47 protein-coding genes (1 of these 47 only partly in view) are annotated in these 57,671 nt (G+C 60.3%); 19 read left to right on the forward strand and 28 right to left on the reverse strand.

Annotated features, from left to right (window positions below; genetic code table 11):
* From PYK22_RS00465 to PYK22_RS00495, 7 genes are all read left to right on the forward strand, one after another.
* A protein-coding gene (locus PYK22_RS00465; protein WP_060635169.1) for an electron transfer flavoprotein-ubiquinone oxidoreductase crosses the window boundary here: on the forward strand, positions 1–60 show its 3' portion. 1,656 nt of this gene lie to the left of the window's left edge; only the last 60 of its 1,716 coding nucleotides appear in the window; its start codon lies off the left edge, out of view; its stop codon occupies positions 58–60.
* A 139-nt stretch (positions 61–199) separates the two neighbouring features.
* On the forward strand, positions 200–970 hold the full coding sequence (locus PYK22_RS00470) for a type III pantothenate kinase (RefSeq protein ID WP_041973107.1): 771 nt from the start codon (positions 200–202) through the stop codon (positions 968–970).
* A gap of 26 nt (positions 971–996) precedes the next feature.
* Complete coding sequence (locus PYK22_RS00475) at positions 997–1,701, forward strand: hypothetical protein (protein WP_041973109.1); 705 nt, start codon at positions 997–999, stop codon at positions 1,699–1,701.
* A 124-nt stretch (positions 1,702–1,825) separates the two neighbouring features.
* Complete coding sequence (gene xylF / locus PYK22_RS00480; protein WP_041973555.1) at positions 1,826–2,920, forward strand: D-xylose ABC transporter substrate-binding protein; 1,095 nt, start codon at positions 1,826–1,828, stop codon at positions 2,918–2,920.
* A gap of 34 nt (positions 2,921–2,954) precedes the next feature.
* On the forward strand, positions 2,955–4,505 hold the full coding sequence (locus tag PYK22_RS00485; protein ID WP_041973112.1) for a xylose ABC transporter ATP-binding protein: 1,551 nt from the start codon (positions 2,955–2,957) through the stop codon (positions 4,503–4,505).
* A 23-nt stretch (positions 4,506–4,528) separates the two neighbouring features.
* The gene (locus PYK22_RS00490) at positions 4,529–5,725 is read left to right on the forward strand and encodes a sugar ABC transporter permease (RefSeq protein WP_099606140.1); all 1,197 of its coding nucleotides are present in this window, start codon (positions 4,529–4,531) and stop codon (positions 5,723–5,725) included.
* Between the two features lie 53 nt (positions 5,726–5,778).
* A complete protein-coding gene (locus PYK22_RS00495; RefSeq protein ID WP_157770582.1) occupies positions 5,779–6,783 on the forward strand; it encodes an ROK family protein in 1,005 nt (334 codons plus the stop codon).
* A 118-nt stretch (positions 6,784–6,901) separates the two neighbouring features.
* Here PYK22_RS00495 and PYK22_RS00500 read toward each other — a convergent pair whose 3' ends face one another.
* The 3 genes from PYK22_RS00500 to hflX form a co-directional block, all read right to left on the reverse strand.
* Entirely contained in the window at positions 6,902–8,896 is a 1,995-nt protein-coding gene (locus tag PYK22_RS00500) for a glycoside hydrolase family 97 protein (RefSeq protein WP_408003156.1), read from the reverse strand.
* Positions 8,897–9,030: 134 nt separating this feature from the next.
* On the reverse strand, positions 9,031–11,430 hold the full coding sequence (locus tag PYK22_RS00505) for an HD family phosphohydrolase (RefSeq protein ID WP_041973115.1): 2,400 nt from the start codon (positions 11,428–11,430) through the stop codon (positions 9,031–9,033).
* Positions 11,430–13,235, reverse strand: a complete 1,806-nt coding sequence (gene hflX / locus PYK22_RS00510; protein ID WP_211197563.1) for a GTPase HflX — start codon at positions 13,233–13,235, stop codon at positions 11,430–11,432. Before hflX ends, PYK22_RS00505 begins: the two co-directional genes overlap by 1 nt.
* Positions 13,236–13,560: 325 nt before the next feature.
* On the opposite strand from hflX, the gene PYK22_RS00515 reads away from it, so the two are divergent.
* The 8 genes from PYK22_RS00515 to PYK22_RS00550 all read left to right on the forward strand — a co-directional run bounded on the left by PYK22_RS00515 (position 13,561) and on the right by PYK22_RS00550 (position 22,966).
* Positions 13,561–14,589: an SMP-30/gluconolactonase/LRE family protein gene (locus PYK22_RS00515; protein WP_162199761.1), complete on the forward strand. Its 1,029-nt coding sequence runs from the start codon at positions 13,561–13,563 to the stop codon at positions 14,587–14,589.
* A 117-nt stretch (positions 14,590–14,706) separates the two neighbouring features.
* The gene (locus PYK22_RS00520; protein WP_041973121.1) at positions 14,707–15,387 is read left to right on the forward strand and encodes a site-2 protease family protein; all 681 of its coding nucleotides are present in this window, start codon (positions 14,707–14,709) and stop codon (positions 15,385–15,387) included.
* Between the two features lie 129 nt (positions 15,388–15,516).
* Positions 15,517–16,509, forward strand: a complete 993-nt coding sequence (trpS, locus tag PYK22_RS00525) for a tryptophan--tRNA ligase (RefSeq protein WP_041973565.1) — start codon at positions 15,517–15,519, stop codon at positions 16,507–16,509.
* 19 nt (positions 16,510–16,528) lie between these two features.
* The gene (locus PYK22_RS00530) at positions 16,529–17,332 is read left to right on the forward strand and encodes a segregation and condensation protein A (protein ID WP_157770584.1); all 804 of its coding nucleotides are present in this window, start codon (positions 16,529–16,531) and stop codon (positions 17,330–17,332) included.
* Positions 17,333–17,352: 20 nt separating this feature from the next.
* Positions 17,353–18,066: an SMC-Scp complex subunit ScpB gene (gene scpB, locus PYK22_RS00535; RefSeq protein WP_211197564.1), complete on the forward strand. Its 714-nt coding sequence runs from the start codon at positions 17,353–17,355 to the stop codon at positions 18,064–18,066.
* A 14-nt stretch (positions 18,067–18,080) separates the two neighbouring features.
* Positions 18,081–18,857, forward strand: a complete 777-nt coding sequence (locus PYK22_RS00540; protein ID WP_041973571.1) for a pseudouridine synthase — start codon at positions 18,081–18,083, stop codon at positions 18,855–18,857.
* A gap of 209 nt (positions 18,858–19,066) precedes the next feature.
* The gene (locus PYK22_RS00545; RefSeq protein ID WP_083437512.1) at positions 19,067–20,089 is read left to right on the forward strand and encodes an SPFH domain-containing protein; all 1,023 of its coding nucleotides are present in this window, start codon (positions 19,067–19,069) and stop codon (positions 20,087–20,089) included.
* Positions 20,090–20,392: 303 nt separating this feature from the next.
* On the forward strand, positions 20,393–22,966 hold the full coding sequence (locus PYK22_RS00550) for a TonB-dependent receptor (protein WP_041973123.1): 2,574 nt from the start codon (positions 20,393–20,395) through the stop codon (positions 22,964–22,966).
* An 88-nt stretch (positions 22,967–23,054) separates the two neighbouring features.
* Here the strand turns inward: PYK22_RS00550 and thpR are convergent, their stop codons facing one another.
* From thpR to PYK22_RS18265, 5 genes are all read right to left on the reverse strand, one after another.
* A complete protein-coding gene (gene thpR, locus PYK22_RS00555; protein WP_041973125.1) occupies positions 23,055–23,648 on the reverse strand; it encodes an RNA 2',3'-cyclic phosphodiesterase in 594 nt (197 codons plus the stop codon).
* A gap of 40 nt (positions 23,649–23,688) precedes the next feature.
* Entirely contained in the window at positions 23,689–26,178 is a 2,490-nt protein-coding gene (locus tag PYK22_RS00560; RefSeq protein ID WP_157770585.1) for a penicillin acylase family protein, read from the reverse strand.
* A gap of 134 nt (positions 26,179–26,312) precedes the next feature.
* Positions 26,313–27,209 carry an endonuclease/exonuclease/phosphatase family protein gene (locus PYK22_RS16160; RefSeq protein ID WP_060635172.1) on the reverse strand — a complete coding sequence of 299 codons (897 nt, stop codon included), beginning with the start codon at positions 27,207–27,209 and terminating at the stop codon, positions 26,313–26,315.
* Between the two features lie 160 nt (positions 27,210–27,369).
* Positions 27,370–29,580 (reverse strand): glycoside hydrolase family 3 N-terminal domain-containing protein, encoded by a 2,211-nt coding sequence (locus PYK22_RS00570; RefSeq protein WP_083437477.1) that lies wholly within the window; start codon positions 29,578–29,580, stop codon positions 27,370–27,372.
* A 71-nt stretch (positions 29,581–29,651) separates the two neighbouring features.
* The gene (locus PYK22_RS18265) at positions 29,652–30,143 is read right to left on the reverse strand and encodes a helix-turn-helix domain-containing protein (protein ID WP_060635173.1); all 492 of its coding nucleotides are present in this window, start codon (positions 30,141–30,143) and stop codon (positions 29,652–29,654) included.
* 114 nt (positions 30,144–30,257) lie between these two features.
* On the opposite strand from PYK22_RS18265, the gene PYK22_RS00580 reads away from it, so the two are divergent.
* The 3 genes from PYK22_RS00580 (at position 30,258) to PYK22_RS00590 (ending at position 37,098) form a co-directional block, all read left to right on the forward strand.
* Positions 30,258–33,677, forward strand: coding sequence for a TonB-dependent receptor (locus tag PYK22_RS00580; RefSeq protein ID WP_041973128.1), 3,420 nt, complete (start codon positions 30,258–30,260; stop codon positions 33,675–33,677).
* A gap of 65 nt (positions 33,678–33,742) precedes the next feature.
* On the forward strand, positions 33,743–34,921 hold the full coding sequence (locus PYK22_RS00585; RefSeq protein WP_041973131.1) for a tetratricopeptide repeat protein: 1,179 nt from the start codon (positions 33,743–33,745) through the stop codon (positions 34,919–34,921).
* Positions 34,918–37,098 carry a glucoamylase family protein gene (locus PYK22_RS00590; RefSeq protein ID WP_060635174.1) on the forward strand — a complete coding sequence of 727 codons (2,181 nt, stop codon included), beginning with the start codon at positions 34,918–34,920 and terminating at the stop codon, positions 37,096–37,098. The genes PYK22_RS00585 and PYK22_RS00590 overlap by 4 nt, the downstream gene beginning before the upstream one ends.
* A gap of 19 nt (positions 37,099–37,117) precedes the next feature.
* On the opposite strand, the gene PYK22_RS00595 is transcribed toward PYK22_RS00590, so the two are convergent.
* The 20 genes from PYK22_RS00595 to PYK22_RS16170 form a co-directional block, all read right to left on the reverse strand.
* Positions 37,118–37,666: a DedA family protein gene (locus tag PYK22_RS00595; RefSeq protein WP_060635175.1), complete on the reverse strand. Its 549-nt coding sequence runs from the start codon at positions 37,664–37,666 to the stop codon at positions 37,118–37,120.
* Positions 37,667–37,739: 73 nt separating this feature from the next.
* Positions 37,740–39,047 (reverse strand): DegT/DnrJ/EryC1/StrS family aminotransferase, encoded by a 1,308-nt coding sequence (locus tag PYK22_RS00600; RefSeq protein ID WP_041973132.1) that lies wholly within the window; start codon positions 39,045–39,047, stop codon positions 37,740–37,742.
* Positions 39,044–40,480 (reverse strand): B12-binding domain-containing radical SAM protein, encoded by a 1,437-nt coding sequence (locus tag PYK22_RS00605; RefSeq protein ID WP_041973135.1) that lies wholly within the window; start codon positions 40,478–40,480, stop codon positions 39,044–39,046. Before PYK22_RS00605 ends, PYK22_RS00600 begins: the two co-directional genes overlap by 4 nt.
* A gap of 15 nt (positions 40,481–40,495) precedes the next feature.
* Complete coding sequence (locus PYK22_RS00610) at positions 40,496–41,875, reverse strand: phenylacetate--CoA ligase family protein (protein WP_157770586.1); 1,380 nt, start codon at positions 41,873–41,875, stop codon at positions 40,496–40,498.
* 5 nt (positions 41,876–41,880) lie between these two features.
* A complete protein-coding gene (locus PYK22_RS00615; protein ID WP_041973140.1) occupies positions 41,881–43,311 on the reverse strand; it encodes an aspartate aminotransferase family protein in 1,431 nt (476 codons plus the stop codon).
* The gene (locus tag PYK22_RS00620) at positions 43,308–44,018 is read right to left on the reverse strand and encodes an MtnX-like HAD-IB family phosphatase (protein ID WP_060635176.1); all 711 of its coding nucleotides are present in this window, start codon (positions 44,016–44,018) and stop codon (positions 43,308–43,310) included. The genes PYK22_RS00615 and PYK22_RS00620 overlap by 4 nt, the downstream gene beginning before the upstream one ends.
* 33 nt (positions 44,019–44,051) lie before the next feature.
* The gene (locus PYK22_RS00625; RefSeq protein ID WP_060635177.1) at positions 44,052–44,768 is read right to left on the reverse strand and encodes a polysaccharide deacetylase family protein; all 717 of its coding nucleotides are present in this window, start codon (positions 44,766–44,768) and stop codon (positions 44,052–44,054) included.
* The gene (locus PYK22_RS00630; RefSeq protein WP_041973143.1) at positions 44,758–45,957 is read right to left on the reverse strand and encodes an MGDG synthase family glycosyltransferase; all 1,200 of its coding nucleotides are present in this window, start codon (positions 45,955–45,957) and stop codon (positions 44,758–44,760) included. Before PYK22_RS00630 ends, PYK22_RS00625 begins: the two co-directional genes overlap by 11 nt.
* Positions 45,954–47,192, reverse strand: coding sequence for an MGDG synthase family glycosyltransferase (locus PYK22_RS00635; protein WP_041973146.1), 1,239 nt, complete (start codon positions 47,190–47,192; stop codon positions 45,954–45,956). Before PYK22_RS00635 ends, PYK22_RS00630 begins: the two co-directional genes overlap by 4 nt.
* A 7-nt stretch (positions 47,193–47,199) precedes the next feature.
* Positions 47,200–47,946 (reverse strand): ABC transporter permease, encoded by a 747-nt coding sequence (locus PYK22_RS00640; protein WP_041973149.1) that lies wholly within the window; start codon positions 47,944–47,946, stop codon positions 47,200–47,202.
* Positions 47,946–48,902 (reverse strand): ABC transporter ATP-binding protein, encoded by a 957-nt coding sequence (locus tag PYK22_RS00645; RefSeq protein WP_060635178.1) that lies wholly within the window; start codon positions 48,900–48,902, stop codon positions 47,946–47,948. The genes PYK22_RS00640 and PYK22_RS00645 overlap by 1 nt, the downstream gene beginning before the upstream one ends.
* Before the next feature lie 9 nt (positions 48,903–48,911).
* Positions 48,912–49,931 (reverse strand): radical SAM protein, encoded by a 1,020-nt coding sequence (locus PYK22_RS00650; RefSeq protein WP_041973151.1) that lies wholly within the window; start codon positions 49,929–49,931, stop codon positions 48,912–48,914.
* A gap of 21 nt (positions 49,932–49,952) precedes the next feature.
* Entirely contained in the window at positions 49,953–50,408 is a 456-nt protein-coding gene (locus PYK22_RS16165; RefSeq protein WP_060635179.1) for a hotdog family protein, read from the reverse strand.
* Between the two features lie 13 nt (positions 50,409–50,421).
* A complete protein-coding gene (locus PYK22_RS00660) occupies positions 50,422–51,513 on the reverse strand; it encodes an SDR family oxidoreductase (protein ID WP_060635180.1) in 1,092 nt (363 codons plus the stop codon).
* A 6-nt stretch (positions 51,514–51,519) separates the two neighbouring features.
* Complete coding sequence (locus tag PYK22_RS00665) at positions 51,520–52,818, reverse strand: beta-ketoacyl-[acyl-carrier-protein] synthase family protein (protein ID WP_041973154.1); 1,299 nt, start codon at positions 52,816–52,818, stop codon at positions 51,520–51,522.
* The gene (locus tag PYK22_RS00670; RefSeq protein WP_041973156.1) at positions 52,815–54,119 is read right to left on the reverse strand and encodes a beta-ketoacyl-[acyl-carrier-protein] synthase family protein; all 1,305 of its coding nucleotides are present in this window, start codon (positions 54,117–54,119) and stop codon (positions 52,815–52,817) included. The genes PYK22_RS00665 and PYK22_RS00670 overlap by 4 nt, the downstream gene beginning before the upstream one ends.
* Before the next feature lie 24 nt (positions 54,120–54,143).
* On the reverse strand, positions 54,144–54,863 hold the full coding sequence (locus PYK22_RS00675; RefSeq protein ID WP_041973159.1) for a DUF1571 domain-containing protein: 720 nt from the start codon (positions 54,861–54,863) through the stop codon (positions 54,144–54,146).
* 58 nt (positions 54,864–54,921) lie between these two features.
* Positions 54,922–55,683, reverse strand: coding sequence for a nitroreductase family protein (locus tag PYK22_RS00680; RefSeq protein WP_060635181.1), 762 nt, complete (start codon positions 55,681–55,683; stop codon positions 54,922–54,924).
* Positions 55,680–56,084, reverse strand: coding sequence for an acyl carrier protein (locus PYK22_RS00685; protein WP_041973161.1), 405 nt, complete (start codon positions 56,082–56,084; stop codon positions 55,680–55,682). Before PYK22_RS00685 ends, PYK22_RS00680 begins: the two co-directional genes overlap by 4 nt.
* A complete protein-coding gene (locus PYK22_RS16170) occupies positions 56,081–56,518 on the reverse strand; it encodes a hotdog family protein (protein ID WP_060635182.1) in 438 nt (145 codons plus the stop codon). Before PYK22_RS16170 ends, PYK22_RS00685 begins: the two co-directional genes overlap by 4 nt.
* A 473-nt stretch (positions 56,519–56,991) precedes the next feature.
* Between PYK22_RS16170 and PYK22_RS00695 the strand changes: the two genes are divergently transcribed.
* Positions 56,992–57,666, forward strand: coding sequence for a response regulator (locus PYK22_RS00695; RefSeq protein ID WP_041973163.1), 675 nt, complete (start codon positions 56,992–56,994; stop codon positions 57,664–57,666).
* Positions 57,667–57,671 lie beyond the last annotated feature (5 nt).

Consider the following 57,671-nt stretch of genomic DNA (forward strand, 5'->3'; position numbering starts at 1 on the left):
CAGATAATCAATTGGGTCCCACCGGAAGGCGGGGGCGGTCCAGATTACACGGGGATGTGACAAAGCGCGATCGCGCTTGGATCTCGCTGGGCCAGTGTGTCGATATCGAGGTCCATGTGAATGGATCGAAGTCCATCCCGTGTGCTGATTTCGCTCTATCGCGATCCTGCAGTTCGAGCGTGAATGGATACGGGCATCTATGCTTCTTGTCATCGACGTAGGCAATACGAATACTTCGCTCGGCGTCTACGATGGCGAACGGCTCATCGCCCATTGGCGTCTGACGACGGCGCGCGCGCGGACCGTCGATGAGTATGGCGTGCATGCGCGGAACCTTTTCGAACTCGCCGGACTCGATTTCCAAGCGATCACCGCCGTCGCCATCGCTTCCGTCGTCCCTCCGCTCAACTATGTGCTGAAGCGCATGGCTGAGGTCTACTTCCACCATACGCCGCTGTTTGTCGATCATACGACCGAGACGGGGATGCCGATCCTCTATGAACCGGCGTCCGATGTCGGTGCCGATCGAATCGTCGATTCCGTGGCCGCGATCCACAAATACGGCGCGCCGTGCATCGTCGTCGATTTCGGAACGGCGACGACGTTCGATGCCGTCGATCGCCACGGGCGTTACCTCGGCGGCGTGATCACGCCGGGGATCACGATTTCGGCGGATGCGCTATTTGAGCGCGCTGCGCGCTTGCCGCGCGTCGAGATACGCCGCCCGCGCACGGTGATCGGCTCTTCGACCGTCGAAGCGATGCAATCGGGGCTTTACTACGGCTACGTCGGTTTGGTCGATGGCATATTGCGCCGCATGCTCAATGAGTTGGGCGGCGAAACGCGCGTCATCGCCACGGGCGGTCTGGCCCAGCTGATCGCCACCGGGTCGGAGTTGATCGAGGCCGTGGACGAAACGCTCACGCTCGAAGGCTTACGCTTGGTCTACGAACGCAATCGTCAACGTTAACCTGTTTTCCCAGATGGCGAAGTCGCATGGGCGAAGGGAGAGGCCATAACGACCGATTCGATTACTTCGCGGAGATCGAAGAGGCTTTCATCAGAAGGCGTGGGAAGCCGCTGCTGCTCAGCCCGCTCGATTGGGCGCTCATCGACGAATGGAAAAAACGCGGCATCCCGCTTCATGTCGTCTTGCGCGCGATCGAGAGGACGTTTGACGTTTATGAGGCGCAAACGCCGCGGCGTAACGTAAGATCGCTCGCTTACTGTCGCGATGAGGTGGAAATGGCCTTCGCCGAGTGGCTCAAGACACAGCGGGGGCGCGGTCGAGAGAGAGAGGAATCGCCCGTTCAGGATGAAGTGCAGCGCCACTTGAAGCGTTGTCGTGAAGCTCTATCGAAAGCGCTCAACGCGGCTCAGAAAGAGGGCGACCTGAAGTGGGCCGGTCATCTGCGCGCGATCCTAACGCAGCTTGAGGAGTTGACGAGGCTGACGCGCATGGCGTCGGTCTCCGAAGCGGATCTCGCTTCAAGGCTCGAGCATTTGGAAGAAGAGCTCTATAGCGCGCTCATAGAACGCATCCCTGCCAAGAAGCTCGAGGAGTACCGCCGCGCCATCGAGCGGGAGTTGCGCGCTCTGAGATTGAACGAGGAGCATCTGGTCGAGATGCGTGAGCGACTGCTGATCAAACGTTTGTGCGAAGAGCACGCCATCCCGCGCCTCGGCCTTTTTCATCTGTGAGCGGATGGAGGAACTTGCGGGATGGAAATTTTTGCGCGCTGCTGATAAGCTTGTGCGTCGCGTCGCGCGGACGGTGATAGCGACGGAAATTCTCTTAGATTTCCACTCATGGGAGAGGATGCGAATGCTTCGATTCGGAAGCTTGTTAACGCTCGTTTGGGTAATTGTTTGCGTGGGATGTGTAAGCGGGCCGTCGGAGCGCGCGGGCGGGAAACGGCGCGGTCCAGTGCGGATCGGGTTTTCGCTGGATACTTTGAAGGAGGAGCGGTGGCAACGCGACCGCGATTTGTTCGTTGCGAAAGCAAAGGAACTCGGCGCCGAAACCCTCGTCCAGGCGGCCAACAGCGACGATGCGCTGCAGCTTCAACAGGCAGAGAACCTGCTCACCCAAGGGATTGACGTCCTCGTCGTCGTCCCGCACAACGCCGAAACCTCAGCCGCGATCGTCGAGCTGGCGAAGAAACAGGGCGTCCCCGTCATCTCATACGATCGGTTGATCCGTCACGCTGATGTCGATCTATATGTTTCGTTCGATAACCTGCGCGTCGGCGAGATGCAAGCGCGCTATCTTCTCGATCGCGCGCCAGCCGGCAATTATGTGCTGATCGAAGGCGCGCCCACTGACAACAACGCGCACCTTTACCACGAAGGTCACATGAAGGTGTTGGGCCCAGCGGTCAAAAGCGGCAAGGTGAAGATCGTCCTAGAGCAATGGGCGCGCGAGTGGCTTCCGAGCGAAGCGCTCAAGCATACGGAGAACGCCTTGACGCAAGCGAACAATCAGGTCGCGGCTGTCGTGGCTTCGAACGATGGGCTAGCTGGAGGGGTGGTCCAGGCTCTCGAAGAACAAGGGCTGGCCGGAAAGGTGCTCGTCTCCGGTCAGGACGCCGATCTTGCCGCTCTGCAACGGATCGTCGAGGGCAAACAGACGATGACCGTTTACAAGCCGATCAAGCTTCTGGCCGAAAGGGCCGCCGAAGCGGCGGTCCGATTGGCGCGCGGCGAGAAGGTCGAGACCAACGGCGTCCTCAACAATGGCCGCAAGGATGTTCCCTCGATCTTGCTCGATCCGATCGTGGTCGATAAGAACAATATCGTCGATACGGTGGTCAAGGATGGTTTTCACCGACTCGAAGATATCTATCGGAACGTTCCGCGTGATCAGTGGCCCAGAGTCGCGTCTTCGCGCGTTGTTGATTCTTCGTCGCGCGCGAACTGAGCCTCTTAGCTCGCGGCGCGTTTAGGAGGGTTCGATGGAGAACGAAGCCCCCTTGCTCGAGATGCGCAACATCACCAAAGTCTTTCCGGGCGTGCGCGCGTTGGATGGCGTTTCGTTCGATCTTCGCGCCGGTGAGATTCACGCGCTCGTCGGGGAGAACGGGGCCGGAAAATCGACCTTGATGAAGGTTCTTGGCGGCGTTTATCCATATCCGGAATACGGCGGGCAGATCTTGATCGCTGGACGCGAGCAGCGATTCAGCGGCGTGCGCGATGCGGAAGCGGCAGGGATCGCGATCATCTTCCAAGAGCTTTCGCTCGTCAAGGAGATGACCGTCGGCGAGAACATCTTCCTCGGGCGCGAACCGCGTCGTTTCGGCGTCGTGCGTTGGGAGGAGCTTTACCGTCGCGCGCAAGCTTTGCTTGCGGACCTCCATCTTCCGCTCGATCCGCACACGCCGGTCCGCAATCTCGGCATAGGTCAGCAGCAGCTCATCGAGATCGCCAAGGCTCTTTCGCATGAAGCGCGCATTTTGGTGTTGGATGAGCCAACGACGGCGCTCACCGAAGCCGAAGTGGAGACGCTCTTTGAGATCTTGCGGCGGCTGAGTCGGCGCGGCGTCGGGATGATCTACATCTCGCACAAGCTCGACGAGGTTTTCGCGCTCTCTGATCGCATTACGGTTTTGCGTGACGGGAAGACGATCGGGACGGCGCCGACGAGGCAGCTCGATCGCGAGCGCGTCATCGCCATGATGGTTGGCCGCGAGGTGGGCGAGATCTTCCCGCCGTCGGAGCGGCATCCGGGCGAGGTCGTCTTCGAAGCGCGCGGGATCACGGTGAAGGATCCGGCGGTGCCAAGCAAATTGCTCGTCAACGATGTGAGCTTCTTCGTGCGGCGCGGCGAGGTTTTGGGAATCGCCGGTTTGATGGGGGCTGGGCGTAGCGAGTTATTGATGGCGATCTTTGGCGCGCATGCGGGGCGCGTCAGAGGTGAGGTCTTTGTCGAAGGTAAGCGCGTCGAAATAAACGGTCCGGCGGATGCGATCCGTCATGGCATCGGATTCGTGACGGAAGATCGCAAGCGGTTCGGCCTGATACTGGACCAGACGGTTTTGAGCAACATGACGCTCGCCAGTCTCGATCGTTGGGCTGGGCATGGCATTACGGATCTGGATGCGGAGATCGCCGTAGGAGAGCGCGCGATGCGCGAATTGCGCATCAAGGCGCCGAATGTTTTCACTTCGGTGGGGACGCTCTCCGGCGGAAATCAGCAGAAGGTCGTCCTCGCCAAATGGCTGTTGACGACGCCGCGCGTCCTTTTTCTGGATGAGCCGACGCGCGGCATCGATGTTGGAGCCAAACAGGAGATCTATGCGCAGATCAACCGCTTGGCTCAAGAGGGGATGGCGATCGTTCTCGTCTCATCCGAATTGCCCGAAGTGTTAGGTCTATCGGATCGGATCCTCGTGCTTCACGAAGGGCGTGTGATGGGCGAGTTCAAACGCGGGGAAGCGAGCCCCGAAGCGGTCATGTCCTGTGCGACGGGGCACGCTAGAGCAAAGGGGGAAGCAGCTCAAATCTGAATCTTCTTCGGTGAGTCGTGGAGATGAGTCAAGTAGCTAAGGAGCCGATAGTGCAGTCGCAAGCGATAAGCGAGGCGGAACGAGCGCAGAAGGGGTGGCGCATACAGACCGCCATGCTGCGCGCTTATACGATGATCATCGCTCTGCTCGTCGTTTGGGGGATCTTCGCTTACTTAACCGATGGGGTCTTCCTCGAAGCGCGTAACCTATCGAACCTGATGCGGCAAACGGCCGTCACCGGCATACTGGCTGTCGGCATGCTGATGATTATCGTCGCTGGCCACATCGATCTTTCAGTCGGTTCGTTGCTCGGTTTGGCTGGCGGTGTTGCCGCTCTCGTGCAATATTCGTTAGGTTGGGGATTATCTGCGAGTCTGCTCTCTGCCTTGCTGGTCGGTCTCGCGATCGGCGCGTTGCAAGGGGCGCTGGTCGCTTATCTGAATATCCCGGCTTTCATCGTAACGCTCGGCGGATTGCTCGCTTGGCGTGGGGTCGTCAAAGGCGTCACCGAAGGGCGGACGATCCCGCTCAGCCTTGAGAGTTTCAAGGCGATCGGGCAAAGTTACCTTGCGCCGCCCGTCGGGTTGGCGCTTGCCGTTTTGGCCGTCATTGCTGTAGCTTGGCTCAATGTTCAACGGCGGCGCGCGCGGATTAGGCACGGGTTGCAGGCCCCAAGCGGAACCGAGATGGCTGTACGGATCGTTCTCCCTTCAGCGCTCATCGTCGGTTTTGTCGTCCTGATGAATTCGTACGCCGGAGTCCCCATCCCCGTCGTCGTTCTGCTTGTGGTCGCGCTCATCGGGGCGTTCATCACGCGGAACACGACCTTCGGGCGCTATCTTTATGCCATCGGTGGGAATCAAGAGGCGGCGCGCCTTTCTGGGATCGACATCAGCCGGCACGTCTTGGCGGTCTTCTGTTTGATGGGCTTGCTGACGGGCATTGCGGCGATCATCTATACGGCGCGTGTCGGGAGCGCTTCTCCCGATGCCGGTGTGCTTCTGGAGCTCGATGCCATCGCCGCATGCGTCATCGGCGGGGCGAGTTTGATGGGAGGTCGCGGCACGATCTTCGGGGCTTGCCTTGGCGCTTTGTTCATGGCCAGTTTGGATAATGGCATGTCTTTGGAGAACGTGCGCGACTACATTCAAGATATCGTCAAGGGGGCGATTTTGGTCGCCGCCGTCGGATTTGATATGTTCAGTCGTAGGCGCGGCTGAAGTCTTCATCTGAGCGGGGATTTTTTTATTTTTTGAAGCCAGAGGCAAAGACGTTGAGTAAGAGGGAAGGACGACTTCGAGTTGCTGAGAGAACGGCTGGAACTGACGAGGGTGGTGAGATCGTAATCGCTGTAGACCTTGGTGGGACCAACTTGCGGGCCGCAGCCGTTGATCGCTGTGGGCGTATCAACAATCATGTGCGGTATCAAACGCCACACACGGATGATGCGGAAGATATCGTTCACGCGATCATCGCGGCGGCGCGTGAGTGTGAGCGGCGAAGCGCGGTCGATGGCGCGCGCGTTCGGGCGTTAGCGGTCGCTCTACCTGGGACGGTCGAGGCGAAAAGCGGCGTGGTGATGAACGCTCCGAACATCCCTTGCATCAATGGCTTTCGCTTGCGCGCCGCTTTGACGGAGGAGATCTCGTGGCCCGTCATCTTGGAGAACGATGCGAATGCCGCCGCCATCGGCGAAATGTGGCGAGGATCGGCGCGCGCGCATCGCACGATCGTCTGTTTGACGCTGGGGACCGGCGTCGGCGGAGGGATCATCTTAGACGGGCAGCTCTGGCGCGGGGTTGACGGGGCGGCTGGCGAGATCGGTCACATGAGCGTCGAGCCGTTCGGCCAAGCGTGCAACTGTGGCAGTCGAGGCTGTTTGGAAGTCTACGCTTCAGCGACGGCGATCGCGCGCATGGCGCGCGAGGGGCTGGCGCGCTATCCGAACTCCCCGCTCCATTCGATCCGCGAATTGACGGCCAAAGATGTCTATGAGCATGGGCTCGCTGGCGATGAGCTGTCGCGCGAGGTGTTTCGCCGGATGGGCCAGTATTTGGGGATTGGGTTGGCCAATCTCGTCAATCTGCTCAATCCGGAGTTGATCGTCATCGGAGGCGGGGCGGCTAACGGGTGGGATCTGTTCATCGAACATGCGCAGCAAGAGATGTTGGCGCGCGCTTTCCCTATTCCGGCTCGGCGCGCGCGGATCGTTCGGGCCGCATGCGGCGATGATGCCGGTCTTCTGGGCGTTGCGCATCTAGCGTTCGGTTCGCTTTGATCTCGTCCTACGACGATGAGTTTGACGCATCAACTCTCGTCGCGCATCTAGCGTTCGGTTCGCTTTGATCTGAGGCTGAGCGATCAAGCTTCAGCCCATAGGGATGAGCGCAACCGGGTTATCTCTCCTTGTAGATTCTCGCGACCCACCCTCCGCCTGGGGCGAGGTGGATCACCAATCGATCGCCGCGGCGTATACGCCGACTGAGCCTTTTGTAGTCGTTGCCGATGCGATCGGCGTTGACTCCGTCCTGCCAGATGTCGATCTGGTATTCGCCCTGATCGAGAAAAGAGAAGTCGAGCGCGAGATCGCGCGGCGTCCAATCGGTCATCGCGCCGACGTACCATTCGCCGGACGCGCTCCGACGAGCGACGGCGATGTAATCGCCGACCTTCGCTTGTAGGACGACCGTCTCATCCCACACGGTCGGAACGCGCGCGAGAAACTCCATCGCGTCGGGCTCGCGCAGGTAGTTCGATGGACTATCGGCGAGCATCTGCAACGGGCTTTCGTAGACGACGTACATCGCCAGTTGGTGGCAGCGCGTCCCCATGCTCATCGGGCGCGCGAAGATCGGCTGAAAGTCGCGCTCGTTGGCGTTGATCATCGCCCCTGGCGTGTAGTCCATCGGGCCAGCGACCATGCGCGTGAAAGGGAGCATTAAATTATGCTCCGGCGTAACTTCCTTCGACCACTTGTTATGTTCCAGACCCATCACGCCTTCGCGCGTGATGACGTTCGGGTATTTTCGTTCAAGGCCGGTCGGTTTGCATGCGCCGTGAAAATCGACGAGCATCCGTCGGCGCGCCGCTTCGCGCGCCACGCGCTCGTAAAAGTTGATCATCTTCTGATCGTCGCGTTGCATGAAATCGACCTTGATCCCTTTAATGCCCCACCGCTCGAACTGATCGAAAGCTCGCTCGAACTGCTTGTCGAGCGTCAACCAGACGACCCACAGGATGATGCCCACCCCCTTCTGCTTGGCATAGGCGAGCAACTCCGGCATGTTGATCTCTGGGTTGATCGCAAACAGATCTGACGGTTTTGACCAGCCTTCATCGAGGATCAAATATTCGAGCCCGTAGCGCGCGGCGAAATCTATGTAGTACTTGTAGGTTTGCGTGTTGATGCCGGACTTGAAATCCACACCGTAGATGTTGTTTGCGTTCCACCAATCCCACGGCACTTTGCCCGGACGCACCCATGAGAAATCTTCGTTCGTCCCTTCGGAGAGCAGATAGACGAGTTGATTGTTGATGAGATCGGCATCGCGCTCAGCCACAGCCAGCACGCGCCACGGGAAGGAGCGCGTGCCCCTGGTCTTCGCAATGTAAGGCGCGCCTTTCGTCACCCGCAGGTCGCGATCGGAAGTCTGCCGCTCTTCGAGCGGATAGGGCGGAAAAACGGCCCTTAGCGCCGCGCCCGACGTGCCGCGCAGCCACATGCCGGCGTAATCGTGAAGATCGGCTTCCGACAACCAGATCTTCACACCGGACCTTTTCTCGATCAACGCGGGCAGACTAGCCAGTTTCTCGTTCGAAATCTCCCTGATCGGATACCGGATGAAGTGTCGTTCGTTGTGCGACATGAAGCTCTCTTCTTCCGCATAGTAGACGGCATCTTCAGGATCGAAAGTGAAGAGCGCCTCTTCGCCGATGACGGTGACTTCGCCCGGCAGATCCGTCGTCCAGCGATAGGCCACGCCGTCATCGTAAGCGCGGAAGATGAGGCCGAAGCCGTTTTTGAAGGCGAGCCGCAGTTCGTTGTAGCGGTCTCGGATCTCGCGCCGTTTAACGCGAACCGCCGGACGCACTATTTGATCAACGCTGCGCTCTTCCTTTCTGACGACGACCGGATTATCGATATCTCTCCCTTCGATCCGAAGCGCGATCTCGGATGGCTGGACCAGCGGCGCGCCGGCGAGCGAGACGGAAAAGCGCACCTTGTCGGCGATGGCGACGCGCGCCTCCAACCTCCCGTTCGGCGAACGCAGCCGATATTCATTCTGCGCTCGCGCGACGGCACCGCAACTCAGAAGGAACGCGAGAATTAGCCATAGGCGACCGGGTTCGAGGAGGCAAGATCTTGAAGTCGATATGCATGGAGCCGCGATCCGATCTTCGATCACTATGAAATCTCCCGTGCTTTATGGACTCTTCAGAGCGAGAAGCTTTTGGTTCTAGCACATCTGGCGAAATTTGCAAGAGGGATCTTTCGGGCAAGGCCCGGTCCGTAGCGGCAGGCCGATCAGTCGGAGCGGCGCGAGATCGCTTCGTCTTCGACCTCCCCGCCTTTGCTGATCGGGACCTCCGCTGGGCCAGCGTAACTCGCGCCGCGCCGTTCTCTTTCGGATGGCGAGTGTGGCGGTTCCTCTGGGGGATTGAAGCCCGGGTAATCGACACGCGGATGATAGATGGCGATCAATGAATTGGTCATCGCTTCTCTGATCTTGGTCAATTCGCGTAGGCTCAGGTCGCACTCATCGAGTTGGCCATCGCTGACGACGGCGTCGAAGATTCTGCTTACGATGGCTGAGATGTTCTCGGGATCGGGGCGCGCCAGCGAGCGGACCGCCGCTTCGCAAGAATCGGCGAGCATCATCACGGCGGCCTCTTTCGATTGCGGCTTCGGTCCGGGATAGCGGAACTGCGATTCGTCGACGCTCTGTCCGGGGGCGGCTTGGGCTTGCGCTTTGCGCAAGAAGAAGTGGAGAGTGCGCGTGCCGTGATGTTGCGGGATGAAGTCGGCGATCTGTTTGGGGAGGCCGATCTCTTTGGCGAGTTTCAAGCCGTAGCTGACGTGATGGATGAGGATGCGCGCGCTGCGTTCCGGCGGAAGGTGATCATGTGGATTTTCGCCCGTTTGATTTTCGACGAACATCTCGGGCGCGGCCAGTTTGCCGATGTCGTGGTAGAGCGCGCCGATTCGGGCCAGAAGGGCGTTGGCGCCGATGGCGCGACAGGCATCTTCGGCCAGTTGGCTGACCGCATGTGAATGTTGATTCGTGCCCGGAGCGCGCATCGCCAGTTGGCTGAGGATGGGCAGATCGGCGTTCGAAAGCTCGAGCAGCTTGACGTCCGTCAATATCCCGAAGAGCGATTCGTTGATCGGCAGGCCGCCGGAAGTGAAGATCGTCGTGAGCAATCCGCCAGCGATGCCGCATCCGGCGGCGAGCAGCGCCGAGTTCAAAGTCAGCGGTTGTTGGGCGGCGAGGATGACGGCCAGCGCCATCAGCGCGTTGACCGCTCCGGCGAAAAGCCCGGCGAGCGTTACCGATTGGCGTTCGCGATAGCGGTGGATGCCGTAGATCGCCGCGGCGGACGAGGTGAGCGCGTAGAAGGTCATCAACATGCCGTTCGGCGCAAGCAAACCGGCGAAGAGCGCTGTGATCAAACCGGTGATGAAGGCCAGTTGCGTATCAACGAGAAGCGCCACAAGCAACGCTGCCGAGGCGAAGGGGATGGCGAAGCTCCAGAGCGTTGGATCGTTCGTCGGCGGGCGAAGGCTCTGCGAGGCGATGCTATCTGCGACCGTAAACCCGACGCGCATTAAGATCGTCTCGACGATGACGCTCAGGGCGAGCAGCATGAAGGCGCGTTCGAGCGAAAGCGAGAGGCTGGCCGTCGAACTGCGCTTTTCGGTGAACTTCCAAGCGATCCAGTAGAGCGCTGCGATGACGAGGAAGAGGCCGATGAAATGGTGCGGGCGGCGCTGCGCGGCGCCGTAATTTTGCACGGCCTCGAATTGGGCCAGCATGTGCTCTGTCACCGTGTCGCCTTCGCGCGCGATGACTTGATTGCGCTTGAGCGTGATGGTGGCTGGCGGAACCGAGGCGGCGGCTTCGCGGCGGGCCGCTTCGGTCGTCTGCGCATCGAAGATGAGCGTTGGGGCGAGCAGCGGCGCGAGGGCGCCGAAGATCGCGTCGCGTTCTTCGGTCGGCCAGTCTTTGAGTCGCAGGTTGAGTCGGGCGCGCAGCGTTTGCCGCGCCATCGAGAGCGATTTCAACGGAGTTTGGTTCGTCGAGATGATCGATTGGGCGCCGGTGCGCCCGTCGACGAGCCGTATCTCGGGGCGCAGGTTGTCGGCTTCGCGGTCATCGTAGACGTAGCCATCGTTCGCCTCGCGCAGCAGTCGCAGTAGATCGTTCAAGATCTCCGGGTCGAAACGATGGGCGATGATGATGCGCGCGACCCGTCCGTCTCCTTCTCCGGTCCAGACCGGTTCGCCCTGCTCGGCGTTCGGCTGAGTCGCGGCTTGACGCTGCAGGTCTTGCCAAGCGGCGCGGAACTTCTGCGCGCCAGCGGCGCGTGCCGGCTCATAGCGCCAGACGGGACGCACCGCCTCGATCGCCGCCGCGCGCCGTCGCTCGGTCTCGCGGGCATCGATCGCGCTGATGTCAGCAGGCGAGATGACGGTCGAGCGAACGACATCGCCCTCGCGATAGTTCTCCGTGCGCGCGCGCAGAAACTCGCCGCCCAGTAGGAGCGTCGAGACGAACGTGAACAGGATGAATCCGCCGATTTTCAAAGCGCGCGGGGGGAAACGTTGCAGGAAGTAGCGGTCGATCTTTTGCGAAAGAGCTTCGCGAGCTTGCCTGATGGTGAAAGCCGGGGAACGTTTGTGGTGGCGAAGCCAAGAGTTGCGCATTATATCTTCCTCATCGCGGCAAGTTCAGCCGCGGACCAGTCGGGTTGCCCACAGAGCGAATCTTCGTGCGCGAGCGCTTCATCGAGGCGAGCGAGAAGCGGATCGAGGGTTTTTCGATCGATGGCCGAAACGAAAACGTGCGCGCGCACGCCGCACGCTTCGATCTGGCGTTCCGCCGCCGCGATGCTCGCTGGATCGACTAGATCCGTTTTGTTGAAGACCGTAAGGCGAGGGATTGTCGCAAAGCCCAGTTCGCGCAAGATGCGCTCGACCGCCTCGAACCGCCGCGGCCAACCTTCATCCGAAACGTCTACGACATGAAGCAGCAGATCGCTATCTCGGATCTCTTCAAGGGTCGCGCGAAAGGCGGCGATCAGATCGGGCGGGAGATCGCGGATGAAGCCTACCGTATCATTGATGATCACTTCGCGTTCGCGCGGCAAGCGAAGACGCCGCGCGGTCGGATCGAGCGTGGCGAACATGCGCCGCTCGACATGGACGTCGCTTGCTGTCAGCGCGTTGAGCAGGGTTGATTTGCCGGCGTTAGTGTAACCGACGAGAGAGACGATCGGCCTGTGGCGACGGATCCGTTGCTTGCGCCGCTCTTGTCGGCGTTCGCGCAGCAACTCGATCTCGCGCTCGAGACGATTGATGCGATCGCGGACGCGCCGGCGGTCCGTTTCGAGTTTCGTCTCGCCTGGACCGCGCCCGCCGATGCCGCCCGCCAGACGCGAGAAGGCAGAATCCTGACCGACGACGAGGCGCGGCAGACGGTAGCGCAGTTGCGCCAGTTCGACTTGGATCTTGCCTTCGCGCGATTGAGCGCGCTGGGCGAAGATGTCGAGAATCAGTTGCGCGCGGTCGATCACCTTCAAATCTGTGGCTTCGGAGATGGAGCGCACCTGCGCCGGTTGCAGTTCGCGATCGAAGATGATCAAATCGGCGCCTAATTGCATCGCGCGGATGAGCACCTCCTCGAGTTTGCCGCGACCGAGGACGGTGTGCGGGTCGATCGCCGAGCGACGTTGAATGACGCAATCGAGCACGGCGATGTTGGCCGAAGCGGCCAGCTCGCGCAGTTCCGCCATCGATTCTTCGGCTTCGCTGAGCGGTCCGGTCGTCACCCCGATGAGGATCGCGCGCTCTTCCGTGCCGGCTTGCCGAGCGGCGCGGCGGTTTCGCGCCATCTCCTCTTCGAGCGAAGAGATGAGGGCGAGAAAGTCGAGGTTCAGTTGAGATGGAGGACGCGGCTCGAGGAAGACGTAAGGGGAGCGATGGGCTTCGCGCAGCTGATGGGCTGTAGCCGGAAGCAGATGCGCCGCGTAGACAACCGTCGGTAACCCCGTCTGCCCATCGACCACAATGGCGGCCATCAGATCGAGTCGCAGCAGAGCGAGATCGGTGAGGTCATCTTGCGTGAGCGGTTCGGCGTGTAGATGCGTGTGGATGCAGCGCAGACCGCGGAAACGCTCGGGGCTCGTGCGCATGCGGCGGAAATCCGGCAATTCGATGCGATGCGCATCGCCGACGATGACGTACTCGACGCGACCCTTGCGATCGACGAGCACTCCGATCTGACGCCGCGTTTCGTGCGATAGTTCGGCCAACTGGCGGGCGAGTTCCGGCGTGACGATCTGCTGCGGCGCGACCCGGCGCTCGTAAAGCTTTGCGACCCGGCGCTGTTGGCTGGGCTTCAGACCGCCCGTGTGTCCGTAGATCTGGCTAATGGTCGATCCCCCCAGAAAGAAGCTGCTCCCCGATCCGCATCCGCCCGCACAGCATACTGCCGGGGCGCTGATCCGCAAATCGTCGTTGAGAGGTTACAGCGCGAAGGCGGCGAGCGGTTGGGAACGGACGTCGCAGGACGTTGGCTATTTGATGGGAAACGATCATCCCACCGAGAAGGTCAAACATTGTCATCATTCAGCGACGAGGGCTGAGAATCGGCCTCTGCCCTCGATGACGCTTCGGTGCCAGAGGGAAAATTTATCTCACATCGGCAGCAAAGACAAGATGGAGTCCCACAGCGAGCTTTGGCCGGCGATGAAGTTGTATGCGCTTTGCGACCCGTCGTATGATGAGTAACTTGGCGTTTGGGTTCCAAAGCTCTATGATCGTCGCCTGTCAATGATGAGCGAAATCGGAAAAATCCTGCGCGTGGATCCACCCGCGGCCATTCCTGGAGGCGAGGTGGTGATCGAGTGTGCGGATTTCGATACGAGTCACCTGCGCTCATGTAGAGCGCAGTTCGATGGCGTGCAAGGTTGGTTAGTGGCCGCCTCTCCGCGCCGTGTGTTGGCGATCGTGCCGGAGCTCGATCACAGCGGCGAAGTGGAGGTCCGTTTGGTCTGTCGCGCTGGGCGCAGTTCGGCGGCGCAGCTCAAGCTCGGGATGAAGCTCGCCGATGACTTGCACATGGTCGCCAATCCGGTCTTCGATCCGGACGACAGTTCGCTCTACGTGACGCGCTCCGGCTCGCGCGGGCAGCGTGTGCCAAACTCATTGTTGAGGCTCAATGCCGCTGGCGAACTGATCCCGGTCACCGATGAGATCGTCAATCCGACGGGGCTCGCCTTCGACCGCAACGGTCAACTCTACGTGACCAGCCGTTTGGATGGGACGGTCTATCGCGTCTCGGTCTTCGGCGAAGTGATGCCCTTCGCTAAAGACCTCGGGGTGGCGACGGGGCTCGCTTTCGACCGGAACGGTTATCTCTATGTCGGCGATCGTACTGGGACGATCTATCGCGTAAGCGGCTTCGGTGAAGCGGAAAACTGGGCGCAGCTTGAGCCATCGGTCGCCGCGTATCATCTGGCTTTCGGCCCCGACGATGCGCTTTACGTCACAGGACCAACCGTTTCGAGCTACGACGTCGTCATGCGCATAGACGAGGCGGGGCGTTCGAGCGTCTTCTATCGGGGGCTGGGGCGTCCGCAAGGGCTGGCCTTCGATCGCGAAGGCTACCTTTATGTCGCCGCCTCTTTGCGCGGAAGGCGCGGCATCGTTCGCATCAGCCCCGATGGGAGCCGTGCCGAGATGTTCGTCGCTGGGATGAACGTCGTCGGCTTGGCTTTCGGCCCAGACGGCGAGATGGTCGTGGCGACAAGCGAGGCGATCTACCGGCTCGCCATGGGGATTCGCGGCTTGTTGGTCGCTTGAGGTTGAACCGGGCAAGGTTCGCCTTTGACATGGCAAGGACGGCGTGCTAGCTTCGCTTGATTTGCAAAGCGAACTCGCGCGCCGCGGCGTTCTCAAGAATCTTTTTCGAGCGGGTTTATGGAGGATCTCAACTTAAGCCTCTTCGTCCTTTACATGGTTGCGCTCGTCTTCTCGCTATCGGCGCATGAGGCGGCCCATGCTTGGATGTCCGATCGCTTCGGCGACGATCTGGCGCGCTCGTTGGGCCGGATCACGCTCAATCCGGCTTCGCACATCGACCCAGTGGGCACGTTGCTTTTCCCGGCAGTGGCGTTCTTCACGAACGCGCCGCTTCTCGGATGGGCGCGCCCTACGCCGATCAATCCGGCGAACTGGACAAGGCGTCGGGCGGCGAACTTCTTCGTCTCGACCGCTGGCGTGCTGGCCAATCTGCTGATCGCTTTTTTGGCGGGCGCGGCGATCCGTCTGCTGCTTGAGCTTGGAATGATAACCTTTGGCGGCAGTTCCTTCGTTCCGACGATGACCGAGTCGATCCTAGCGCGCGGCGCGGTGGAGCTTTTGGTCGTGCTCTTCATCTTGAACGTAACCTTGGCGATCTTCAATCTTTTGCCGATCCCGCCGCTCGATGGAAGCAAGATTCTGGGCAGCCTGTTGCCGGAACGATGGGAGAGCGCGTTTCAGTCGCTCGATCGATTCGGCTTCATCCTGCTCTTCGTCGCCGTCTTGACCGGCGTCTTCAGTTCAATTTTTCGTCTCATCATGCCGTTCGCTTGGGCTGCCCTCCTGCTCGGCTATTAAGGTGTCGGGGAGCGAAGGGGCGAGGCGGGCGGAGCTTGCGCGAGCTGCTTTTGAGCGATTGCCTGAAGGCCCCGGCCTATCGAGCTGGGGATGGAAAAGGCGAAAAGGGGACAAGCGAAGGATTCGTTTATGAAGCGGATTTTGAGCGGAGTTCAACCATCGGGCAACATACATCTCGGGAACTATCTCGGCGCTTTGCGCAATTGGGTGGCATTGCAGCGCGAGTATCAGAGCTTCTTCTGCATCGTCAATCTCCATGCGATCACGTCGCCGCAGGATCCGCGCGAGCTCGCCGCCAAGACGCGCGAGTTGGCGCGCATATACTTGGCCGTCGGGATTGATCCGCAGATCTCCACGATCTTCGTTCAGTCGGACGTGCCTGAGCATGCCGAGCTCGCGTGGGTGCTCAACTGCATCACGCGCATGTCGGAGCTCGAGCGGATGACGCAGTTCAAAGACAAGGCGCGGCGGCAACGGGAGAACGTCGGCGTCGGCGTGTTCGATTATCCGGTCCTGATGGCGGCTGACATACTGTTGTATCAAACGGATCTCGTGCCGGTCGGCGAGGATCAAAAGCAGCACCTCGAATTGACGCGCGACCTCGCCATCCGCTTCAACCGCGATTACGGCGAGACTTTCCGCGTGCCCGAGCCGTACATCCCACCGGTCGGCGCGCGCATCATGTCTTTGAGCGATCCGACGAAAAAGATGTCGAAATCGGACGACGATCAGAAGGGAACGATCGCGCTGCTCGATGATCCGGACGCGGTGCGCAACAAGTTCCGGCGCGCCGTCACCGACTCGGGGATGGAGATACGGTTCGATCGGGAGCGGCCCGCGATCATGAACCTGTTAACGATCTACCAACTGCTCACCGGCAAGACGCGCGAAGAGATCGAAGACCATTTCGCCGGAAAGGGCTATGCGCAGTTGAAAGCGGAATTGGCCGAGGTGACGATCGAATTCCTCCGCCCCTTGCAGGAGCGCATTCGCGCCATCAGCGATGAAGAGCTCGATCGAATTCTGGCCGAAGGGGCGGAGCGAGCGCGAAGCATCGCCAGCGAAACTTACAGGCTCGTCAAAGAACGGGTGGGGCTCGTTGGCGCGCGAAACTTCAATTAGGGCGAAACGGGCCCGGGAGATGAGAAACGTGTCGGCTGAAACGGAAAATGCGCAGATCAAAGTCGCTGGGGCCGACCCCGCGCTCGTCGTCGAGCGGGGCGGAGAAGAGCTGAAGCTCATCCTCGGCGAATTCTCCGGGCCGCTCGATCTCCTGCTCTACCTCATCCGGCAGGAGCGTGTGAACATCTACGACATCCCGATCGCGCGCATCACGGATGAATATCTCCGTTACCTGCGATTGATGCAGGAGCTAGATATAACGGTCGCGAGCGAATTTCTCGTCATGGCAGCGACGCTGCTCGAGATCAAATCACGCATGCTGTTGCCGCGCGAACCAGCGGCTGATGGCGAGGAGGCGGCGCAAGAGGATCCGCGCCGGGAGTTGGTCGAGCGTCTGCTCGAGTACCAGAAGTACAAGGCCGCCGCGCAGATGTTGTGGGCCAAGGCGACGGTCGAGCAGGCCATCTTCACGCGCGCGCCGCTCGAAACGGATAAACAGAATCCGGAGATCGCCGTGACGGTCTTCGACCTCTTCAAAGCTTTCCAACAGGTCCTCGCGCGGCGCAAGCAAGAGGCGCTGATCGAAATCGAGCGCGACGAGTTGACGATGGCTGAAATGCTCGACCGGTTGCGCGCGGAGATCTCCGCGCGCGGCGAATTGAATCTTCGCGAATTCTTCGAACAGGCTCGGTCGCGCCGCGAACTGGTTCTCGCCTTCTTGGCTGTGCTCGAACTCGTGCGCACGGACTCGATCGCTTTGATTCAACGAGAGATCTTCGGTGACATCATCGCTCGAAAAGTCGAGCGTGCCGTAGAGCTATGAGCGAACCTAGGATGAAAGAGATGCGAGACGGCGAAAACGAGAGCGCGGTTGAGCCTCGGCTCGAAAAGGGGGATTCCGCGCGCCATTCGAACGGGGAGACGACGGCAGACGATGGGCCGAAGCGAGAGGCTCAAGTCAATGATGTCGAAAAGGAAGAGACGGAACGCGCCGCAACGCCCGGCGCGCGTAGCCTGAGCGAGTTGATGGCGATCATCGAAGCGTTGATCTTCGTCTCCGAGGAGCCGCTCTCGGTCAAAACGATGGCTGATATCTTGGGCGAAGATCGCGGCTGGATCGAAACGGCGGTCGAAGCCTTGGCCAAAGAGTTTAACGAACGCGGCGGCGGATTGATGATGCGCGAAGTGGCGGGCGGTTGGCAGATCGTCACGCGCCCCGAATATCACGAGTATGTGCGCGCTTTCTTGCGCGCACAGCCGAGCGCCAAATTATCGCTCGCTGCGCTCGAGACCTTGGCCGTCATCGCGTATAAGCAGCCGATCACCGTGCCGGAGATACTCGAGATACGCGGCGTACAGTCAACCTCGGCGATCAAGACGTTGCTCGAAAAACGGTTGATCGTCGCCAAAGGGCGCAAGGAGACGGTCGGACGCCCGATGATGTACGGCACGTCGAAGGAGTTTTTGATCCAGTTCGGATTGAAAGATCTGTCGGAGTTGCCGAGCATCGAAGATTTCGAAGATCTGGAGAAACTGGAAGGCCCCAAAGAACCTTGAGCCTCGCGAGCTTTATGGAAGAGCGGTTGCAAAAGTTGATCGCAGCAGCGGGTCTCGCTTCGCGGCGCAAAGCCGAAGAGTTGATCCTCGCTGGCGAGGTGACCGTAAACGGCCAGGTCGTGCGCGAACTCGGAACTAAAGCCGATCCGACGCGCGATCACATCAAGGTGCGCGGCAAGCTCATCAACCCGCTGCTCGAGAAGAGAGAGAAGATCTACGTTCTACTCAATAAACCGCGCGGCGTTTTGACCAGCCTTCATGATCCCGAGGGGCGTCCGCTTGTGACCGATCTGATCCCGCCTTCGCTCGGGCGTCTCTATCCGGTCGGACGTTTGGACTTCAATACCGAAGGACTGCTCATTCTCACGAATGATGGTGAACTGGCGAACTACATCACTTCGGCGCGCAACCGCATCGGCAAAGTCTACGAGGTCAAGGTCAAGGGAAAACCGCCCGAAGACGCGATCGAGTTTTTGCGCCGAGGGCTCAAGCTCGATGATGGCGCGCGCACAGCCCCGGCGGAGATCAGGAGATTGGCCGAAACGAAGACGAACACATGGTATGAGGTGGTTCTATACGAAGGCAAGAATCAGCAGATACGCCGCATGTTCGACAAGATAGGACACTCCGTCGTTAAGCTGCGCCGTGTGGCGATCGGGCCGATCCGCGACGAGAAACTGGCTCCGGGGGAGTGGCGCTTTCTTACGCCGAAGGAGTTGGAACTGTTGCGACGGCAGAAAGCGCCAGCGCGTTCGCCGACGCTCTCGCGGCGAAGTCGCGGACGGAATTGATCTTTCAGGTCGAATGCCCGGCCCTTGGCTTGCAAATTAGGCCCAGTCTTCGGTGGTGATGAGTTGGTTCGTTGGGCGCGCTCGGATCGCTTGCGTTGCAAATTGGGTTCAGCCTCGATCGCGTCATGATACGTAGATCTCAAGCCCTTTCGCTGAGGATTAGGTTCGGTCTTGATCCGTAAAGTGGAAGGCACCAATGGAGGTTGAAGATGGAATTCGAAGTGCTTTTCCTCTTCCTGTTTCTCGCCATCGCTTTGCTCGTCGTCGCGTCGAAGACGATCAAGATCGTACCGCAGGCGACCGTCATGTTGATCGAAAGGTTAGGACGCTTCAGCCGTCTGGCGACCAGCGGTTTGAACGTCATCGTCCCATTCCTCGATCGCCCGCGCGCCGTCTACTGGACCGGAACGCGGCCCGGCTTGACGTCGATCGACTTGCGCGAGCAGTTCATCGATCTCCCGCCACAGCCAGTGATCACGCGCGATAACGTGACGATTCACGTCGATTCGGTCGTCTACTGGCAGATCACCGATCCGATCAAAGCCGTCTATGAGGTGGCCGATCTGGTCGGCGCGATCATCCAGTTGACCATCACCGGCATGCGTTCGGTGATCGGCGAGATGGACTTGGATCACACGCTCTCGTCGCGCGAGCAGATCAATTCCAAGCTGCGCGTCATCCTCGATGAGGCGACCGATAAGTGGGGCGTCAAGGTGACGCGCGTCGATGTCAAAAACATCACGCCGCCCGAAGATGTGCGCGTCACGATGGAGAAACAGATGACCGCCGAACGCAACCGTCGCGCGCTCGTCCTTCAAGCCGAAGGCGAAAAGCAGGCAGCCATCGCGCGCGCCGAGGGCGAAAAGCAAGCGGCGATAACGCGCGCCGAAGGCGAGAAAGAGGCGGCCATCCTGCAGGCTGAAGGCGCCGCCCAAGCCCGTCTGCGCGCCGCAGAAGCCGAAGCCGCAGCTATCGCGCGCATCTCGCAGGCGCTGCTCGGACAGGGCGATCCGTCACACTATCTGCTCACCACGCGCTACATCGAAAGCCTGAAGGAGATGGTTAAAACGAACAACTCCAAAGTGATCTTCATGCCCGTGGAGACGGCGAGCGTCCTTTCGAGCGTCGGCGCGATCAAAGAGGTCCTCGCCGAAACGGGCGAAAAACGCGGCGACAACGACGAAGAGACGACGGCGCTTCCTCCTGGACGCACGCGACAGTTACCGCGCTAGACCACTCTTCTCCCGCCCGATGCCGGGGAGAACAGAGCTTGGCGAAGGCGCTCTCGGCGGACGCGCGATGCGCCTGGAAACGACACCGCGCGCGACGCTTTTCTTAGCGAGCGTCGCGCGCGCGAACGCCTCTTGACACTCGCTCCGACCCAAAGCTGACTCGACATCCCGTCCTCCTCTACTCACTGCCCGCCAACTGCCAGCCGTCGCCGACCACTCTCCTCTTGACAGCAAGCCCCACTTATCATAGCTTTGAAAACTAAAATTTAGGCTGATCTAAAAAATAGTTTAGGAGTATCTAGAATGAAGATGGCAGCGGTCACGGCGGCGATCATCTTTCTGGCGCCCGTCGCCGCGTATGGGCAGGCGGCGGGAGTTGTGCGCGGCATCGCGCGCGATGCGCACGGAGCCGTCATCGCGGGTGCGATGGTAACGCTCTCTCGCGCTGATGATCTCCGCTACGAAAGAACAGATCGAGAAGGTCGGTTCACTTTCTTCAATGTTCCCTTCGGCCCTTATTTGTTGAGCGCTTCGCAAACTGGCTTCGCTACGGTCACGCGAGAAGTTCTGGTTCAATCGAGCGTGCCCGTGGATCTGGAGCTGGTCCTCGTGCCGTCAGGACTTGCCGAAGAGGTGACGGTTATGGGAGAGGCTGCGGTCAAAATCGGCGCGGCGGCGAGCGAGTACGGCGTCGACCGCGAAAGTTTGCGCAACATCGCGGGCGCATTGCCTTCGCGCCAGATGGAGACCCTCATCTTGTCAGTGCCCGGCACGGCGCGTGATGGCAAGGGCGTCTTTCATGCGCGCGGAGCGCATTATCAGGCTTCGGTCGTCATCGATGGCGTTCCGGTGAGCGATCAGCTTTCGACCATCTACGCCAACAATTTCGATGCGCGCAATGCGGAGGATTTGAACGTTCAACTTGGCAGCATCCCGCCGGAGTTTGGCAACAAGGTGTCGGCGGTCATCCAAGTGACGACGCGATCGGGACTCGGCGCGGGCAAGAGGTTGTTCGGCGAACTTTCGTCGAGCCTCGGATCGTTCGCTTCGGGCGAGGCCGGGTTCAAACTGGGCGGCGAATCGCGCGACCGCCGCTGGGGCTATTTCGTCTCTGGCGCTTTCAACCGTTCATCTCGTTTCGTCGATCCGCCTTTTCAGAACGCGCAGGCGATCTTCGCCGACGGGCGAGTGGTGACAGCTTCGGGGCGCGGCTTGCACAACACAGGGGCGAGCCAGAATCTATTTGCGCGGTTCGATTTTGTGCCGGATGACCGGAACTTCTTCAAGCTCAATCTGGTCGCGGCGCGCTCGCGCTTCGAGGTGCCGAATCTTCCCTCGCAGCAGCTCAACGGGCAGGACCAGAAACAGGAGAATCGCAACCTCGCCATCTATCCTTCGTGGCAAAGGGCAGTGGGGGGAGGCGGGCTTGTCACCATCGCGCCATATTTGCGCCTATTCACCGCGGGCGCAACGAGCAGCGCGGGCGACACCCCGATCAGTTTCGATTACGGGCGCCGCTTGGCGACCTATGGTCTTGTGGCTAGTTACGCACACTCGACCGCCTCGCACCAATTCAAGACTGGACTGGATCTGTTCGCCTTTCCCGTCAGCGAACGCTTCGATTTCGAGATCACTGACGCCTCTTACAACCCTCTGCCGGTCAACTCGCGGGCGATCATTCGCCCCGATGGGCAGGTGGAGTTCTTCTTCGATCCGCGGTTGAGCGAAGAGGAGCGATGCGAACTGTTGCTCGTCTTCAATCCGAATTTGGTCGCTTACGATCGCACCATCTACGAGCAGGCGCGCGCCAGCGGCTCGGTTGTGCAAGGCGCGGTGCGACGCTTCACCGCTTCGCCGCGCCGGACGGGGCGGCAATTCTCCTTCTACGTTCAGGACACTTTCCGTCGGGGCGCGTGGACCCTATCGGGCGGAGTGCGAATCGACCGGTACGCCTTTCTCGTCAGGGACTCTGCCATCAGTCCGCGTCTAGGCGTCGCGTACCGTGTGCCTTTGACGGGGACGGTGGTGCGCGCTTCCTACAATCGCATCGCACAAACGCCTTCGACCGAAAATCTCTTGATCTCGGAATCGCCCGAAGCGGCTTCGCTCGTCAACCCGGAAACGGTGCGGCGGCTGGGCGCTCGATTGCGTTTCGTGCCTCTCGAACGCGCGAACTGGTACGAGGCAGGCGCACAACATCTCTTCGGGCGGCGCGTCAAACTGGATGTCGCATACTATGCGAAGCGCATACGCAATATCCACGACAACGATCAGTTCTTAAACACGACGATCATCTTCCCGATCGCGCTCGCGCGGGGGCGCGTAGATGGCCTTGATCTCAGCTTCGATGCGCGGCTTGGCGGTGGCGTGCGGACGATCTTGAGCTTGGGAACGGTGCGCGCGCGCGTGCGCCCGCCGTTTGCCGGCGGGCTGTTTCTAAGCGGCGCGACGCCTGAAGATTTCGGCGACCGGGAATTCGTCATCGATCACGACCAGAAGCTCAACTTGCAGACGGCGATTCAGTACGTCAACGAACGGATCGGGTTGTTCGCGCAGTTTCTGGTGCGACACGACAGCGGTTTGGTCACTGGCGTGAGCGCCGAAGACGTTCCGGCGCTGCTCGCCGATCCCGACACGGCTGCTGGCGTGCCGTTGCTCGATTTCACGGAAGAGCCAGTGCGCGTGCGGGCCAGAACGACCTTCGATGTCTCGGTCGGTTATGACCTCGTGCGCTCAGCAGGCGGGCGCGTGCGCGTGCAGTTCGACGCGCTCAATTTGACCAATCGTTTGGGGCTATATAACTTCCTCTCCGTCTTTGGCGGGACGAACTACGCGCCGCCGCGCGCTCTGAGCGTGCAGGTGAAATATATCTTCTAATCAAGATCGTGGCGGTAAGAATTCCCTCATTGGGCACGCCACAGGTTTGAAGCGCGTCTTCCGATCCAGAGGCCGTCGTGCTTTCGCCTCATTCGCCGCGAAGAGGTAGGGCGGCAAGTTCTGTGTAGCGCGCGCCTTCGGGCCGCAGTTCACTGCGCATGATGACCATTTCGTGCACTGCGAATCTTTCTGTTTCGACGGGCAGTTCGAGATGAAGCTTAACGAGTTGCGGCGCAGGGTTGCGCAGCCGCGCAAGCGTGATGTGCGGGCGAAACGGTCGCGCCTCGCGCGGGAAACCAACCTTGTGGCATTCATCTTCGAGGCTCGCTTGCAGGTGCGCAAGCCGTCCCGATGGGTCGCCAAGTCCGAGCCAGAGGACGCGCGCCGCGCCGCGCGGCGGGAAGACTCCGGGGCCAGCGAGCGTCAGTTCAAACGGAGCGACACTCATCGCCGCGCGTTCCGCTGCGCTTCTTAAAGCGTCGAGGCGCGACGCTTCGATCTCACCCAAGAACTTGAGCGTAAGGTGCAGCTTTTCGCTTCGCTCCCAGCGCGCCGCAAAACCTTGAGGAGAGGCGCGCAATCGTCCGATGCGTTCGGCAAGGCGTGCGCGCGTCGCGTCGGGAAGCGCGATGGCGCAAAAGACGCGAAGAGATTTCGCTTCGTCTGTTGCCCTGTTAATCATCTTGCTAGACTGGCGAACCGAACCGCCATTACCTCGCCCCTCATCGCTCCGTACCGGCGAAGCTGCCGTTCGCGCGATGCTCGCGTCTGATCGGGTTGCGTTCCGCCGTTTGCGTCGTTGGTCTGAGCACGGCTTCGACCTGTGCTGTGGTTGCGACGGCTTTCGCGGAGAAAGGGAAGAGGCTCGGACGTGCGGCGAGCCAATCATTCAATTGATCTTTCCAGTGCTGGCTTGCGGGATCGCCCGAAACGCCGAGCGCGATGCCTTGTCGCGTCCGATCCCAATCGCTCGCATCGGCGATGAGGCGCATCGAAACGCCTGCGCCGACGTTGACCGTGGCGATCAAGCCGTTGCCGCTGCCGCGTTGCGGCACGGGGGCGATGGCGAACGCCTGTCCGATCAACGGAATCGAAGCGAGCGGATGCGGAAAGCGCGCTTGCGCGTAGCGTCCCCACGTCCACTCATCTTCGTTCTGGCCCAGCCGCGCCGAAAGCGCCGCGCGCGCGTCTTCGTAGCATGCGCGAATAAGCTCGGCATAGTTTTTGAACTCGCGCGGCAGCCAGTCGGTCGGGCGCTCTTGGATCAAGCGGTCGAGCAAGGTCGCTTCGTTGCCCCAGCGAAAATCGCGCGCACGTTCCGGCCCGATCGCCGCCGCAATGATGCGCTGGCGAAAGGCTTGTTTCATCTCAGCGACGAGAGGTGCAACGCGCGACGTCGGCTCAAGCTGGCCATCCCAACCGTCGAGAAGCCCAGCTACTGACTTCATGCGCGCGTCGTCCGAAAAGGCTTCGCGGATGAGCTTGGCCGCTTCGCGCGCGAACAGGTGGCCGCCGATCGAATAGGTGTCGCCCTGTATCTGCGCGAAATCTTCAATGCTCAGCTTCTGTTTGGCTTGTAGAAGATCCCAAATGCGGCGTGCGCGATACGGAGCGATCCAGCTATAAGTCAGGTGATACGGGTAATCCAATCCGACGACGCGATTGTTAGCTGTGACGATCATGCCCGAAGGCGGATCGAAGACGTGCGGCAACTTTTCGAACGGGATGTAACTGGTCCACTCGCCATCATCCGTTGTCCCGTCATAGGGGAGGCTGCCGTCGCCTTTGCGCCGGATGGGTATGAGTCCGGCTCCGTAATAGCCTATGTGGCCGTCCACATCGGCATAGACGAAGTTCTGCGTCGGGCCGCGGTATTTTCGTAGCGCGTCGCAGAACTCATCCCAGTTACGCGCGCGGTTGAGCGCGTAGAAGGCTTCGAACTCGATGGCGTCCGGATCAAGCGCCGTCCAACGTAGCGCGTAACGTTCCGCTCCTCGCTCGAGGATGATCGGGCCGTGCCGCGTGATGGTCACTTCGTGGACCACCACGTCGGTTGTGGTGTCGGTGAAGTTGCGCCGCACTCTGATCTCTTCGCGACGGATCGCGGCTTCGCGCCAACCTTGGGGCGTCAGGTAGCGCTTCGGGTTGTTGGCATCGAACTTTTCGAGATAGAGATCTTGCACATCAGGGCCGAGATTGGTCGCGCCCCACGCGATGCGGTCGTTGTGGCCCAGTATCACGCCCGGTGCCCCCGGCGCCGTCACGCCCGCCACGCGCAGGTTCGGCAGCGAAAGATGGACCATGTGCCAGATGGATGGCGCCGAGGCGGGAAGATGCGGATCATTGGCGAGCAGAGGTTTGCCGCTTGTGGTGCGCGTTCCTGCCACGACCCAATTGTTGCTCGCGGCGAGATCTTCGACATACAGGCCGACTCTTTCGAGCGATCGGCGATCGAGTTCTGCCGCGCGCCTCATCTCGGCGAGCAGCGAGCCGCTCGGAAGAGGCGCATCACGTGCGCCTTCGCGGCGGCCAGTTTGCGCTGAGATGGATCGCTGATCGCTGCCGATCACGATGACGTCGAGCGGTGAAGTTGTCGGCAACAGTTGCTGAAGCCTATCTTGCAGCAGATCGCGGAGCGAAGCGCGCATCAGATCCGTTTGCCATGTGGTCGAAAGGACTTCGGCGAAGATCTTGCCGATGAGGATCGAGTCGGTCGGGCGCCACGGTTGCGGGCGATAGCGCAAGAGGCGAAACTCCGCGGGCAGATTCTGATCCGTCAGCGAAGCGATGTAGGCGTTAACGCCGCGCGCGTAGGCTTCGAGCGCGCGGCGCAATTCGGGCGACGCTTTCGCGTAAGCTTGCTCAGCCAAGAGCGCGAAGCCATAGGTGCGCCGCCGTTTGTCTTCTTCGAGCGTCGTTTTGCCGAAGATCTCCGAAAGTTCTCCTCGCGCGGTGCGCCGCAATAGGTCCATCTGCCATAGCCGGTCGCTCGCCGTCACGTAGCCTTGCGCGAAGAAGAGATCCTCTTCATTCTCCGCCTCGATGTACGGGATGCCGCGCGCGTCGCGCCGAATGGTTACGCTCGCGCGCAATCCGGCTAGATCGATGACACGCGATGTGTCGTTCGAGGCGACCTGTTGTGTGTGCAGGTGAAAACCGGGAATGATCGAGAGAAGGAATAGGGCTGAAAGCAAAGTCACGCTGTTTCTCATCGCCGACCTCAAGCTTGACAAGCGTCGCTTCCGCGGCAGCGATGATAAACGCTCGAGTGTTCGTTGGCAATCATCGCGTGACAAAGGAGCGCCCTGCGCGATTGATGCGATGATGGATGCGCTGCAAACCGTCTTCAGTCGAACTTAGCTCGGATCCATAGTGGCCAGTGGTCCGAGTAATTGATGCGGCGGGCGATCCCCCAGGCTTGAGGGGATAATCCGTGCAGCCAGATCCAATCGAGTTTGAGTTCGAGCAATCTCAATCCCATGGCTGTGAATCTCCAAGTCGGTTGATCCTCGTCAAAAGGGGTCAAAAATCCGGCCTGCGCGAAGAGTCGGCGCGTCTCTTTGAGGGCCGCCACTTCGGTTGTATTGAAATCGCCGAGCACGATATAGCGCGTGATTTGAGGATAGCGTTTAAGGTCGTCGAGGACGGCGCGCAATTGATCTATCTTCTGCCAAACCTCGATGCGCGTCTCAGAGTGGACCGTATAAACGCGAACCGCGCGGTCGGGAGCGATTTTAATCGTTGCCCCGAGCGCGACTCGCCGGCGACCGCGTGGGCCGGGATGTGGGAGAACGATGCGGCTGATTTCGGTGAGCGGATAGGGGCTGAAGAGCGCGACGCCTGTCTCCTCTTCCGTCGAGTCTTCTGATTGGGGCGGGGCGGCCCATGCGTAGTTCATTCCGAGCCCCTCGGCGATCAATCGCGCTGTGTTCGTATAACCGGTTCGTCGCTTGCGGCGATCGACCTCTTGCAGACCGATGATCTGCGCGCCGCCGACTTCCGCATCGGAGCGCAAGCGTTCGATGATCTCGTGCAACTCTTCGCCGCTGCGCCAACGTATGTTGTAGGAAACGATCTTCAGTTCATCCGATGTCGATGGAACGGTGAGTTTTGGTGGGCTGCCCGTTTCGAGCAGCGCCGCATCGTCATTGGGCGAAGCTGCGGGGAATGGAGACGGATCTATGTCGAAGCGAAGAGATGACGCTAAGGTCAGAACACAGGCGAAGAGCAGACTGCAGCGCATGATTCAGCCCCGACCGTTTCGCTCTGCTTTCGATTTTAGCCTAGCGATAGCCAAATTTCATGCGGGCGGATGCCGAGATAGGGAGCCTCTATGAGCCTTTGAGGAGCGAAGAGCCTATCTAGCGAGCGGCTTTAGATCGAGTTGACTTAATCTCTGACGCTCAATCCGCGACCTCGAAACCGGCTTCGAGCCCGCCGACGGAGCTGTTGCCGACATATACTTTGAATTCGCCCGGTTCGACGACGAATCTCATCTGGCGGTCATAGAAGCCCAATTGTTCCGGGCCGAGCGTGAATCGAACGGTTCGCTTCTCGCCGGGCTGTAGCGTGAGCCGTCTGAATCCTTTCAATTCGCGGACGGGGCGCGTCACGCTGGCGGCGACGTCGCGGATGTAAAGCTGGACCACCTCATCGCCAGGGCGTTGGCCGATATTTTCAACTTCGGCGGTGACCGTCAAATTCTCATCTCGGCGGATTCGGGTTGCGCTCAATTGCAGATTCGTCAACCGAAACTGCGTGTAACTCAAGCCAAAGCCGAAAGGGAAAAGCGGCGTCCACTGCGCATCGAGATATTTTGATGTGTACTTATTGTCCTCTTGTGGTGGCCGTCCGGTGTTTTTGTGATTGTAATAGAGCGGCACCTGGCCGACGGTGCGCGGGAAAGTCACGGGCAATTTGCCGCCCGGATTGACATCGCCGAAAAGGACATCGGCGATGGCGTGTCCGGCTTGAATGCCTGCGAACCATGTCTCCAAGATAGCCGGGACGTTCTCCGCCACCCAGCCGATCGTGAGCGGACGGCCGTTCATCAAGACGACGATGATCGGTTTGCCCGTAGCGTGGATCGCTTTGATCAGTTCGAGTTGATGGCCCGGTAGATCGAGCGAAGTGCGCGAAGCCGCTTCGCCGCTCATCTCCGCCGATTCTCCGACGGCGAGGATGACGACATCGGCCTGCTGGGCGAGCCGGACGGCTTCACCGAAGCCTTTCGTCGAACCCCCTTCGATCTCGCACCCTTTGGCGTACATGACCTTCGTCTTCGGGCCAACTTTGGCCCGAACGCCCGCGAGCAAGGTGACGACATCCTCAGGGCGGCCAGCGGCATGCCATGGGCCGAGCGGAGCGTTCCGGTCGTCGGCTAGTGGGCCGATCACGGCGATGGATTTTAGCTCCTTACTGAGCGGAAGGAGGTTGTTCTCATTCTTCAGCAACACCATCGAGCGAGCGGCGGCTTCGCGCGCGACTTTGACGTGTTCGGGGTTGAGGATGAGCGTGCGTTCGCGCGCTTCATCCACATACGGTCGATCGAAAAGGCCCAAGCGGAATTTGATGCGCAAAATTCGCCGCACGGCTTCATCTATCTGCTCCATAGTGAGCTTGCCATCTTTGATCAATCGCGGTCCGTGCGTGCTGAAAAGGTGGCTCACCATCTCCATATCCAAGCCAGCCCCGAGCGCGTAATAGACCGCTTCAGCTTCGTTGGCGGCCAAGCCGTGAGCGATCAACTCCGGCACGGCTGTGTAGTCGCTTACGACGAAGCCGTCGAACTTCCACTCGCCGCGCAGCACGCGAGTGAGCGTGAATGGATTGGCTGAAGCGGGCACGCCATTTAGATCATTGAAAGCGCTCATCAGCGTCCCCACGCCGGCTTCAACAGCGGCTTTGAACGGCGGAAGATAGATCTGGCGTAAGGTCCATTCGGAAAGATCCGTGGTGTTGTAATCTCGTCCGGCTTCCGCTGCGCCATAGGCGACGAAGTGTTTGGCGCACGCGAGCACGCGGTCGGGCGCGCTGTAGTCGGTGCCTTGGAATCCGCGGACACGCGCGCGCGCCATCTCCGCCCCGAGGTATGGATCTTCGCCCGCCCCTTCGACAATTCGCCCCCAACGCGCATCGCGCGTAATGTCAACCATCGGCGCAAAGACCCAGTTTATGCCGGCGGCTCTGGCTTCGGCAGCCGCAACGCTCGTCGTCCGTTCCACCGTTGCCGGATCCCAGCTGCTCGCTTCGCCGAGCGGGACGGGGAAGATCGTGCGATAGCCGTGGATGACATCGAAGCCGAAGAGTAGAGGGATCTTCAGCCTTGATTGCTCGACGGCGATGCGTTGCAGCTCGTTCACGCGGCGCGCGCCAAGCACATTCATGAAGCCGCCGACGAGACCTTTCCGTATCATCTCGATCCGTTCGTTATAGTTGTCATCGTTCGGACCATCGAACAGTTGCAATTGCCCTAGTTTCTCTTCCAGCGTCATCTGTTTGAGGAGGGCATCGATCTTCCGTTCGATCTCATCGTGTGGCGGTGCTGGCAGCGCGATGATTGGTAGTTTGGCGATGATCAGGTAAAGTATGAGCGCTCGGGCGACTGCTTTCATCTTGCTCTCTCGGCGTCATGTATTTATACACAACTTGACGGATATCGGTAAGAGAAAGGTTTGACCAATCCTCAGACCCTTCCCGCTAATCCCTGTCCTTTCTCCCATTGAGTGGTAATGTTGTGTCGGTCGATGAGAGAAGGGAGGCGAATCCTCAGGCGTTTCAGGTAAGCGTAGGCTGGGGCCAAGGAGATCTTCTTGCCTAGTCGTTCTTGCACCCAAATCTGAACCTTCCTCCCCGTCCACGCCCCTCCGCCGGGGGCGGGGCCCTGCAGCGCTTCCAGAAGCTCGCTCTGCTCTTCTGGAGTAAGCTTGAGGGGCGGTCCGGGGTTCTGGTGGCGACGGTCTCGCAGGGCCTCTGGCCCCTCCCGATTGTAGCGGCGCAGAGTTTGCGTTACCCACCTTTCAGTGCGACCCAGAGCCGCAGCCACCTCTTTGCGGCTCTTGTTCTGCGCCGCGAGTCGGACGGCTTGGAGGCGATCGCGAGTCAGGGGATCGGTCTCCTCGTTGCATCTTCGCTCGAGTTCGTTCAAGGTCAGGTGGTGCGCGACATAAAGAGGCATAGGAAAACCTTCCCTCAGTCTGGTCTTTCTGCCTTTAAATTACCCCGGAAATTTTTAGAAATATTTCCGACTCAATCTATAAACGAGCAGTTACGCCCGAGAAGGAGTGACCCTATGCGACGGAAGTGTGTGCGTCTACTATTGCTTTTCTCTTTCGCTTTTTGGTTCGGCGGAGCCGCCTATAGTCAATTTAGGACGGCCATTCAAGGCATCGTCACGGACGTAAACGGCGCCGTCGTTCCGAACGCTACGGTAACGCTATTGAACAAAGAGACCGGGAGGGCGCAGCAGACGATCACCAATGAGACCGGATTCTATCGCATCTCGGGGCTTGCGCCCGGTTCGTACACGATCAGCGCCGAGGCTGCTGGTTTCAAAAAGCAGGTCATCGAAAACCTTGTGATCGGCGCCGAAGAGCTTCGCGGGGTTAATCTCACTCTTGAACCGGGGCAGGTGACCGAGACGGTTACTGTGAGCGCCGAATCTAACCTCTTGCATACGGAAGGCGGCGAGGTCGCTGGCACGATCACGACGACCGAGATTCTGCGGTTGCCGCAGATCGGGCGGGATCCGTATGAGCTCGTGCGATTGGCGCCGGGCGTCTTCGGTCTTGGCGCGCGCACGGGGACGGGCGCCGCGGTCAACCTGCCGAACACGGTAGGTCCTGGCGGCTCAAACGATCAGATCTTCGCCACCGAGAATCGCCCGCCGATCACCGCCAATGGCCAGCGAGTCGAAGCCAACAACATCCAGATCGATGGCGTGACCGCGATGAGTCAGGCGTGGGGCGGAGCTGCCGTCGTCACTCCCAATCAAGAGTCGGTCAAAGAGGTTCGCGTCCTAGCGAACAACTATTCGGCGGAGTACGGGCGCAACACTGGCGCGCAGGTGCTCGTCGTCTCGCAGACGGGGACGAACGATCTTCATGGAAGCTTCTTCTTCAAGCGGAACACGCCGGGGATGAATGCCAAGCAGGATTTCACACGCGCTGGAACCGCGATCCGCGAGGATCCACAGCGCGTCGAGCAGTTTTTGAGCCAATGGGGCGGTAGCGTCGGCGGCCCCATCTACCTGCCGCGTTTTGGCGAAGGCGGACCGGCCTACTGGAGCGGCAAGAACAAGCTTTTCTTCTTCATCTCCTACGAACGGGTCGGAAGATCAAGCAGCCGTCTGGCTGGCGAGTGGATCGAGACGCCAAATTATGTCGAGGCCGTCAAAAGGTTGCGCCCGAATAGCGTCGCAGCCAAAATCCTCAACTTCCCGGGCATGACGCCGCCGCGCGTCGCGAGCATCGATTCTTCGCGCAATTGCGCTTCCGCCGGTTTCATCGAGGGGGTGAACTGCCGAACGGTTGCGGGCGGCCTCGATATTGGCTCGATCAATCAGGCGGCGCGACCGGGCGTTCCACAGCCGGACACGGGCGGCGGCCTTGACGGCGTCCCTGACATTCAGTTCGCGCAACTTTTCATTCCCGACAAGACGACGGCGCAGCAATTTAACGCGCGCATCGATTTTCAGGTGACCAAGGATGATCTGGTCGCTTTCAGCATGTACTGGGTGCCGAACACGCGCAACTTCAACGATCCGTGGAACAAGGGGCGCCCGGCGCTCGATTTCACTTCCGCGCGGCGCAACATGGTCGGCACGCTCCTGTGGACGCGGACGCTATCGCCGACGATGATCAACGAGGCGCGGTTCAACGTCACGCGCTGGTATTTCGACGAGGTGAAATCGAACCCGAACATCGGGTGGGGCATCCCGCGCGCCAACGTCTGCTTCAATCCGGGCTGCATCGGTTTCGGCACCGGCATCGGTCCTGGGGTCTTCTATCAGACGACCTACAACGCGCGCGATACGCTCAGCAAAGTCGTCGGCGCACACGCGCTCAAGTTCGGCGTCGATCTGATCGCCGAACAGAACAACGATCATGCGCCGTGGGCCGGACGTCCGACCTTCGATTTCGGGAACTTGTGGAGTTTCGCCAATGACGCGCCGAATGATGAGTCAGCGTTCTTCGATCCGAAGACGGGCGGATTCACGGATCTGGCCGCTTACGCGCGCAGCAAGTATTACGCGCTCTTCGTGCAGGATGATTGGAAACCGCGTCCCAATCTGACGCTCAACCTTGGTCTGCGTTGGGAGTATTTCACGCCGCTGCGCAGCGCTAACGATCACATCTCGAACCTCATCCTCGGGCCGAACGGCAGTCTGCTCGGCGCGCGCCTCAAGGTCGGCGGCGACCTGTTCCGCCCTGATCGCAACAACTTCGGTCCGCAGCTCGGTTTCGCGTGGAATCCGGCGGCTTTCGAGCGAAAGATGGTCCTGCGCGGCGGGTTCGGCATCGGGTACAACCGTCTTCCCGGGTCGCGACTGCTCGAATCGCGCTTCAATCCGCCGTTCTTCGCCGGTTTCTTCTTCGATCAGGCGAGCGGAAACATCTTCTACGCGACGGCGAGCGATCTCAATTCGTTCAACTATCCGGCCAACCGCGCCGCCACTTTGACCTTCGACCCGAACACGGGCATCCCGTTGAGCGGCCCGCCGGTCAACGTCAACGCGACGCTTCAAGACGTGCCGAATCCATATGCCTATCGTTACTCCTTGACGTGGGAGTATGAGCTTGGTGCAAACTGGCTCGCTTCGGTCGCTTATCAAGGAAGTGCGGCGCACAAGCTCCCGCGCTTGGTGCCATACCACAAGTTTGTGACGCCCAATCCGCGCATCGGCAGCGTCAACTTGATGCTGACGGATGTCAATAGCAATTTCAACGCGCTTCTTGTCGGCGCGACGCACCGCTTCGCACGCGGCTTCCTGTTCAACGCCGAGTATCGTTGGAGCAAGAGTCTCGATACTTGCTCCAACGATCACGATTGTCGTCAAACCTATCCGTTCGATCAGCGGACTGAGTATGGCCCCTCGGACTTTGACGTCCGCCATGCGCTCAAAGCCTATGGCGTGTGGGAGCTTCCGCTGCTGCGCGGGAGAAGCGATTGGCTCGGTAAGCTCGTCGGAGGTTGGGAAGTGAGTGGCATCCTAACGGCTAGCTCCGGCTTCCCGTGGACGCCCGTTGTCGGCGGCGGACAGTGCAACGCGCAAGTGGCCGGCGGCAATGTCTGTCCGTTGCGTCCCGTCGCGCAGGTAAGACCGCCAGCGACGACCGACACGGGCAACGACACTTTCCTCGGCGCTGGACCATTTCCGGGCGGCGGATTGCTTTACTTCGTGCCGCCTCCAGCGGGAACGTTCGCCGTCCCGCCGCGTCCCGGAGTTGGGCGCAATAGCTTGCGCGGTCCGCGTTACTTCAGCGTTGACATGACGCTTCTTAAGCGTTTCGGTCTTCCCGCGATGCCGGTCCTTGGCGAGAAGAGCGGAATAGAGTTGCGCGCCAACTTCTACAATCTCTTCAATACGGTGAATCTTGCGCCCTTCCAAGCCAACGACGACAACACGCAGATTCAACATCCAGACTTCGGTCGCGCGTTGCACGTGTTGGCTGGGCGGGTCGTCGAGATTCAAGCGCGCTTCAGCTTTTGAGTTATGATGCTTCTCGCAGCGTGAGATCTGTAAAGCGCCGAAATCGTGATCCTTCACCGAGGGGCGTGAGACTGCTCTTGTTGAACCGGCGGTTTAAATATGCTGCGCCATTTGCGGCCACTCTGCTCGTTTGTGCGACAGCGTGGGCGCAAGCGAACAGAGCGTCTTTCACACAACTCGTCGCGCAAGCCGAACAAGCGCGACAGGCTGATCGCGTCGAAGAAGCGCTTGCGCTCTACCGCCGAGCTTTGACCATGCGGCCCAATTGGACGGAAGGGTGGTGGTATCTCGGTACGCTCCTTTACGACCGCGACGCTTTCGCCGAGGCGGCAGAAGCTTTCAGAAGGGCGGCTGCTCTCGATCCGAAGGTCGGAACGATGTGGGTCATGCTTGGGCTGTGTGAGTTCAAACTCGGTCGTCACGCGGACGCGCTCGCACACATACAGCGGGGCAGGCGACTGGGCACGAGCGCCGATCCGCAGTTTCGGCGGGTCATGCTCTACCACGAGGGGCTGCTGCTAATTGGCAAAGGCGCATTCGAGCAGGCCCGGCGGACACTCAGTCTTTTGAGCCGCGAGGGCGTGGAGAGTGAAGAGTTGCTCACGGCGCTCGGACTTGCAGCGCTCAACCGACGTTTCGCCGATTTGCTGGCGGGCGGTCAACGGATGCAGCGATTGGTCCAGCGCGTCGGTCGAGCGGAACATCTCGCGGCGCAGAAGCGCGTCGCTGAAGCTTTGCGCGAATACGAGGGGTTGCTCGCCGAATTTCCTAAGGAGCGCAACGTCAACTACGCTTTCGGGCGCTTCCTTCTTGATGTGCGGGACAACGAGCGGGCTGCGCTCGCCTTCGCGCGCGAGATCGAGAACCATCCGGACAACGTGGCGGCGCGCTTGAATTTCGCTGCGCTCAAAGCGCGCACCGATCCGCATCTTGCGCTCCGACATGCCGAGGAAGCGGTCAGACTGGACGCGCGTCTGCCGCTGGGCCACTATCTGCTCGGTACGCTCCTTCTTCAAACCGATCAGATCGCGCGCGCTATCGCGGAACTCGAGATCGCGCGACGCGCTCTTCCGCGCGAACCGCAGATCTATTTCGCGCTGGCGCGGGCCTACGCGCGCGCCAATCGGCCCCAAGATGCAGAACGGGCGCGCGCCATCTTCCGCCGTCTGACGGAGGAGAGGCAACGGTCGGAGGTCGATGAGACGGAGATCCCTTATACGATCAGCCAGAAGGATCCTCGATGATGGAGCTATTGAAGAGACTTGCACGCCTAATCTTCATCTTTCTGTTTTCGATCAACCCGACTTTCGCGCAACTCGATTATGATCGTCACGTCGCTTTCGATAACAGCTTGACTGATGGCAACTACTACTACAGCGAGGGGAGCGTCGTCGCCCCGAGCGAGTTGGAGTTAGTCAGCGGCAAGATCCCGATCGACACGACGCGGTATGTGACGCCTCCGAATAGTTTGCGCTTGAAGTGGCGATCGCGTAGCGGCGGCGATTGGCAGGTTGCGCTCAGGCTCGAAAAATTCTACCGGAGGGTCGATTTCTCGGGGAGCGAACTCTCCTTTTGGTGTTATTCGGAGACGGAGCTTCGCGCCGATCAGTCGCCGCTCATCTATCTGAGCGACGCGAGCGGGGAGGGGACGCCGGCGATCAGACTCCTCGGTTCTTTGGAGAAACTCCCCGCCCGACAATGGGTGCGAATCCGATTGCCGTTTTCCTCCTTCGCCGGACTCTACCGTTCGACGCGCGAAGTCAACTTCGATCCACGCCGTCTGGCGCGCATAGCGATCATGCAAGGGCTCGATGATGATGAGCCGCACACTCTTTATATCGATGACGTGATGATAGGCGACGCCGTGAGCGATGCAAACGCGCCGGCGACTCCCGTCGGATTGAGCGCGAAGGGGTATGAACGGCATGTCGATCTCGTCTGGCAACCGAATCGAGAGCGAGATCTGCTCTTCTACAAGATCTATCGCTCTTTCGACGGCAAAACCTACGAGCCGATCGGCATTCAAAAAGGGCGCTTGACGCGCTACGTCGATTTCGTCGGCGCGAGCGGCAAGGCCGTCTGGTACAAGATCAGCGCCGTGGATGCGAACTATAACGAGTCGCCATTGTCCGCCGCAGTTCAGAGCTCGACGCGCGCGATGACGGATGACGAATTGCTCACGATGGTCCAGGAAGCGTGTTTCCGCTATTACTGGGAAGGGGCGCATCCTGTGGCGGGAATGGCGCTCGATCTCATCCCAGGAGATGAGAACTTGATCGCTCTGGGGGCTTCGGGATTCGGGATCATGGCGCTCGTCGTCGGTGTGGAAAGAGGCTTCATCACGCGCGAGCAAGGCGTCGAGAGGATGTTGAAGATCGTCCGGTTTCTCGCCCATGCGGATCGCTTCCATGGCGCTTGGCCGCACTTTCTGGATGGCAGGACGGGGCGCGTCATCCCGTATTTCGGCAAGTATGATGATGGTGGCGATCTGGTCGAAACGGCCTTCCTCATCCAAGGGCTGCTGGTCGCACGTCAGTATTTCGATCGCGAGACGGACGCGGAACGGGAGATCAGGCAGACGATCACGAAACTGTGGGAGTCTGTCGAGTGGGATTGGTATCGCAAAGACCCGCAGAGCGATTTCCTCTACTGGCACTGGTCACCCGATCACGGCTTCTACATCGGTCATCCGTTGGTCGGCTGGAACGAAACGATGATCGTCTATCTGCTCGCCATCGCGTCGCCGACGCATCCGGTGCCAGCGAGCATGTACTATACGGGCTGGGCCGGGCAATCGGATCTCGCCGTCGAATATCGACGCGGATGGAGTCGCACGACGCATGGCGACCATTATGTGAACGGGCATACTTACTACGGGATCAAGCTAGATGTCGGTCCGCCGAGCGAGCTGTTCTTCACGCACTACTCCTTCTTGGGATTCGATCCGCGGAACAAACGGGACCGGTACACGAACTACTTCAAGAACAATCGCCACATGGCCTTGATCCATCACGCATACAGCATCGCCAATCCGATGAAGCACCCCGGTTACGGTGATGCGGCTTGGGGGCGCACTGCCGGGATCAATGCCGGAGCGGGACGCCCCATCCCGGCGGGCGACAACGGGACGATCACTTGTACGGCGGCGCTCGCCTCGTTCCCATATACGCCCGAAGAATCGATGAAGGCGCTCAAACATTTCTATCGCGATTTGGGGAGCAAGCTCTGGGGCATATATGGTTTCCGCGACGGCTTCAACTTGCGCGAGAACTGGTTCGAAGATGTTTACATGGGGCTCAATCAAGCGCCGATCGTGGTCATGATCGAAAATTACCGGTCGGGTCTGATCTGGCGATTGTTCATGTCGAATCCGGAGATCGAACCGGCGCTCAAAGCGATCGGGTTCGAGAAGGATAACTGATGATCGTGATGGTGAAAGCTCAACGCAGAAGATGGGCTCCCATTTGATAGGTCAGGCCGACCCAGGCGCTCGCCCAGATGAAGGCGCTGATCAGATTGAGCGTGCTGTATTTGAGCGGATTCATCCCGGCGGTCGCACAGACGAGCGGGATGGTGATGCGCAAACCGGCGGCAAAGCGCGATAGGAGGACGGCCCATGTTCCGTGGCGCTGAACGAAGGCCCGCACGCGCGGCAACCATCGCCTCAAACGCGCTGAACGAGAGATGAGACGCGCCGCCCGCTCGTGGGCGATGTAAAAGTAGATTTGATCGCCCGCCGCGCCGCCTATCGCCGCGGCGATGATGGTCCAGCGCCAGTCCAAATAACCCGCACCGCAGAGCGTCCCGGCGACGATGAGCAACCCTTCGCCTTCCCAGAACGCGGCGAGCGCGATGGCCAAATAACCGTACTTCGCAAATAGGCGAAGCGTCGATGCCTCATCGAACGCGAAGAGTAGCGCGCAATGATTCAGATGCGAAGCGAATTGCATCGCAAAGAGCGAACGGCGAATCGGTGCGATTTCGATCACGCTTCAATGGAAATCCGTTCAAAATCTTTCGCGAGGCCCAAGCACTCGCTTCTTAGTCGGTCATTCGTTTCGCTCAGCTTCCGGCGAAAGTGGCGGCTCCCGTCCGCAGTTCGGATCTTTCGGTTTCGCCAATAGGTGGAAGATCAGTTGTGACTTCGCGCATGATGCGCAAGATCCGTTCCACGTCCGATGCGCGCAAACGCGCGTAAACGGGCAATTGCAGCGCGCGCGTCGTCTTACGCGCTCCGGGACAGTCAGCGGAAAATTCGGCAAACAGCGGCAATTCCGAACATAGATCGACGTGCGTTGTCTCGCAATCTATGCCGCGGCGGATCATTCGCCGCGCTGTCAGTTTCGGGTCCGAGACGTAGATCGAGTATTGATAATAGACATGCTCTGCGCCGTTTATGACCTTAGGCGTCCGTATGGCGTGATGACCAGCCAATCCTGAAGTGTATCGTTCGGCGTGCGCGCGCGTGCGCGCGTTGAACTCCTCCAATCGATCCAGCGCGCGCAGTCCCAAGATCGCCTGAGCGTTCGCGTAGCGCCGCCGATAAGACGCCGGGAAAGGCGTGAGCGGGCGGATCTTCTCCCACACGTATTTCGATAGATCATAGTGACCAAACAACGAAACTAAAGCTTGCAACGGAAATCCCCACCAGATGAACCCGCGCGGGCTGATGGCGCAACGCGCAAGGTAACCGATGATGAAGCGTTGCGCCAGCTCCATCGGCGTCTGCAGCGGTTCGCTTTCAGCCTGTGCGCGGATGCGTGCGGCAAGCTCCGGATCGCGCGTTATGGCCATGCCGCCGCCATAGGTGTTGATCCCTTTGAGCATCTGAAAGCTGAAGAAAGCCGCGGTGCCGAAGGTGCCGACCAGACGTCCGCGGTAGCGCGCGCCGACAGCTTGCGCGCAATCTTCGATGACGACGAGCCCGTACTTCTCCGCTAGGCGCAGGATCGGCTCCATTTCGCACGGTTGGCCGTAAAGGTGGGTCGGAATGATGGCGCGCGTTCGTTCCGTGATCGCCGCTTCGATCTTTTCAGGCGCGAGATTGAATGTCAGCGGATCGACATCGACGAAGACAGGGCGCAATCCGGCGCGCCGCGCGATTTCCGGGATGACCCAGAAGGTGAGCGCCGGGATGATGATTTCGCTATCCGGCGGGAACTCCAATGCCCGCAGGATGTAATAGCACGCCATGCGCCCGTAGGAAGTCGCTATGGCGTGCTCGACCTGATGATAAGCGGCGAAGCGCCTTTCGAACTCCGCGATCGCTGGACCGGTGACGGCTTCGCCGCGGCGAAAGGCGGCGATGATTTCGCGTTCATCTCCGGGGATCGAACGGATGCCGTAACGCGCGATAGCTCTAAGCCTCATGCCGTCATCCTCCCTGATTGGTTGGCGTTAATCAACTCGTCGCCTATCCCAGCTTCGAGCATCCAATCGCGATCGAAGTGATCATACGCGCGCCAGGCTAAATCGTCCAAAAACTGAACTGGCTGCGAACGCGCGATGCCGTGCAGGCCGAAGAGATTGAAGAGTTGCGATGGTCGCCCGAAGAAACGCGAATAGGCCATGCCAAGCAACAATCGGGCGCGCCGCGGCGTCAGGTTCGGATGGTTGAAGGTGAGAGTGTAGCCGTCGAACTTTTCCCAATCCCGCTCGAAGATGAGCGGTTTGAGCTGTTTGTAGAGCGGCGTGCCGGGATAGGGGGTGAGTACTTTGAAATTGGCGTGAGTCGTGTCGAGATCGCACGCGAAACGGATCGTATCGCGGATGCTCTCTTCGGTGTCTTGCAAGAAGCCGAAGACATAGAACGCCGTCGTCTTGATCCCGAGCTTCCAACAGAGCGCGATCATCCGGCGCATGTGTTCCGGCGGGATATAGCGGCGCCCGACGCGCTTCAAGATGCGTGGATCCGGAGATTCGACGCCGAAGGCGATGCCGCGCAGCCCAGCCGCGTGGAGCGCGCGGATTAACTCTTCATCGAGATCATCCATGCGCGTTTCGCATTCGAAGGAACATTTGAGCCGGCGTTGCCGGATGAGTTCGGCAATCTGTAGGCAGCGTTCGCGGTCCAAGGTGAAGATCGGATCGCGAAGGACGAAATGTAACCGTCCGAAGCGCGCGCGGAGTTCTTCCATCTCTGCGACGACAGAGGCCGCCGAACGAGCCCGAAAGCCTGCTGTGATACGGTGCGGGCAATAGGTGCAATGCTCCGGGCAACTGCGACTGGTCAGCATCGGAACGGCATGCGTCAGCCCGATGCGCCGACGATTGGTATAGCCGAAACGCTTGATGCCAACCAGATCCCATCGCGGGAAGGGTAAAGAGTCGAGGTCGTTAATCGCCGGACTTTGGACCAGCCCGCTTAACTCTTCGCCGCGCGCCAGGCGCTCTGCCGCCGCTTCCGGTTCGCCGCTGATGATAAAATCGGCGACGTCGGCGAAGAGCTCCGGTAAGAAGGTGGCCGGAGTCCCGAAGAAGCCGACGCGCATGCCGCGCGCGCGCGCCGCTTGTGCCCACTCGCGTTCGCGTTTGTAGTCGACGAGCGAAGTGAGCACGAGGGCGATGTCCGCTTCCGCAAATTCGCCGCGCGTGAAGATGACGCGATGACCGTGTTGCGCGAAGATCGCCGCTAGATACCCGACATGAATGCTCGGGAGGTTTTGGAAGACGCGCCGCACGCGCTCGATGAAGCGCGTGTAGAAAGAGTCGGCATAAAACCGCGATCCATAACCGCCGGCGATCGTGTCTTTGTTGACGAAGCCATTCTTCGATTCGAGATCAGCGATGATGATTGTGGCCATATGATCATTCCTCTCTCAGATCGCCATGGGATAAAAGAGCGTTTGATCCGTGCTCCGCTCTCCGACGACTGTCGGTCGGCGGTCCAAAATCAGTTTGAGCTTCCTTCCGCGACGTAACTCGCCGCGCGCTGCTGGGCGCACGCGCAGCTTGTAGAGGCGCATCTCGTAGTTCTTCCAAAAATCCGGGAACCGTTCGCGCAGTCGCGCGAGGATGAGGCGCTCTAAATCCGGTGTCGCCAGTTCTGTCTCGACGCGCAGTTCGATCACATCGCATTGGCCGTCGTGCTCGACTGCGGCTTGCCATTCGGCGGTCGCTAAAGGCGTATCGCGCAACAGTTCGGCGAACACCCACGGCCCGACGTTGCCCATGCCGCAAACGACCATCTCATCGCTTCGGGCGCGGATCTTCGCGATCCTTCGGGTGGGCCACCCGCACGCGCAGGGCTCTTCGATCAGGCGCGTGATGTCGCCTGCGCGATAGCGAATCAGCGGCATGACGCGGCGCGTGAGCGTCGTGTAGACGAGTTCGCCGTAACCATCGGCATCCGCATCGGCGATCTCGAAGAAGAAATCGAGGTCGTTACGGTGATAACCGGCTTGAGCTTGACATTCGATACCAAGCGCGCCGAAGGCTTCCGTCTGGCCGTAGTTCAGATAGAGCGGCGCGCGCCATACGCGCTCGATCCGCCGCCTCGCGCTCTCGACGATGTTCTCGCCCCCGGCGAAAAGGAATTTTATGGGCCATGTGCCGCGCTCTTCGGCCACATCGGTCAGACGGGAGAGCCACGACGGCTCACCGAAGATGACGGTCGGGCGGTATGAGCGAATCCGTTCGTAAAATTCGAGCGGTTCGATCTTGCCCGCTTCGATGTGGAAACATCCGATGTGTTTCAGCGTCGCGCGGAGGATGGCGGGCGAAACCCAGAACGAGCAGTCGAAAGCGCTCGCCACGCGATCCGCGCGTTCTAGGCCGAGCAGGCGAAGGCAGATGGCCGCCAGACGCCCCGCTCGGTCCATCTCTTCGTCGGAAAAGAAGGCGCGCTTAGGGATCGCTGAGGTCGTCCCCGTAGTCTCAAAAGCCGTCTCGGGCCTGCCGGTCAAGAAGGCTTCGGCCCCGTAGTGACGCAAGTCTTCGCCAGTCGTGTAGAAGTCACCGAGCTGCTGCGGATGTTCGATCCTCTCGATGTCGATCCGATGGCGGCTGAACTGCTCGCGATAGAAGGGGGAGTGTTCAGCGACGAAACGCAGCGTCTGGCGAAAGCGCGCGCGTTGGATCGCGCCGAGAAGTGACGGCGGGAGATGGCTGAGCGCGCCCACCGCTAAGCGCGGATGCGCGGCGCGCAGGGCGAGCGCTTCCAAATTGTCGGCAATAGTTAGAAACGAAAGTGCCCTCATCTCTATCAAGTGCGATCTGGAGCGCAGCGGCGGATCAGTTGGTCCAGCAAATCGATCGCTAGGTCGATCTCCTCATACGTGATGTCGAAGCAAGGCGCGAGCGTGAAGACGTTCTTGTAGTAACCGCCGATGTCAAGGACCAAACCCATTTTGCGACCGCGCCCATCGAGGTCGCCGCGCAAACCTTCGGCGAAGATGCGGTCGGTCAGTTCGCGGTCTGGCGTATATCCATCTTCGGCGCAGATCTCGATTCGCAACGCCATCCCCATCCCGTCAACGTCGCCGATCACTTTGGGATAGCGGCGCTGAAGCTCGCGCAAGCGATCGAGGAAATATCCTCCTTTGCGGCGCGTGATCTCTTCGTAGTCTTTCTCTTCGAGCATCGAGATCGTCTCTAAGCCGATGGCGGTGCCGAGCGGATTCGACGAGAACGTCGAATGCGTCGAGCCGGGCGGAAACTTCGCCGGCGAGATCAACTCCTCGCGCGCCCAGATGCCGGATAGCGGGTTCAGACCGTTGGTCAGCGCTTTGCCGAAGACGATGATGTCCGGCGCGACATCGAAATTCTCGATGGCCCAGAATTTCCCCGCGCGATAGAAGCCCATCTGGATCTCGTCGTCGACGAGCAAGATCTTGTGTTCATCGAGGATTCGTTTGAGCGCGCGGAAATAACCGGGCGGCGGGACGATATATCCGCCGGTCCCTTGGATCGGTTCGATGTAAAAGGCGGCGAACTCACATTCGCCCGCCTTCGCATCCCAGAAAGAGTGATACTCGGTCTCAAACAGACGGGCGAACTGTTCGACGCAGTAAAGGCCGCAATCGTCGCGCCGTTTGCCGTAAGGGCAGCGGAAACAATATGGGAAGGGAACGAAATGGGCGCGGTCGGAGAAGTGCCCATAGCGTCGGCGATAGCGATAGCTCGACGTGATCGCCGAGGCGCCGAGCGTTCGTCCATGGTAGCTGCCCATGAAGGCGAAGACCAAAGATTTGCCGGTCTCGTTGCGCACGATCTTGAGCGAATCTTCGATCGCTTGTGCGCCGCCGACGTTGAAATGCACGCGCCCTTTGAGGCCGAACTTCGATTCATTCAGGCGGGCGATGGCCGCGGCGAGCAAGACCTTCTCGGCGTGGAGATATTGGCAGGCGAGTTGCGGCAATCTCTCCAACTGTCTTTTGAGCGCAGCCTGCAATCGCTCGTTGGCGTAGCCGAAACTCGCCGCCGAATACCACATCTGCAGATCGAGATACGGTCGCCCGTCATCATCGTAGAGATAACTTCCTTCGCATCGCGCGAAGAATTTCGGAGTTTCGAGATAGTGGACCGTATCGCCCCACGAGCAATATTCGCGCTCCAATTCGCGCAGTTCATCTTCGCTCGCGCGGCGTTGAATTTGGACCAGCCGTGTTCTTGCTTCGTAACCTTCAGCCTTCATGATGCCTCCATTCCGACCAGAATCTCTTCGTCGGCTCGCCCGTTTAGCGCATCGCCGCGCGCGGCGAGATGAGCGGCGACCTCGGCGAGCCGGGCATAAGGGAAGAACGCGATACCGCGCGTGGCGCAGAAGTCGGCCAGTCTGCCTTTCGCGAAGACTTCGTCGGCGTGCTGTGCTGCGTAACGATCGGAAAGGCCATCGCCGACAAAGATGGCGCGCGCGCTGGCGCGTGCGAGAAGTCGCATCACCATCGGTTTGCAAGTCGCGCAACCGTGAGGGCAGGAGTGATGAGCGAAGGGGAATTCGATGCGCCAGCGATCCCCTTCCGGTTCGAGATGACTGGCGCAAATGCGGACGCCGCGAAGAAGCGGCGTAAGTTCAGCCGAACGCGCGAGGATGCGGCGGATGCAATAATCGAATCCTTCGCTGACTATGTGAACCTGAATGGAATTACAGGCGCAAACTTCCAGCAGGCCGCCGAATCCATCGTCGATTTCGATGCTATCGAGCAGATCGTCCAATTCCCGACGCGAGGCGCGAACCAATCGCATCTGGGCGTGAAGGCAATCGCGTGATCCCATGCGTCCAGCCTCCCAGTCGGCCTCGATCGCGCGCCATTGCGGCTCGGCGAAGGCTTCGAGGATCAAATCCGTTACGTCGCACTGCGTGATCGTCCCATCGAAGTCGAGAAAGAGAACGTTTTTCATATCTCAACCCTTTCACCCATTGACTGGACCGGTTCATCCAGCGAGCAGTTCATCGAGCGAAACGAAGCTCAATCCGCGAGAGCGCGCGCCTTCGATGATGATGGGGAGCGCCGCCACGGTCGCGCGCCGATCGCTTTTCCCGGAACTGTCGCCATCGTGCAGCAGGATGATCGCGCCGGGCTCGAGGCGATGAAGGACTGCGCGCGCGATCTCCGCAGCATCCCTCTTCTTCCAATCGAAACCGGTGACGGTCCACTGAATGGTCTCCAAACCCAATTCACGCGCGGCGCGAAAGTAGGCCGGCGTGCGCACGCCGCAAGGCGGGCGGGCGACCTTCGGTAAGATGCCCGTCGCTGCGAAGATCGCTCTTTGCGCGCGTTCGAGTTCCCATCGCGTGCGATGCGCGCGGCAGTAGAGATAGATCGGATGCGAGTAGGAATGATTGCCGATCTCATGCCCGCGCGCCGCAACTTCGCGCGCTAGATCGGGACGGCGTTCGACCTCGCGACCGATCATGAAGAAGGCAGCGCGTACATCGTGCCTCGCTAGAACATCGAGGACTTCCGGCGTTTGGTCGGATGGACCGTCATCGAAGGTGAGAGCCACTGCGTTGGTCTCCGCTCTGCCGCGCCAGCGAGTGCGCCCGAGCAGCTGCGAACGGACCGCGTAGGTCGCATAATAGACAGCTCCCCACGCGCCACTGGCGGCGCATATGAACGCGAGAGGGATCGTTGGCAAGTTAAGCGTCATGTCGGAACATCGCTCCAATCCGTCTCTTCGTTATCGCCTCGATGATCCAAGCCGCGATCCGATCGGCGGCGCCTTCGCGCTTGTGTGCGCGACACGCGCGTCGCATGCGTTCAAGGCGCATTGGATCGGCGAGAAGGCGCGCCGCGATCGTCGCCGCTTCGCGTGCGGTCTTAGCCGCGCAGCCGACTCCCCAAAGTTCGAGCAAAGAGTGTTGCGCGCGTTCGGCTCCGGGCGGCGGAAGCGGAGCGACGATCGGTAGTTCGGCGACCAACGCTTCGTCGAAGAAATTCCCCAATTTGCTCACCGCCAGATCGGCTGCGCGCATGAGCAAGGGCATCTCATCGGTCCAGCCGAGAACGCGCACGCGCGCCTTCGCTTTCGCGGCGAGCTTTTCGCATTTTTCCTTCAAGCGTGCGCACCGTCCGGCAAGGACGATGAGTTGAGCGCGCGGGACATGCCGAATGGCCTGGTCCAGCATCTCAGCCAGATTCAACCCCTCGCCTCCGCCGGCGATGAGAAGCAGAGGGAGTTCTGGCGTGAGCTCGAACCTCTGACACACGGCTTTTCGCGCCTCCGCGCGCGCGGGCATCGATTTGAACTCCGGCGCCAGTGGCAACCCCCAAGCGACTACGGAAGAGGCCGGCGCGCCGTTGGCGATGTAAGCTTCGCGTAGGCTTTCGGTCATCACCCCATAGAGATCGACCTCAGGTTGAACCCACGCGCGGTCGGCGTCGTAGCAAGTGTTGACGGCGACGATCGGACAATCGAGCGCCAGATCGCGCTTGATGAGCGCGGCGATCTCGCAGCATCCTACTTCAGTTGCGACCATCGCCTGCGGTCGAACGCTTCGCGCAAGCTCGAATAGCTGGCGGCAGTTCAAGCGGTAGTACCATGCCGGACTGGTCCTCGGGCGCTGCTTTTGGTAGCGATCTATGCGATCCCAGAGCGTCGGGGCATAGCGCAATAGCCATAGATACGCCGTAACGTGTGTGAAGCGCGCGATCGCGCTCATGTAGCTCGAGATCTCGATGATCCGTAAGTTCAAATCCCCATGCGCTCGGAGCGCCGAGGCGATTGAAGAAGCCGTGCGCATGTGGCCCGCCCCGTTGGCGATGGCGAGCAGCCAGATTGGGCCATGCCCCATCGCTACGTTCTCTTCAAAACTCGATTTGTATGCGATCTGCCTCATGCCCTTTGCGCGATCGGTTCAACCGTTTGGTACGTTTGCGAGTTTCGATAAAAGCCATCCTCGGATCGCCCATCAGCGCTCATGCGCGGATCCTCACCGTGAAGCGCCAGACGGGCGATTCGCTGCGCGGCATCGGATGCGGCGAAGCGCGCAAGTTGCACCTTCATCTCTTGTCGGCGCGCGTCGTCACGGAGCAGAGCGAGCGCATATTCGGCTGCCTGTTTCGGATCGCGCGCTAGGAGAGCCGCGCCGCCTTCGACGAGCCTCATCGCGTTCTTCTCTTCTGGTCCGGGGATCGGATCGTAGAGCACCAGCGGCAGTGCGCAATTGGCCGCTTCCGTCAACGTGAGCCCGCCCGGTTTGCTGATCAGCACGTCAGCGGCTTTCATGAAAGACGGGACATCGTCGGTCCAACCGATACGGTGTAGCGTGACTGGAGGTGTAGCTTGTAAACGCGCGAGCGCGCGGCGCGCGCGCTCATCGCGCCCGGCGATGGCGATCAACTGTAGCGGCTCGCCGCAAGAGCAGAGATGCGCCGCGACTTGATCCATCCGCGTCGGTCCCATCCCGCCGCCCATCAATAAGACCACCGGGCGGCCATCATCGAGACGGTGGTGGGCAAGTGCCTTCTTCTCGCTTCCAGTTTCCGTGATGCTTGGGATGCCGGTTACGCTGATCGCATCTTTTCTGACGCCCCATGCGCAGAGTTGTTCGGCTGTATGGCTGTCTGCGACGGCGTAGTGCGAGACTTCGTCTTGAACCCAAACGGGCTCTGTCTCGTAATCGGTGATGACGGCGAGGATGCGCGCTTCCGTTTGCCCGCGCCGTCGCGCGAGCGCCGCTATTTCGCAAGCCGCGACTTCGACGGCGATGATCACGTCGGGCGCGAAGCTTTCGATGGTGCGGAAAACGTGGGCACATCCCCATTCGAAGAGGAGAGCGGGCGCCGTCTTCTTGTGCATGTGGTGGCGGCGTGCGGTGAAAAGCCGCGCCCATAATTTAGGCGCGTGGCGAATCATCGCCCAATATGGCCAGACATAGAAGAGATGGAAAAAGAAGCGACATCCATCGAGCGCGTCGAGGAGAAGAACGCGCTCCGGCGAAAGGATGGTGCGGAGTTGCTGAGCGATCGCTTGTGCGGCACGCACGTGCCCGTAACCGAACGAAAGCGTCAGCACGAGCGCGCGCTCCTTCTTCGGTTCGTAAGCGACTTCGTTCAAGGCGATTTCTCCCATCTCCCCTTCAATCCTCGGTCCAACGCAGACTGCGCACGCCGAGCGCGAGCGCAATGCCGGTCATCGCGAAAAGCGCCAGAAAATCGGCCATCGGCGCTTCATCCCCTCTCAGCGCGCATAAGATGGCGCGTTCAACACAGGCCGTGGGTAACCACTCCGCAATCGGACGCATCAGGCGCGGCAGAACCTCGGCGCGGTAGTAGACGGGCGCGAGGAAGACCAGACCGGCGCCGAGCGCGTCGGTCAACAGCGAGCCTTCGCTGAAACTGCGCGCGCGCGTCGCCACCACGACGCTCAAGCCGCATAGACACAGTGCTCCCAAGCCGATCGCTACGATGAAAGGCAACGGGCTCAGCTTGAGGTCGATCCCGAAGAAGCGGGCGACGATGAGCAACGCGCTCGTGCCGAGCGCCGTTTGCGCGAGCGCGAAGGTGAGGATGCCGAAGAGATATGAAGAGGGCGCTAGTGGCGATGTGGCGAAAAGTTTCAAGCGTCCGGTGAATCGGTTTTCGAGCAGCAGATAGCCGAGCCAGCTGATCGATGTGAGCGAAATCGAGAAAGTTATCGAACCGGCGAGGAAGCGTGTCTGCTGTTCGCTCTGTCCGGTCGTGTTTCCGATAGCTTGCGCGAACAGATAGATCGCCGTCGGAAAGATGAGCGCAGCGAGGATGAACGGCCCAGCTTCGACGCGCAGTCTGGCCAGATGGATGCGAAAGACGCACTCGACCTCGTTCAATCTTCTTCGCAGGCCCATCATCGCCTCTCGACGTAGCTCTCCCCATCGGCTGAGATAAAAGGCTTACCTGTGATCTGAAAGTAGATGTCTTCGAGCGACGCGCGCGCGATCTGATATTCGTTGAGGCGCAAGCGCGTGACATGCGCCTGCGCGTCTGACAACGTCGCAAAATGTCGAATGCAGGATCGCTGCGCATCGCGCGGATCGCGATAGCTGACGCGGTAGCTTCGTGTGACCCGTTCGGATAGATCAGCGAGCGTGCCGAAGGCGGCGAGCCTTCCCTCGCAGATGATCGCGATGCGATCGCTCAAATGTTCGGCCTCTTCCATGTAGTGCGTCGAAAGGATGACCGTTGCCCCTTCGGCTTGCGCCTCTTTGATGGCTCGCCAGACGACGCGGCGTGAATCCGGATCCAGTCCGGTCGTCGGCTCATCGAGAAGCAAGAGCGGCGGTTTGCCGATGAAGGCCAACCCGATGAGCAAGCGTCTCTTCTGTCCGCCGGAGAGCGTCCCGACGCGCTTCGTCATCTCTCGTTCGAGATCGAGCTTCCGGGCGAGTTCGAGCGCGGTTCGTTGCGCCTCACCTGTGCCTTGCCCTTTCAATCGCGCGAAGAGCGTGAGATGTTCGGCGACCCGCAGCGCGTCAAACAAACCGGCCTCTTGCGGCACGATGCCCATTAAACTTTTCACCGCTTGTGGCGAGGAGATCGCGTCGAGGCCAAAGACCTCGATCGTGCCGGAGGTCGGGCGCAATTCGGTCGATAGCTGTCGCAAAAGCGTCGTTTTACCTGCCCCGTTGGGGCCCAGGATGGAGAGGATTTCGCCGCATCGAACATCGAAGCGGATTCGGTCGTTGGCGACGGTGCCATCCTTGAAACGTTTGGTCAGCTCGCGGATGCGGACGGCGAGTGCCGCTCCGTCATCAGTGCGCCTTCTCGCCCGCTCTTCCGTCATCATTTCGATCATCGTCGCCATCTCTGCACCTCAGTTCCAACGAAGGAAATCGAGCGCGTTGCGCAGCGCCGTCAACGGGCTGTTGCGATACGAGGAGACTTCGTAAGGGCAACCGATTTTGCATCCGCGACAGAAGTCCCACATGCGCGGCGATTGGCGAATGATTTCGCGCACCTCGGGCGAAGCGTAGATCTCGCGCAAACTCATCTCCGGCGCGCCGCGATGCAGGTTGACGAAAGCGCATGGGAACTGGACCGATCCATCAGGGCGGATGTTGATCAGATGCGAAGCGGATCGGCACGGGAACTTTTCAGAAAACCCGCCCTCACGATAGAAACGGTAGTAGTCCTTGTAGAAGCGTATGCACTTGTACTGTCGCCTGAGCTCCATCAAACGCGCGGCGACATAATCCAGCGCTTCGCGCTCGAGTTCGACGTTCTCCGTGCGCCACGTCGTGCGCACGACGTTGTGAACGGCTTCGGTATGCAAGATAAGCCCTCGCTCCTCGCAGAACCGGGCCAGAGCCGGTAGATCGTCGAGGTTGTCGAGATCGACGGCGGCGTTGATCTGGATCGTATTGTGTTCGTACTTGCCGAGCAGATAGTCGAGTCCGTCGAGGATCGTCGGCAACCCGTCGAGTCCGCGACGGCGAGCGAACTTTTCGCGGTCGAGCGTGTCGATCGAAATTTCGAGTAGATCGAGTTTGGCGCAAGCCTCGGCGTACTTCTTGAGCGCAAGGCCGTTGGTCGGCATCGAAGTGTAGAAGCCTTTGCGCGCGGCATATTCGATGTAGTCGGGCATGTTGGGATTGAGCAGCGGTTCGCCGCCCGAAAAGCTCCACGCGAAGACGCCGATCTCCGCGGCCTCATCCATCCGTTTGAAGATCCGTTCGCGCACGGCGCGTTGTTCCGGCAACTGGTTCTGCCAGATGGCGCAGTAGACGCATTTCATGTTGCAATGAAGCGTCGTCTCGAACATGACCATGAACGGGCGGTTGAAGCCGTGGCACAACTGTTTGAGCGCGTTTTTCAAGATCAATCGCTTCTTCATCTTCGCCTCCCGATCGAAAGATCACGCTCGAGCGAAAATTTGGGGGAATAAACCCATCAGTCGCGCGCGCGCTTCATCGCGCTGCGCTTCGCCGGCGAAGGGCACGAGCGCGAGGTAAATGGTCGCTTCGGCGCGCAAGCCGTCATCGCTTTCTGCCGATGCGGAGAGCGCGCACCCTTCCATCGCGCGCGCCTCGGCCAAGCGCGCCGAGATGAGCAGCCTCGCTCCCGGACGCGCTTCCGCGTTAGTTTGGAAACCGTTGACTTTGGCGAGGAGCGGTTGAGCGTCGGGCCAGCTCGCGGCGACGAGCAAGCCCGCAGCTTGCGCCATCGCTTCGAGCATCATCGAAGCGGGCAGCACGATGTGACCCGACGCGCGCGTCACGGCGAACGCATCGCTCGCTGTGACGTTCTTGAGCGCGCGGATGTGATCGCCAACGGCAAGATCCAAGATCTGGTCAACGAGCAAGTAGCGCATCGGGCGATCCTCATCATGCGGCGATGCGGCGTAGATAACCGCTTTCGACGGCGTAACGGCCGAGCCGCCGCAGGTAATCCGCATCCGTTACGGGAAGCGGCATCAACCGCGCCGCATTCGCCGTCTCGAACGACAATTGCAGATTGAAGTAAGGGAAACAAAAGGCCACCGATTCGAGCAGTTCGCGTTCGCGCGGCGGACACTCAGCGATCTCAAATTGGTCCGGCGGACACAGCCGTGGGCGGCTCGCGCCGGCGGGGAAGAACTCATCGCAAGCGAGCAGTTCTTCGACAGTAGGCGGCGTCGGCGATGTCAGGTGGAAAGTCCGACCGATGGCCCAGTCAGCTTCCATCGCCCGCAGCGTGGCTTCGACGACGAAATCGATCGGGGCGAGATGAACCCGCGCATCGGGTCGCGCCGGGAAGCGCGAAATCCACCCATTCGACATCAATCGCAGCAACGGATAGATGACGTTAAAATCGCGAGTCCATCCCGTGACGGTGTCGCCGACGACCATGCTCGGGCGCAAGATGGTGACCGGCAGGCCGACGCCAATCGTCGCGCGCACGATTCGCTCCGCCTCGTATTTGCTCCACTCGTAATGGTTGAGATGGCATGGCGTCGGGGCCAAATGATCCTCTTTGACCACGCCTCGCTTCCCGCTGCCGACGACGAAGACCGTGCTCAAATGGATGAACCTTCGCAGAATGCCTTCGCCGAGCGCGCGACCGGCGAAGACCAAAAGATTGGCCGTCCCGTTGACGTTGACCGATTCGCACAGCGCGCGATCGGCGGTCAGCGAAGTGACGGCGGCGGTGTGAATGATGATTTCGGTTGAAGCGATCAAACGCGCTTCGACCGTCGGCTCCAAACCGAGTCCATCGAGCGTGAGGTCTCCGGCGACGACCTCCACGCGCGCGCGCTCCTCTGCCGTCAGACCGATTTCATCGAAGACGCGCGCCGCGCGTTCTTCCGCGGTCCGACGCGCGCGGGGGCGAATGATGATGGCGATCTTGTAATCGGTCCGACGCACAAGCGCGAGGAGGAGTTCGCGCCCGATCGTTCCCACGCCGGTCAGCAGAATCGCTCTCGTCCTATCGCGCATATCTTTTCAGCTTCCATCCTTGCCGATGATGAGTGCGACGTTCTGTCCGCCGAAGCCGAATGAGTTCGACATCGCGAAGCGAAACTCATGGTGGCGCGCTCGATTCGGCACATAGTCAAGATCGCATTCCGGATCGGGCTCTTCGAGGTTGATCGTCGGCGGTAAGAGTTGAGCTTCGAGGGCGAGCACCGTGGCGATCAGTTCGACCGCTCCGGCAGCCGCGACCATGTGACCTGTCATGGACTTGGTCGAACTGACCGGAATGTGCGGCGCCGCTTTCCCGAAGGCGCGGTGAAGCGCGAGCGTTTCCGTGCGATCATTCTCGAGCGTCGAGGTGCCGTGCGCATTCACATATCCGATCTCTTCAGGATCGAGGCCCGCATCTTGTAACGCAGCGTTGATGGCGGCAATGGGGCCGCGCGCTTCTGGATGCATGTCGGTGATCCGGTAGGCGTCGCTCGATAGTCCGTAACCGAGAAGCTCCGCGCGGATGCGCGCGCCGCGTCGTCGCGCGTGTTCGCGTTCTTCGATGACGAGCGCGCCGGCTCCTTCGCTGAGCACGAAGCCGTCGCGGCGTAGGTCGAAAGGGCGCGAAGCGCGCGTCGGCTCTTCGTTTCGCGTGGAGAGCGCTGAAAGAGAGGCGAATCCGATCACATCGAGCGGGGCTGTCATCGCGTGTGCGCCGCCGACCAGCGCGACGTCGCACTCGCCCGTTTGTATGCGGCGCATCCCTTCGCCGATGGCTTGCGCGCTCGCGGCGCAAGCCGTCAGACACGTAGTGACTTCGCCTTCGATCCCGAAGCGCGATGCGATCACAGAAGCGGGGATCGTCGCTTCCATCAACTGATCGTGAAGGGCGAAGGATGGGTCGCGCGCTTCGCTGAGCAATCTTGCCGTATCGCAACCTTCCGATAGCGCGTAAGGGCTGAGCAATTGGGCCAGCCATTCGAGATCATTGGGCCCTTCGCCGGAGCCGAAATAGAGGCAGGCTTCGGCCAGTTGCGACACCGTGAGCGCCGCTTCGCGCACGGCCAGTTCGGCGGCGGCGATCGCGTATTGCGTACGCAGATCGAACTTGAGGCGCGTTCCATCGGAAGTCAGATATTCGATTGGCGCCGGAGAGTAATCTTCGAGAGCGAAATCGGTGATCTCGCCAGCGATGCGCACGGGCAGACCCGAAGCATCGAAGCGGCTGATGGCGCGAATGCCCGAGCGGCCACTGATGAGCGATTGCCAGAAGGCCGTGCAGCCGTTGCCGATGGGCGAAATGACTCCCAGTCCGGTGATGACGACGCGCCGTTTCATCGGTCCACCCTCCGCAAGATGAGCGCCGCGGCGTGGCCGCCAAAGCCATATCCTGCGATCAACACGTGATCGAGCCTTGCAGCGCGCGCCCCTTCGGTGACGAAAGCGAAATCGGCGATCGGTCGCTCGAGGTTGATCGTCGGCGGGAGTTGCCCGGCCTCAAGGGCTTTCACCGCGGCGATCAGATCAAAAGCTCCCGAAGCCGCGTGCGCATGTCCCAACAGAGAGCGCGTCGCCGTGACAAACGGTCGGCAGCGCGCGAAGACGGTCGACAGCGCGCAAGCCGTTGCGCGATCGAAATCGGGCACTGATATCGCCGGCGCGAAGATCGCATCTATTTCATCGGGCGCGAGTCCGCTCCGTCGCAGGCAGATCGTGATGGCGCGCGCCAGCGCCCGTCCTTCGGGCGAAGGATGGAGCGGATCGCCAGCCTCATTAGCGGCGCCGTATCCGATGATCGCGGCGCGAATGGGCGCGTTGCGCTGGCGCGCCGCTTCTTCATCTTCGAGAAGAAGCGCGCCCGCCCCTTCGCCGCAGACGAACCCGGCAGCGTGTGCATCGAACGGGGCACTGACGGCGATGGGCGGCACGTCATCACGTGTAGCGAGCCAGCCTAGATCGCGATAGCGCAGAAGGGCCAACGGCGAGATGCGCGCGTCGGTCCCGCCGGCGAAAACCGCCGAAGCTTCGCCTCGCGCGATAAGGCGCCTCGCTTCACCGATGGCCGCGAGAGAGGCGACGCAGCCGTTCATGATTGTGTTGGCTGGTCCTTGAAGATTGAGCGCGATTGAGGCGTGCGCGCTCGTCATGTTCGGGATATGGCGCAAAAGCCAGAGCGGGAAGAGTTGCGGGACGCCATATCTACTGAAGGCGGCGAGATCGAACCGCATCTTTTCGCCTCTTCGCTCTTGAGCGGTGGCAGCGAAAGCGCGTCCGAGATCGGCGACATCGGCGTTGAGCATCCCGGTGCCGAGGACGACGCCCAATCGCGACGGTGGGTAAAAAGGTTCGCCGCCGATCAAGCGCGCCGTTCGGCCAGCTTCGCGTGCGGCGGCAAGGGCAAATTGCGCATGGCGCCCCATCAGCTTCAGTTTGCGCGGCGCTAGATCCAGCGCCTCGGGCGAGAATTCACGCGCTTCCGCGGCATAGTTTGGGCGGAAGTCGCCGGTAGGGAAGGCGCTGATCGGCGCGACGCCCGATCGCGCCTCAAGTAGCGATCGCCAGAGCGAATCGACATCGTTGCCCAATGCCGAGATCGCGCCGTATCCGGTGATCACGATCTGTCTATCTGTGGCTCGCATCGAAGTAACTGCCGATCTCGCTCCTCACTGAAAAGCGAACGTTCGATCATCCAAACCGACGTTGACGCGCATATCTTTGAAGCGATGGCGCTCGATGAGCGCACCGGAAGCATCATAAAGTTCGATGGCGACCGGCAATCTGAGCTTTTCGTCCACCCAAATGAAAGCGTGATGCGCGCCATCGAGATCGGGAGGGAGCGGCCCGGTCGCGGTCAAAGCGAATTTGTAAAGCGCGCGCCCATCGCCTCGATCCTCGCCCAAGTAATCCATCTTGATGTTGTGTCGTGACAGTTCTTGCGCGACGCGCTCGATGATGTATCCGATGCCGGCTTGCGTCACCGGATGGCGCGAATCGGCGAGCGCGAGCGGATCGTTCGGATCGAGGCGCAGAGTGCCGAAGAGCGAACCGAGTGGACCAGTTCGACGCGCGAGCACTTTGCCACCATTCTCTCCTGCGCGATAGATGGCGGTTTGGTCAACGCGACCGCGATCGTTCAGCCAATCGCACCGCACGTCGAAAGGTTTGCGAAAATAGAATCTGATCGTCTGCTTCTCGCCGTTGGAGATGGCGCGCTCCTGCTTCTCGTAGAGGCAGGTGTAGTCGCGCACGCTGGCGTAACTTTGCGCGATTTCGGCCCACGAGATGGGCGCGCTTGAAGGCGACGATGTTTGTGGCGCCGGAGCTTCTCCTTCGAACGGCGCGCGCCGCCCGCAGCCGAAAGCGAGCGCACACAACGCCAGCATAAAGGATGTTCGCCATGCCGATATTGAACGCATCTTAACGGATTCGATCCTCACTCGATCACTCGATCCAGCGCACGACGCGATCGAAGCGGATGCGCCGCGGTGCGCTGATACGCGGATTAGCCGCGTAGCCTAAGGGGACGACCGCCACCAATTCCCAGGGAGGTTCGATCCCGAGCAGTTCGTGCAGTTGTCGTTTGGCGAAAAGCGGAGCGGTCATCCAACAAGTGGCCAGACCGAGCGCGTGCGCGGCTAATTGCAAGTTCTGAATAGCGGCGGCGACGCTTTGCATCGCAGGATTGGCCGCCTCTTCTTGGTTCTCCGGATAGGAGATCTGCGCGCGTTCGAGGAGACTGGCGATCACCTGTCCATACTCGCGGTAGAGGACGTTGATGATGACGGGCGCGCGCCGAAAAAGCGTTGCATAGTTACGCAAGTATCCACTCACTTTGTCGGCGAATTGATCGCCAGCGAGAAGCGCGATGATCGTTTCGATTTCGCGGCTGACGCGCGCGACCATCTCCATCTTGACCTCTTCATTGGTCACCACGACGAAGCGCCACGGTTGCTTGTTCATTCCCGAAGGCGCGTAAGTCGCCGCCTCGATCGCGCGCAAGATGAGTTCGCGCGGCGGCGCATCGGGCGCAAACTGCCGCACGCTACGCCTTCCGGCCAGCAGCGCGAGGAACGGTTCGGCTGCTTCGAGCGCCTCCGCGACCGTCGGGCGCGCGACGGTTCCTCCATCGAGACGCAAGTCGCTTGGCACGTCTTCGGCTTCGAGCAACTCTTTAAGCTCGACTGGTGAACGCTCAACGCTCATACGGTCGCAGATGAAGCGAGACGCAGTTTGCTCTCGACGTAATCAACTATCGTTCGCACGGTCAACAGATCGTTCACGAGTTCTTCAACGTTCTGCCCGACGGTGAGTTGCGATAGATCGGTGAAATTAAAGCGATCCCGAAGCGCCGCTACACCGGCTTCCGTCAACTTTCCGCCCTGGACCAGTTGCGGATCGCGTAACATCTCTTGCGGGAAGAGTTCGCCGCGAGCGACCTCGATCCCGAAGGTCTTCTCCAGACGGAAAATGATGTCGAGAAAATCTATCGATTCGGCTTCGAGATCGCCGACGAGGGAAGTCTCCGGTTTGATTTCAGCTCGGCTGACGCCGAGCGCCTGAACGAGTACATCGGCGACCTTTTCATGAATCTCTTCGCGCGTCATCGTTGCACCTCGATTGACCGATTTGAATCTCCTCTCCGCTGCACGCCCTCGCTCGCCGCATCTCGCAAACGAAACCGAGCGCGCATGCAGCGTTCGTTTGCGACCATACCTTGAGCTTCGAAGTCAGCCGCGCCGTCGCTCAACCCTTTCAAGATCACGCGCGCGATGAAGGTCTCTCCCGGCTCGACGCGGCGCGTGATGCGTAACTGCTCGATCCGTTCGAGGTAAGATGAGAAAGCTCGTTCTCCTTCGTGGCATAAAGCGCGCCACAGAGCCGATGCCGCTTGCGCCGCCGCTTCGAGCATCAGCGCACCGGGAAGCGTTGGCCAAGCGGGGAAATGATCGGCCAAGTAATCGGCTTCGCCGCTGACGTGCAGGCGCGCTTCAGCCATCCACTTGGCCGGATCTACTGAGATCTCATCGGCCCATTTCATCTTCAGATCGAGCGTTTGGTAGATAGCAAACGTCGCGCCACGCGCTGTGAGGGCGAGGATCAGATCGTCATTGGGCCGTCATTCCGCTTGAGTGGCGGAGCAGGCCCGCGAGAGGTCGAAGCATCGTTGTGTGGCTTTTTGTCCCGTCGTGTGGCCGCCTGGGACATGCGGGCTAAAATGAAAAAAGTTTAATCCAATCTTCATCCTTTCTTCATGCGTTTCGGGGTATCTTCCTTCGCGTCAGGTGTTGCTGGTTCTCAACGGCGCTTCAGCCGAAGCGAGCGAGAGGTGCGCAGCACACAGGTCTCGCATGAATCACGTGAGGTGCCATGGCTGTTAGGGGCAAGTCATGTGGCTGAACGTGATCGAACCAAGCGGTCGCAGAGGATGATCGCACCTTTGGGGGCACGGATGGGCACGACCTTTGCTTTACCGTTCGTGCCCCATTTTTTATTTCGTTCGGTCAGGATGCGATGCGCATTCTCGTGGTAGAAGACGAGCCGAAGGTGGCGAGCTTCATCAAGCGCGGATTGGAGCAGGCGCAGAACGTCGTTGACATCGCGTCAACGGCTGCCGAGGCCGATTATCTCGTCTCCGTTCAGGATTACGACTTGTTGATCCTCGATTGCATGTTGCCCGACGAAGATGGGCGTAAGCTCTGCCGTCGTTTGCGCGCGCGCGGCGTCGATCTTCCGGTCCTGATTTTGACGGCGAAGGATTCGACTGCCGACAAAGTGCTTGGGCTCGATAGCGGCGCGGACGACTATTTAACCAAGCCCTTCGATTTTACGGAGCTTCTGGCGCGCGTGCGCGCGCTCGGGCGGCGGCGCGGGCGCCCGCTTTTGCAGCCGATCGCGATAGCCGATCTGACGATCGATCCCGTCACGCGGCGCGTCACGCGCGGCGGCCAGGTCATCGCGCTGACCCCCAAAGAGTACGCGCTGCTCGAACTGCTGGCGCGGCGCGTCGGGCAGGTAGTCACCCGCGCCGAGATCATCGAACAGGTTTGGGACATGCATTTCGATCCGACGAGCAACATCGTCGATGTGATGATCAAGATGTTGCGTGACAAGATAGATCGTCGGTTCGAACCGAAGCTCATTCAAACTGTGCGCGGCGCCGGATACATGATCGAAGATCCGAGTTAAACGGG

This window comes from Pyrinomonas methylaliphatogenes (assembly GCF_000820845.2).
Taxonomy (GTDB): domain Bacteria; phylum Acidobacteriota; class Blastocatellia; order Pyrinomonadales; family Pyrinomonadaceae; genus Pyrinomonas; species Pyrinomonas methylaliphatogenes.

Excerpts from the sequence above, each read along its gene's own strand:
- PYK22_RS00470 (WP_041973107.1), top strand. The coding sequence starts at position 200 with ATGCTTCTTGTCATCGACGTAGGCAATACGAATACTTCGCTCGGCGTC.
- PYK22_RS00475 (WP_041973109.1), top strand. The coding sequence starts at position 997 with ATGGGCGAAGGGAGAGGCCATAACGACCGATTCGATTACTTCGCGGAG.
- xylF (WP_041973555.1), top strand. The coding sequence starts at position 1,826 with ATGCTTCGATTCGGAAGCTTGTTAACGCTCGTTTGGGTAATTGTTTGC.
- PYK22_RS00485 (WP_041973112.1), top strand. The coding sequence starts at position 2,955 with ATGGAGAACGAAGCCCCCTTGCTCGAGATGCGCAACATCACCAAAGTC.
- PYK22_RS00490 (WP_099606140.1), top strand. The coding sequence starts at position 4,529 with ATGAGTCAAGTAGCTAAGGAGCCGATAGTGCAGTCGCAAGCGATAAGC.
- PYK22_RS00505 (WP_041973115.1), bottom strand. The coding sequence starts at position 11,430 with ATGCGCAACTCTTGGCTTCGCCACCACAAACGTTCCCCGGCTTTCACC.
- PYK22_RS00515 (WP_162199761.1), top strand. The coding sequence starts at position 13,561 with ATGAGCGAAATCGGAAAAATCCTGCGCGTGGATCCACCCGCGGCCATT.
- PYK22_RS00520 (WP_041973121.1), top strand. The coding sequence starts at position 14,707 with ATGGAGGATCTCAACTTAAGCCTCTTCGTCCTTTACATGGTTGCGCTC.
- trpS (WP_041973565.1), top strand. The coding sequence starts at position 15,517 with ATGAAGCGGATTTTGAGCGGAGTTCAACCATCGGGCAACATACATCTC.
- PYK22_RS00530 (WP_157770584.1), top strand. The coding sequence starts at position 16,529 with ATGAGAAACGTGTCGGCTGAAACGGAAAATGCGCAGATCAAAGTCGCT.
- scpB (WP_211197564.1), top strand. The coding sequence starts at position 17,353 with ATGCGAGACGGCGAAAACGAGAGCGCGGTTGAGCCTCGGCTCGAAAAG.
- PYK22_RS00540 (WP_041973571.1), top strand. The coding sequence starts at position 18,081 with ATGGAAGAGCGGTTGCAAAAGTTGATCGCAGCAGCGGGTCTCGCTTCG.
- PYK22_RS00545 (WP_083437512.1), top strand. The coding sequence starts at position 19,067 with ATGGAATTCGAAGTGCTTTTCCTCTTCCTGTTTCTCGCCATCGCTTTG.
- PYK22_RS00550 (WP_041973123.1), top strand. The coding sequence starts at position 20,393 with ATGAAGATGGCAGCGGTCACGGCGGCGATCATCTTTCTGGCGCCCGTC.
- thpR (WP_041973125.1), bottom strand. The coding sequence starts at position 23,648 with ATGATTAACAGGGCAACAGACGAAGCGAAATCTCTTCGCGTCTTTTGC.
- PYK22_RS00560 (WP_157770585.1), bottom strand. The coding sequence starts at position 26,178 with ATGAGAAACAGCGTGACTTTGCTTTCAGCCCTATTCCTTCTCTCGATC.
- PYK22_RS16160 (WP_060635172.1), bottom strand. The coding sequence starts at position 27,209 with ATGCGCTGCAGTCTGCTCTTCGCCTGTGTTCTGACCTTAGCGTCATCT.
- PYK22_RS00570 (WP_083437477.1), bottom strand. The coding sequence starts at position 29,580 with ATGAAAGCAGTCGCCCGAGCGCTCATACTTTACCTGATCATCGCCAAA.
- PYK22_RS18265 (WP_060635173.1), bottom strand. The coding sequence starts at position 30,143 with ATGCCTCTTTATGTCGCGCACCACCTGACCTTGAACGAACTCGAGCGA.
- PYK22_RS00580 (WP_041973128.1), top strand. The coding sequence starts at position 30,258 with ATGCGACGGAAGTGTGTGCGTCTACTATTGCTTTTCTCTTTCGCTTTT.
- PYK22_RS00590 (WP_060635174.1), top strand. The coding sequence starts at position 34,918 with ATGATGGAGCTATTGAAGAGACTTGCACGCCTAATCTTCATCTTTCTG.
- PYK22_RS00600 (WP_041973132.1), bottom strand. The coding sequence starts at position 39,047 with ATGAGGCTTAGAGCTATCGCGCGTTACGGCATCCGTTCGATCCCCGGA.
- PYK22_RS00605 (WP_041973135.1), bottom strand. The coding sequence starts at position 40,480 with ATGGCCACAATCATCATCGCTGATCTCGAATCGAAGAATGGCTTCGTC.
- PYK22_RS00610 (WP_157770586.1), bottom strand. The coding sequence starts at position 41,875 with ATGAGGGCACTTTCGTTTCTAACTATTGCCGACAATTTGGAAGCGCTC.
- PYK22_RS00615 (WP_041973140.1), bottom strand. The coding sequence starts at position 43,311 with ATGAAGGCTGAAGGTTACGAAGCAAGAACACGGCTGGTCCAAATTCAA.
- PYK22_RS00620 (WP_060635176.1), bottom strand. The coding sequence starts at position 44,018 with ATGAAAAACGTTCTCTTTCTCGACTTCGATGGGACGATCACGCAGTGC.
- PYK22_RS00625 (WP_060635177.1), bottom strand. The coding sequence starts at position 44,768 with ATGACGCTTAACTTGCCAACGATCCCTCTCGCGTTCATATGCGCCGCC.
- PYK22_RS00630 (WP_041973143.1), bottom strand. The coding sequence starts at position 45,957 with ATGAGGCAGATCGCATACAAATCGAGTTTTGAAGAGAACGTAGCGATG.
- PYK22_RS00635 (WP_041973146.1), bottom strand. The coding sequence starts at position 47,192 with ATGGGAGAAATCGCCTTGAACGAAGTCGCTTACGAACCGAAGAAGGAG.
- PYK22_RS00640 (WP_041973149.1), bottom strand. The coding sequence starts at position 47,946 with ATGGGCCTGCGAAGAAGATTGAACGAGGTCGAGTGCGTCTTTCGCATC.
- PYK22_RS00645 (WP_060635178.1), bottom strand. The coding sequence starts at position 48,902 with ATGGCGACGATGATCGAAATGATGACGGAAGAGCGGGCGAGAAGGCGC.
- PYK22_RS00650 (WP_041973151.1), bottom strand. The coding sequence starts at position 49,931 with ATGAAGAAGCGATTGATCTTGAAAAACGCGCTCAAACAGTTGTGCCAC.
- PYK22_RS16165 (WP_060635179.1), bottom strand. The coding sequence starts at position 50,408 with ATGCGCTACTTGCTCGTTGACCAGATCTTGGATCTTGCCGTTGGCGAT.
- PYK22_RS00660 (WP_060635180.1), bottom strand. The coding sequence starts at position 51,513 with ATGCGCGATAGGACGAGAGCGATTCTGCTGACCGGCGTGGGAACGATC.
- PYK22_RS00665 (WP_041973154.1), bottom strand. The coding sequence starts at position 52,818 with ATGAAACGGCGCGTCGTCATCACCGGACTGGGAGTCATTTCGCCCATC.
- PYK22_RS00670 (WP_041973156.1), bottom strand. The coding sequence starts at position 54,119 with ATGCGAGCCACAGATAGACAGATCGTGATCACCGGATACGGCGCGATC.
- PYK22_RS00675 (WP_041973159.1), bottom strand. The coding sequence starts at position 54,863 with ATGCTGGCGTTGTGTGCGCTCGCTTTCGGCTGCGGGCGGCGCGCGCCG.
- PYK22_RS00680 (WP_060635181.1), bottom strand. The coding sequence starts at position 55,683 with ATGAGCGTTGAGCGTTCACCAGTCGAGCTTAAAGAGTTGCTCGAAGCC.
- PYK22_RS00685 (WP_041973161.1), bottom strand. The coding sequence starts at position 56,084 with ATGACGCGCGAAGAGATTCATGAAAAGGTCGCCGATGTACTCGTTCAG.
- PYK22_RS16170 (WP_060635182.1), bottom strand. The coding sequence starts at position 56,518 with ATGAAATGGGCCGATGAGATCTCAGTAGATCCGGCCAAGTGGATGGCT.
- PYK22_RS00695 (WP_041973163.1), top strand. The coding sequence starts at position 56,992 with ATGCGCATTCTCGTGGTAGAAGACGAGCCGAAGGTGGCGAGCTTCATC.